This is a genomic window from Sphingobium sp., from assembly GCF_033795625.1.
Taxonomy (GTDB): Bacteria; Pseudomonadota; Alphaproteobacteria; order Sphingomonadales; family Sphingomonadaceae; genus Sphingobium.
The window spans coordinates 1-55,988 of the sequence record NZ_JARYGI010000003.1 but is presented as its reverse complement, the minus strand read 5'-3'; the positions used below and the strand labels follow the sequence as shown (position 1 = coordinate 55,988).

Sequence of the window (55,988 nt, the reverse complement as noted above, 5' to 3'; positions counted from 1 at the left end):
CTGACGCGTTACGGAAGAGGGTGGCGACATCGAAGACGAAAGCAGCCCGGATTGGCGCCTGTTCGACTTTTCGGGAACGGGGACATGGCCGGAATCCTGGCCACCCGTGCCATATGCGCGGGAAAGTCCTTCACGCATAACCTTCCGGATCGACCTGCCGGAGCTGGCGGGGAATCGGCTGGGTGGCTTGCATGGCGGGTTCCTGGCCAGCGTGGCCGAAAATTGCCTAGGTCTGTTCCTCGCGCTGGAAGGACGGGCTCGTGATGCCGTTACCGTTTCCCTCTCGTTCGACTATTCGGCTGCGGGCCAAGTCGGCGCTCCCGTCGAGGGAGAGCTGGAGCTGATACGGGAAACCGGCCGGATGCAGTTTCTGCGGATCGTGTTGAGGCAGGGCGATACTGTGCTGCTGCATGGGCAAGGCGTGTTGCGGAAGCTGAAAGCGGCATGACGGGCGTTCTCGCCCGCTATCATGCGCTGGTTGCTGCCGGCGAGCTGCGCGCCGACCCGGATCAGCAGGCGGCCGCGCGACGGCTGGATGCGCTTCAGCAGGAGTTGGAAGCCACGCCGCCGCGCGGGTCCACCTTGTGGCGGATGCTGCGCAAACCGCCCGAAGCGCCGCGCGGCCTTTATATGTGGGGCGGAGTGGGGCGCGGCAAATCCATGCTGATGGACCTGTTCTTTGATTGCATACAGGTCCGCCGCAAGCGCCGCGTGCATTTCCACGAGTTCATGATCGACGTGCATGCGCGGCTGGCCGAAGCGCGCAAGAGCGAGACGGGCGACCCGATCCCGCCGGTAGTCGCAGCGCTGGCGGACGAGGCGCGGCTGCTGTGCTTCGACGAGATGGTCGTCAACAACATGGCGGATGCGGCGATCATGTCGCGGTTGTTCGCGGGCCTTATCGCGGCGCGGGTGACGGTCGTGACTACGTCCAACCGGCCGCCGGACGATCTCTATAAGGACGGGCTCAATCGTCAGCTATTCCTGCCGTTCATCGACTTGATCAAGGATCGGCTGGACGTGCTCGGCTTGAATGGCCCGACTGACTATCGCCGTGACCGGCTTGGCGACGCGACGCTCTGGCACGTGCCCAACGGGCCTGAGGCGACCGAGGCGCTGAGCGCGTCCTTCTTCCGCCTGACCGACTATCCGCCGAGCGATCGCGCCAATGTGCCCAGCGAGGAACTGCCGGTGCAGGGCGGGCGGACGCTGCATGTGCCCAAGAGCCTGAAGGGCGTCGCGGTGTTCTCGTTCAAGCGGCTGTGTGCAGAGGCGCGCGGGGCGACTGATTATCTCGCCATCGCGCGGCGCTATCATGCTGTCATCATCGTCGGGATTCCGGTGCTGGGGCCCGAGAAACGGAACGAGGCGGCGCGCTTCGTGACATTGATCGACGCCTTATACGAATATCGCGTGAAACTGCTGGCGTCGGCGGATGCTGTGCCGACCGCGCTATATCCAACGGGCGACGGTGCGTTCGAGTTCGAGCGCACGGTTTCGCGGCTGATGGAGATGCAGTCGGACGACTATCTCGCCCTTGGGCATGGCGCGAAATAGGCCGGGCGCAGCACTTGAGGAGTCGCGCCCGGCCAGTCGGTCGCTGTCAGGGATGCCCTCAAGGGGAGGGGCAGGCAGCGGAAGTCCTGATAATGCAATTGCGAATGAATTGCAAAGATAATTGAAAACTGGCGGTTTGTTTGGTTGAAACCTTAATCTATTCGGCCTAAGCGATCCTCCAATTCCAAGTTCGCGTCTATTTTGGAGGATAATGATGGCCCGTAAGAAGATCGCGCTGATCGGCGCTGGCAATATCGGCGGCACGCTCGCGCATCTCGCGGCACTCAAGGGCCTGGGCGACGTCGTCCTGTTCGACGTGGTGGAAGGTATCCCCCAGGGCAAGGCGCTCGACCTGTCGCAGTGCAGCCCGGTCGAAGGCTTCGACTCCAAGATCACGGGCACGAACGACTATGCCGACATTGCGGGCGCTGACGTGATCATCGTCACGGCCGGCGTCGCACGCAAGCCCGGCATGAGCCGCGACGACCTGCTCGGCATCAACCTCAAGGTCATGAAGGCGGTGGGTGAAGGCATCAAGGCCAACGCGCCCGACGCATTCGTCATCTGCATCACCAACCCCCTGGACGCGATGGTCTGGGCATTGCGCGAATTCTCGGGCCTGCCGCACAACAAGGTCGTCGGCATGGCGGGCGTGCTGGACAGCTCGCGCTTCAGCCACTTCCTGGCCGACGAATTCCAGGTGTCGGTGAAGGAAGTCACTTCCTTCGTGCTCGGCGGCCATGGCGATACCATGGTGCCGGTCGTCGAATATTCGACCGTCGCGGGCATCCCTCTTCCCGACCTGATCGCGATGGGCCGCACCACCAAGGAGCGCATCGACGCCATCGTCGCGCGCACGCGTTCGGGCGGCGGCGAGATCGTTGGCCTGCTGAAGACGGGCTCTGCCTATTACGCGCCCGCCACCAGTGGCATCGCGATGGCCGAAGCCTATCTTGGCGACAAGAAGCGCGTGCTGCCGTGCGCCGCCTATGTCGAAGGCAAATATGGTGTTGACGGCCTGTATGTCGGCGTCCCGGTGGTGATCGGCGCCGGCGGCGTCGAGGAAGTCATCGAAATCAACCTGGGCGAAGAGGCCAAGGCGAATCTTCAGGTATCGGTCGATGCGGTCAAGGAACTGCTGGTCGCCTGCAAGGGCATCGACTCCTCGCTCGCCTGATAAAAGCTGCACCGATCTCCCCAGGAAAAGTGTGCAGCCTGGGGTCGTCGATACATGAAATGCCACTCACCTTCTTAAAGGGGCAAGCATGTCTATCCTCGTAAACAAAAATACGAAGGTCATCACGCAAGGGATGACCGGCGCGACCGGCACGTTCCATACGGAACAGGCGCTGGCTTACGGCACGCAGATGGTCGCGGGCGTCACGCCGGGCAAGGGCGGTTCCACGCATATCGGCCTGCCGATGTTCGACACGGTGCTGGAGGCCAAGACGGCAACCGGCGCCGACGCGTCGGTCGTGTACGTGCCGCCGCCATTTGCGGCCGACTCGATCCTGGAAGCGATCGACGCGGAAATCCCGCTGATCGTCTGCATTACCGAAGGCATTCCGGTTCTGGACATGGTGCGCGTGAAGCGTGCGCTGTCTGGCAGCAGGTCGCGCCTGATCGGTCCCAACTGCCCCGGCGTGCTGACCCCCGGCGAGTGCAAGATCGGCATCATGCCCGGCAGCATCTTCAAGAAGGGCAGCGTCGGGGTTGTCTCGCGCTCCGGCACGCTTACCTATGAAGCCGTGTTCCAGACGTCGAATGCTGGCCTTGGCCAGACCACGGCGGTCGGCATCGGCGGCGATCCGGTGAACGGCACCAACTTCATCGACGTGCTGGAACTGTTCCTCGCCGACGACGCGACCGAATCGATCATCATGATCGGCGAAATCGGCGGCGACGCGGAAGAACAGGCAGCGCAGTTCCTGATTGACGAGGCGAAGCGCGGGCGCAAGAAGCCGATGGCCGGCTTCATCGCGGGCCGCACCGCACCTCCGGGTCGCCGCATGGGCCATGCCGGCGCGATCGTGTCGGGCGGCAAGGGCGACGCCGAAAGCAAGATCGCGGCGATGGAAGCGGCCGGCATCACGGTCGCTGCCAGCCCGTCGGAACTCGGCACCACGCTGCTTCAGGTGCTGAAGGGCTAAGCTGGCCCGAAAGCGGGCCGGGGCTGCACCCCCGGCCCGTGCTGGCGTTCCGCGACTGCACGCGGGGAAGCGCAGGATTGGACGGAATATGGGTTACGAAGGTCAGGAATTCCCGCTTGGGGCGGGTGAAGTCGAGCAAGGTCCAAGCTGGGCAAAGCCCAACTGGCCACCCACCGATACCGATGCGCTGACGGCCGCTCTCGATCCCACGCAGATGGCGGTCGAGATCAAGGCCAAGGCGCAGGCTGCGGGTAAGGCCGTGTCCGACAAGGACGTCACCGAAGCCGCGGGCGACTCGATCCGCGCGATGATGCTGATCCGCACCTATCGCGTGCGTGGGCATCTTGCCGCCAATCTCGATCCGCTGGGCCTGTCCAAGCGGGAACTGCCCGCCGACCTGACACCGGAATATCATGGCTTCTCGGGCGCGGCGCTCGACAAGAAAGTCTATATGGGTGGTGCGCTGGGCCTCGAATATTCGACGGTGCGCGAACTGGTCGGCATATTGCGCGCCAATTACTGCGGCAATGTCGGGCTCGAATATATGCACATCTCCGATGTGGAGGAGCGCCGCTTCCTGCAGGACCGCATGGAAGGCAAGGACAAGGAAATCGAATTCACGCCCGAGGGCAAGAAGGCGATCCTGACCAAGGTCATCCACGGCGAGCAGTACGAGAAGTTCCTTGGCCGAAAATATGTCGGCACGAAGCGCTTCGGTCTGGATGGCGGCGAATCGATGATCCCGGCGCTCGAGGCCGTCATCAAATATGGCGGCGCACAGGGCGTGCGCGAGATCGTCTATGGCATGGCCCATCGCGGTCGCCTGAACGTCCTCGCCAATGTCATGGCCAAGGGTTTCCGCGTGATCTTCCACGAATTCTCGGGCGGCACCGCCAACCCCGAGGATGTCGGCGGTTCGGGCGACGTGAAGTACCATCTGGGTACGTCGACGGATCGCGAATTCGACGGGACCAAGGTGCATATGAGCCTTGTGCCCAACCCGTCGCACCTTGAGACGGTCGATCCGATCGTGCTCGGCAAGGTGCGCGCGCAGCAGGTGTTCCGCGACGACCTGACGAAGCACAAGGAAGTGCTGCCCGTGCTGATCCACGGCGATGCGGCGTTCGCGGGGCAGGGGATCGTGTGGGAATGCCTCGGCTTCTCGGGCATCCGCGGCTACAATACGGGCGGCTGCATCCACTTCGTGATCAACAATCAGGTCGGCTTCACCACCAGCCCGCAATTCGCGCGGTCCTCGCCTTATCCGAGCGACGTGGCGAAGGGCATCATGGCGCCGATCCTGCACGTCAACGGCGACGATCCGGAAGCCGTGACCTTCGCATGCAAGCTGGCCATCGAATATCGCCAGACCTTCCATCGCGACATCGTGATCGACATGTGGTGCTATCGCCGCTTCGGCCATAACGAGGGTGACGAGCCCAGCTTCACGCAACCGCTGATGTACGCGAAGATCCGCCAGCATCCGCCGGTCAGCGACGTCTATGCCGCGCGGCTGAAGGACGAGGGCGTGGTGGACGATGCCTTCGTCGCAGCCACGACCAAGGAATTCGTCGATCATCTGGAAGACGAGTTCGAGGCTGCCAAGAGCTACAAGGCGAACAAGGCCGACTGGTTTGCGGGGCGCTGGTCCGGCCTTTCGCAGCCCACCGATATCGAAACCGCCCGCAAGAGCGTGGAAAGCGCGATCACGCCCAAGCTGTTCGACAGCCTTGGCCGCACGCTGACCACCGTTCCCGAGGGCGTCAATATCCACAAGACGCTCCGCCGCATCCTCGACGCCAAGGCGGAGATGTTCAAGACGGGTGCCAATTTCGACTGGGCGACGGGTGAGGCTCTGGCCTTCGGCTCGCTGCTGTCGGAAGGGTATGGCGTGCGCCTGTCGGGGCAGGACTCGGGGCGTGGCACGTTCAGCCAGCGCCACTCGGTCTGGGTCGATCAGGAAACTGAGGCACGGTATATCCCGCTCTCCACCGTGCCGCACGGCCGGTTCGAGGTGCTGGATTCGCCGCTGTCCGAATATGGCGTGCTCGGCTTCGAATATGGCTACGCGCTGGCCGACCCGAAGAGCCTCGTGCTGTGGGAGGCGCAGTTCGGCGACTTCTCCAATGGCGCGCAGATCATCATCGACCAGTATATCGCGTCATCCGAATCCAAGTGGCTGCGCGCCAACGGTCTCGTGATGCTGTTGCCGCATGGCTATGAAGGGCAGGGGCCGGAGCATAGCTCGGCGCGTCTGGAGCGGTATCTGCAACTGTGCGCGGAGGGCAATATCCAGGTCGCGAACTGCACGACGCCGGCGAACTACTTCCACATCCTGCGTCGCCAGATGCTGCGCTCCTTCCGCAAGCCGCTGATCATCATGACGCCCAAGTCGCTGCTGCGGCACAAGCTGGCGGTGAGCAAGGCGGAGGATTTCCTGGGCGATTCGCACTTCATGCGCATCCTGTCCGACACCAACCCTGCGGCGGACGAGGAGACGAAGCGGCTGGTCCTGTGCAGCGGCAAGGTCGCCTATGACCTGATCGAAGCGCGTGATGCCGCGGGCGATACCGACACGCAGATCGTGCGCATCGAACAGCTCTATCCGTTCCCGACCGAGGCGCTCGCCATTCGCCTTAAGCGCATGACGAACCTTGAAGAGGTCGTCTGGTGTCAGGAGGAGCCGCGCAACAATGGCGCGTGGTTCTTCGTCGAGCCGTTCATCGAGCAGAGCCTGGAAGAAGCGGGCAAAGCCCCGATGCGCGCACGATATGCGGGGCGCAAGGCCTCCGCATCGCCCGCTACGGGTCTCGCCAAGCGCCACATCGCAGAACAGGGCGCGCTGGTTGCCGATGCACTCGGCCACAGCGTTCGCACCGAAATTCGTCGCCAGAAGAAGGGCTAAGCATCATGGCCACCGAAGTAAAAGTCCCCACGCTGGGCGAATCCGTTACCGAAGCGACCGTGGGCGCATGGCTGAAGAAGCCGGGCGATGCGGTTGCGCTCGACGAGCCCATTTGCAGCCTTGAGACCGACAAGGTGGCGGTGGACGTGCCTTCGCCGGTCGCGGGGACGCTGGGCCAGCAGTTGGTCGCAGAGGGCGATACCGTAAATGTCGGCGCGGTGATTGCGATCATCGAAGCTGGCGGCGCTGCGGCGGCTGCTCCGGCCCCTGCCGCTGCTCCGGCACCCGCTCCGGCTGCCAAGGCGGAAGCCGCCGCGCCTGCGCCTGCTGCATCCGCGCCTGCCGAGGATGATGATGGCGATGGCGGCAACCTGACGCTCTCGCCCGCGGTGCGCCGCCTCGTGCTGGAGCACGGCCTCGATCCCAGCAAGATCAAGGGCTCCGGCAAGGACGGACGCCTGACGAAGGACGATGTGACTGCCGCCGTTGCTGCGGGGACTGCCAAGGCCGCGGCCGAGCCTGCGGCCAGTGCGGCGCCCGTCGCTGCCGCTGCGCCGTCCGCTCCGGGTCGAGGCGAGGAACGCGTGCGCATGACGCGCCTGCGCCAGACCGTCGCCAAGCGGCTGAAGGCTGCGCAGGAAACCGCCGCGCTGCTGACGACTTTCAATGACGTCGACATGACCGCCGTCATCGAAGCGCGCGCCAAGTACAAGGACCTGTTCGAGAAGAAGCATGGCGTGCGCCTTGGCTTCATGGGCTTTTTCACGAAGGCCGTGACGATGGCTCTGCGCGATATTCCGGGCGTCAACGCGCAGATCGAAGGCGATGAGATCGTCTATCACGATTATGCCGACATTTCGGTCGCGGTCAGCGCGCCAAACGGCCTGGTGGTGCCAGTGATCCGCAACGCCGAAAGCCTGAGCGTCGCGGAGATCGAGAAGACGATCGGCACGTTCGGCAAGAAGGCGAAGGACGGCACGCTGACCATGGACGACATGAAGGGCGGCACCTTCACCATCTCCAACGGTGGCGTTTTCGGCTCGCTGATGTCCACGCCGATCATCAACACGCCCCAGAGCGCCGTCCTCGGCCTGCACCGCATCGAGGATCGTCCAGTCGTGCGCGATGGTCAGGTGGTCGTCCGTCCCATGATGTATCTGGCGTTGAGCTACGACCATCGCTTGATCGATGGCCGCGAAGCCGTCACGTTCCTGGTCGCGGTGAAGAATGCGATCGAAGACCCGACGCGCCTGCTGATCGACCTGTAAGAATAATCCAGCGCCCCGCGCGTTCGTGCGCGTGCATCATGGATGGAGTAGATAATGGCCGAATATGATTATGATGTGCTGGTGATTGGCGCCGGGCCCGGCGGTTATGTCGCGGCGATCCGTGCGGCGCAGCTGGGGCTGAAGACCGCATGCGCAGACAGCCGTGATACGCTGGGCGGCACCTGCCTCAATGTCGGGTGCATTCCCTCAAAGGCGCTGCTCAATGCCTCGCATCATTTCGAGGAAGCGGCGTCCGGCGCGCTGGCCAAGCATGGTATCAAGATCGGCAATGTCGAACTCGACTTGCCCGCAATGCTTGCCGACAAGGACGAGTCCGTCAAGGGCCTGACCAGTGGCATCGAATTTCTGTTCAAGAAGAACAAGGTCGATTGGCTGAAGGGCCTTGCGACGTTCAAGGACGCGCACAGCGTCGAAGTCGCTGGCAAGACGGTAACGGCGAAGAACATCGTCATCGCAACAGGGTCTTCCGTGACGCTGCTGCCAGGTGTCGAGGTCAACAACGACAAGGGCGTCGTGGTCGACTCCACCGGCGCACTGGCGCTTCAGAAGGTCCCCGGGCACATGGTCGTCATCGGCGGCGGGGTGATCGGGCTGGAGCTGGGTTCCTGCTGGCGGCGTCTGGGCGCGAAGGTCACGGTCGTCGAGTTTCTCGACCAGATCCTGCCCGGCATGGACGGCGACGTGCGCAAGGAAGCGGCCAAGATCTTCAAGAAGCAGGGCTTCGAGATCAAGACCAGCACGAAGGTCACGGGCGTGTCGGTGTCCGGCAGCGGCGCGACCGTCACGGTCGAACCGGCGGCTGGCGGGGAAGCGACGACCATCGAAGCGGACGTCGTGCTGGTCGCGATCGGGCGCAAGCCGAATACCGACGGGCTTGGTCTCGACAAGCTCGGACTGGAAGTGAACAAGCGCGGCCAGGTCGAAACGGATCATGACTTCGCGACCAAGGTCGATGGCGTCTGGGCGATCGGCGACGTGATCCCCGGCCCCATGCTGGCGCACAAGGCCGAGGACGAAGGCGTTGCGGTTGCGGAGAATATCGCGGGGCTGACCGGCATCGTGAACCATGATGTCATTCCCTCGGTCGTCTATACGCACCCTGAGATCGCGGGCGTCGGGCTGACCGAAGAGCAGGCGAAGGAGCGCGGCGCGGTCAAGACCGGCAAGTTCCCGATGATGGCGAACAGCCGGGCCAAGGCGATCCGCGACACCGAAGGCTTCGTGAAGGTCATCGCCGATGCCGAGACCGACAAGGTGCTGGGCGTATGGATCATCGCCTCGCCCGCTGGTGACATGATCGCGCAGGCGGCGCAGGCGATGGAGTTCGGCGCGTCCAGCGAGGATATCGCCTATACCTGCCACGCCCATCCGACGCATGCCGAAGCGCTGAAGGAAGCGTCGATGGCGGTGCAGGGCAAGCCGATCCATATGTGATTTCAGGGGGTGATCGGTCATCGGCTGCCCCCTGTTGGCCCGTCGCTCAGCCGCGTTTCAGCACGATCGCCGTGATCGACTGATGTTCTGCGAACCCTAGCGACCGATATAGCGCGATCGCTCCAGCGTTGTTCGCGTAGCTGTGGAGGAAGGGCCGCTCGCCCCGCTCCAATATCCGTGAAGCGACTACTCGCATGAGGAAACCCGCATAGCCCCGGCCGCGGGCGTCGGGATGCGTGCAGACGCCGCTTACTTCCGTGAACATTCCGGGCTTCATCCGCTCGCCCGCCATGGCCAGCAGCCGGCCGTTCTCCCTGATGCCGATGAAGCCGCCCAGCATGTGCGTCTTCTCCGCAAAGGGGCCGGGTGCGGTCAAGGTGGCGAGAGCGAACATTTCTGCCGCATCGCCGTCGCCCAGATCGTGAAAGTCGAACATGCGCGTCTGGGGCGTGATGGATGATGCAATCATCTGACAGCACAGGGCGCTTCGCACGACCGTCATGCCGGGGGGCGAGGCGGGGGGCGTCTTCTCTACGATCCAGATCTCGCCATCGCCCGCCAGATCGGCGAGAGCGGACGCATCGTCGGCGTTGGCGCAGGCCGCGAGGGGGCCGATTTCCGGTCGAAAGCGAACCGCGCGTCCGTCCCCCACCGCCAATCCAGACTGGCGCCCGGTCAAGGCATGCCAAACCGGGCGGTCGAGGGGCGAAGTGGAGGCGATGGCCTCATCACGCATCGGCTTGTCCCCATAATCCGCCCGGCATCAGCATGCCATTCTGCACAGGCAATCTGCCTTCGCGGTCTTCGGCAAGGAGTAGCGCGCCGTCGAGGTCCACCCAGTCCGCGCCCTGCGCCAATAGAAAGGCCGGGGCAATCCCCAGCGAAGTACCGAGCATGCAGCCCACCATGATTCGCAGCCCTCGCGCGCGCGCCGCTTGCGAAAGGGCCAGCGCTTCGGTCAGGCCGCCTGCTTTATCGAGTTTGATGTTGACGGCGGAAAAGCCCGCCAGCCGGTCGAGGTCTTCGCGGCTATGGAGGCTCTCGTCGGCACAGAACGGCACAGACGATCGCACGTCCGCCAGCATGTCCTCGCGGCCATGCGGGATCGGTTGCTCGATGAGTTCCACGCCGAGCGATGCCAGCGCCGCCGCTTCGGCCGCGATGTCCATCGCTGCCCAACTCTCGTTGGCGTCGACAATCAGCCGCACGCCCGGCGCGCCGCGACGGACGGCGGCAATCCGTTCGCGATCGCCTTCGCCAGTCAGCTTGCATTTCAGGAGAGCGAAGCCGCGGACCGCCGCCGCCTGGGCATCTGCTTCCATTTGCGCAGGATCGTTGAGGCTGATCGTGAAGGCTGTCGGCACCGCGACAGGCTCCGCCAACCCGGCAAGCTGCCATACGGGAACGCCTGCGCGTCGCGCTTCATAGTCCCACAAAGCGCAGTCGAGTGCGTTGCGCGCGGCTCCCCGGCCCATCAGCCGGTTGACGCTCGCCCGGTCAAGCGGGCCGCGATAGGCGGCGATGGCGGCGGCGCAACTCTCCGCGCTCTCGCCTTCGTAATAGATGGCGGTTCCCTCGCCGCGCCCGACATGGGTGCCATCCCCTACGGTGCAGACGACGACGTCGACATGCGTCTTGGCGCCGCGGCTGATGATGAAGGCGCCAGCGACGGGCCAGCGCTCGACCTGTGCAGAAATAATTTCGACCATCAGAGTGCTTTAGGGGGCACGGCAGGTATGGGAAAGCCCATGTGGTCTTTCCCGCGGGCATCTTGCAAGCTAGAGCAGCGGTCAGCCCCGAATTCAGGACATGTAGAACGTGACATCACGAGAGCTTACCGGCTTGCTTTCCCTCCGCGAGAGCGATCCCACGCTTTCCTTTACCCGGAAGGCGAGCGACTGGGCGTGGCGGCTAACGTTTGGCGCAATCGGCTGGCCCTGGTTGCTAAAGAGCCTGCATGGCGGCAGCAAGGAAGACAAGAGGGCGCTGATGACGGCGCTGGGGCTCGCGCCGGATTCCCTCCCGCATCTGGGCAGTTGGAAAGCCGATACGGGCTTTCTCCGGCACATCGTCATGCACATTGCGCGGCTGCGTCCCGCCGTGACGGTCGAACTGGGCGCGGGGGCGTCCACGCTGGTCGCCGCCAAGGCGATGGCGCTGCACGGCGGGGGCACGCTCATCAGCTTCGATCAGCACACCGGCTTCGTGGAGGCGACGCGCAAGTGGCTGGACGAAAACGGCCTGACGGTGGACATCCGGCATGCGCCGCTGGAGGCGAATATCGAGGGTTGGCCGGGGCGCTGGTACAGTGTCGACCGTCTGCCGGACCGTATCGATCTCATCATCATCGACGGCCCGCCGTGGAGCGTCCATCCCCTGGTACGCGGTGCGGCGGACAGCCTGTTCCGGCGGCTGACGCCGGGCGGGGTCATCCTGCTCGACGATGCGGCGCGTCCCGGCGAGCGGCTGGTTGCGCGGCGTTGGCGCAAGCGCTGGCTGGACATAGATTTCGCATTGCTGCAGGACGGAACGAAGGGAACGCTGGTCGGCGTAAAGCGAGCTGCCGGCGTGCCGCCAGCGCCCTCGGCCGATGCGGGCCGCCCCTTCCGGCATGTCCTGCGCGCGGCGGGCGTCGCGGCGCTGATCGCGATCGGGTGGATCGGGCGCGGAGCGCTGGGCGAGTTTCCGGAGCCCGCGCAGGCGAACAGCCGTTTCATCGATGAAGCCGCTGCTTCCCATCGGACCAGCCTGCTGCGGCAGGCAATGGTGTCACAGGTGGAGAGCACCAATCTCGACAGCGGTGAGATAGCGCGCTCGACGGGCATTCACTTGCCCGCGCTGCCCAAGGGCTGGCGCGTTCGCGATGTGCAGCTTTATCCTGCCGATGGCACGTCCGCCGTGGCTCTGTCGCTGGACACGCCGCGGAGGGAATCCGTAACCTTGCTGGCGGGCCGCGCAGAAACCCCGGCGGAAGCTATTCCGCTAGTGACGCGGCGGCAGGGCGAGAACATCGCATATTGGGAGAATGGCGATCAGGCCTTCGCGCTGACAGGGACCATCAATGCCAGGCGTGCGCTGGAACTTGCAGCGATGCTTGCGGGGAACGCGCCAGCGCGCTGACGATTCAGCGGCTGGTGCCTGCCTTTGGTCGTTTCCGCCCTTAGTCGTTGTGGGCGCGGATCCAGTCCTCGACGATCGGCGCCACCTTGGTCCGCCATTTGCTGCCATTGAAAATGCCGTAGTGGCCTGCGCCTTCCACAATATAGTGTTTTTTATGACTTTCCGGCAGCTTCCGGGCGATCTTCAGCGCTGCCCTGGTCTGGCCGAGGCCCGAGATGTCGTCGCGTTCGCCTTCGACCGCCAGCAGCGCCACGTCTGTCAGCGCATCGGGATCGACCAGCCGGCCGCGATGCATGAACTCGCGCTTGGGCAGGCTGTGCTTCTGGAACACTTCGCTGACCGTCTGGAGGTAGAATTCCGCCGTCATGTCGCAGACGGAGCGATACTCCTCGTAAAAGCCCTTGGTCGCGTCGGCGCTTTCCTCGTCGCCATCGACAAGATGCTTGAACATCTCCCAATGGCTCATCAGGTGATCGCCCAGGTTCATCGTCATGAAGCCTGCAAGCTGCATGAAGCCGGGATATACTCTCCGCCCGTTGCCGGGATAGTTGAAGGGGACGGTGGCCACGACATTCTGCTCGAACCAGTTGAGCGGACGTTCGGTCGCCAGCGTGTTGACCGCGGTCGGCGCTTCACGCGTGTCGATCGGGCCACCCATCATGGTCAGGGTGCGGGGGCGGGCGGGATGGTTGTCCGCGGCCATCAACGCAGCGGCGGCGTAGCTCGGCACCGAAGGCTGACACACGGCCAGCATGTGCGCGCCGGGGCCGATGTGATCCAGCCATTCGATGAGGTAGTCGATATAGTCGTCCAGATCGAAGCGGCCTTCGCTCATCGGCACATTGCGCGCATCGCGCCAGTCGGTGATCCAGACATTGTGACGGGGCAGCATGCGCTGAACCGTGCCGCGTAGCAGCGTCGCGAAATGCCCCGACATCGGCGCGACGATCAGGAGCTTCGGATCGCCCTGAGAAATACCTTCGCGCACGAAGTGGCGCAGCTGGCCGAAGGGCTTACGCGCTTCGATGACTTCGGTGATGGGGACGGATTTGCCATCTATTTCCGTGGTGGAGAGGTTGAAGTGCGGTTTGCCGCGAGGCGCAGCGGCATGCGCGAAGACGTCGAGCGCAGACGCCAGAATCGGTCCTCCGCCGAAATAGGATACCGGATTTGCGGGGTTATTCAGAAACTCCGCACCGGCGTTGGCCAGCGCGCTGGCGCCCGCTAACAGACTGCGTTGAAATTCATAGGCGCTGTACAGCATGGTTTCCGAAATCCCATCACGGTTCTACGTGCATCTAAGGATCAATCAGAGCCTGTTTTGTTCCGCGCTGCAACATAAATTAATCGATTGCAGTGTGCGTTATCTTGAATGTCTGCCTTATGATTAAGGGTTTCTACAGGCCGCTCCACGGGGATTAGTAGTGATTACGATTGAGGGCCATCCTCTGCCCTGCTAAGCGGCGGCGATGAGCACTGATCGTGGGGCAGCATCCCCGGACATCGCCGCCCAGGATGCTGGCCGGAATACTGCACCGCGTCCCGGCAGGCTGGCGAGCCTCGCGATGTTGTGGCAGTTCGCCCGCCGTTATCCGGGGCGTCTGGCGGGTGCGATGGTGGCGCTGCTCTGTGCCTCCGCGGCGACCCTTGCGATTCCGAGCGGTTTCCGTCTCGTCATCGATCGCGGCTTTTCTTCCGGCGGCAGCGGTGAGGATGTGGGGCGCTGGTTCCAGTATCTCCTGATGATCACGGTCATTTTGGGCATCGCCACGGCGTTCAGGTTCTACTTCGTGTCATGGCTCGGCGAGCGCGTGGTGGCCGACGTCCGCAAGGCCGTTCAGCGCAACCTGCTGCGGATGGCGCCGCGCTTCTTCGAGGAAAACCGCCCATCCGAAATAGCGTCGCGCATGACATCCGATACCGCCGTAATCGAGCAGGTGGTCGGCACGACCGTTTCGGTGGCGCTGCGGAACCTGGTCATGGGCGTGCTCGGCATTGGCTACATGATTGCGCTCGCGCCCAAGCTGGCGGGCATGATCCTGATAGGCATACCCGTCATCATCCTGCCGATCGTCCTGCTGGGCCGCCGCGTCCGCGTGCTTTCCCGCAGCAGCCAGGACCGGATCGCCGATGTCGGCAGCATCACCTCCGAAGTGCTGGGCGCAATGCGGATCGTCCAGTCCTTCGGGCAGGAACAGCGCGAGGCAGAGCGGTTCGCAGGCGCCGTCGAAAATGGCTTCGACACGGCGCGGAGCCGCATCCGGCTGCGTGCGATCATGACAGGCGTGGTGATCTGCCTGATCTTCGGCGCGGTCACGATGATCATGTGGCAGGGCGCCATCGACGTGGCCAGCGGCAAGCTGTCGGGCGGGAGCATCGCCGCTTTCGTGTTGACGAGCGGTCTGGTGGCAGGTGCTTTCGGATCGCTGACCGAGACCTATGGCGACCTGCTGCGCGGCGCTGGCGCTGCGGAACGGCTGAGCGAGTTGATGACGGCCGTGCCGGAAATCGCCGCGCCGGAGAAGGCAATCGCCATTCCTTCCGCCCAGAAGGCGACGCTGGCGTTCCACAATGTCAGCTTCGAATATCCGACTCGCCCCGATACGAAGGCACTGCACGACTTCACGCTGGTCGTCGAACCGGGCGAGACGGTCGCCGTGGTGGGACCGTCCGGCGCGGGAAAATCGACGCTGATCCAGCTGGCGCAGCGTTTCTACGATCCGCAGGCGGGCGAGATCACCTTGAACGGCGTGAGCCTGCGCCACGCCGATCCCGCCGATATCCGCGCCATGATGGCGCTGGTGCCGCAGGAAAGCGTGATCTTTGCAGCGTCGGCGCGCGACAACCTGCGTTACGGCAACTGGACGGCGAGCGACGAGCGGATATGGGAAGCGGCCCGCGCCGCCCATGCGGAGGATTTCCTGCAGGCGCTTCCACAGGGGCTCGACAGCTTCATGGGGGAGGCGGGTACGCGGCTTTCCGGCGGCCAGCGTCAGCGCATCGCCATCGCCCGCGCGCTGCTGCGAGACGCACCGATCCTGCTGCTGGACGAAGCGACTTCGGCGCTGGATGCGCAGTCGGAAAGGCTGGTGCAGGATGCGCTCGACACGTTGATGCGCGGGCGTACCACTATCGTGATCGCGCACCGGCTGGCGACGATCCGCGCCGCCGATCGGATCGTGGTGATGGACCATGGACGGATCGTCGAGCAGGGTAGCCACGCAACGCTCTATGCGCAGGGCGGACTTTACGCGAAGCTGGCGCGGTTGCAGTTTCAGGAAGAGGCGGCCTGACGACACGAGGAGTTTGCGATGCGCGTGATGACGTTTACCCTGGCGGCGATCATGCTGGCCATGGGCGGTGCGGCGCAGGCGCAGCCACCTGAAAGGCTAGGCGCTCTCATTCCGGGGCGGCCCTTTGCTCCGGCCGTGCGGGCAGGCGACACGCTCTACCTATCTGGGCAGATCGGTACGGCAGCAGATGGCAGCCTGCCCCCGGAGTTCGAAGCACAGGCGCGCAACGTCATGGAAAACGTCGGCAAAGTCGCGGCCCTTGGCGGCGCTACCATGGACGATCTCGTCAAGTGCACGGTGATGCTGGCGGACATGAAGCTCTGGCCGAAGTTCAATGCGATCTATGCAGGCTATTTCAAGCCCGACCGTTTGCCCGCGCGCAGTGCCTTCGGCACTAACGGGCTGGCGCTCGGGGCGGCAGTCGAAGTAGAGTGCATCGCCTACAAGCCGCGCTGAGGACCCTCTCGCGGCGTGAACCGTTGGGCCGGCGCGCGGTCGCCTATCCTTGACCGCAGGGAGAATTTCCATGGCAATCAATCGCAGCGGATCGGCGGAGTGGAGCGGCGGCCTGAAAGACGGCAAGGGCACTATCTCGACACAGAGCGGCGCACTGAACGCGCATCCTTATGGTTTTGCGTCGCGGTTCGAGGGCGTGAAGGGCACAAACCCTGAAGAACTGATCGGCGCGGCGCACGCTGGCTGCTTCACCATGGCGCTATCGATGATCCTTGGCGAGGCCGGGCTGACTGCCGAGAAAATGGACACCAAGGCCGTGGTGACGCTGGATCAGGTGGACGGGGGGTTCGCGATCACGGCCGTCGCGTTGACGTTGACGGCGCGTATTCCCGATGCCGATGATGAGACATTCCAGGACCTGGCGGCGAAGGCCAAGGCGAACTGCCCTGTGTCGAAGCTTTTGCAGACGGAAATCACGCTCAGCGCGACTTTGGAGGAATAAGCGGTTTAAGGGTAGTGAAATGCAACGGATCATGCCTATATCCAGGGCATGACCAAGCTTTCCATTCTCGACCTCGTCCCCGTCACGCAGGGGAGCGACGTGTCCACTGCGCTCGCCAACGCTCAGGATTATGCCCGCCATGCGGAGGCGCTGGGCTACGCGCGCTACTGGACGGCGGAGCATCATGGCATGCCGGGGATCGCTTCGGCGGCGACCTCGGTAGTGTTGGCCGCCGTCGGCGCGGTGACTTCGACGATCCGGATCGGCGCGGGCGGCATCATGCTGCCCAATCATGCGCCGCTGGCGATCGCCGAGCAGTTCGGGACATTGGAGGCGCTTTATCCAGGGCGCGTCGATCTGGGGCTGGGCCGTGCGCCGGGATCGGACCAGCGAGTCGCGCAGGCGATGCGCCGGAATTTGGCTGGCGGCGCGGATCAGTTCCCGCGCGACGTGATGGAGTTGCAGGCGTATTTCGCGGGTGACGACCGGCTAGGCTTTGTCGCTACGCCCGGCGCTGGGGCGAATGTGCCGCTGTGGATATTGGGATCGAGCCTCTATGGCGCGCAACTCGCGGCGGCCTTGGGGCTGCCTTACGCCTTTGCGTCGCACTTCGCGCCCGATGCTCTGGACGAGGCGCTGGCGATCTACCGGCGTGATTTCCGACCGTCTGAGCAGCTGGATCGGCCCTATGCGATGGCGGGGTTCAACATCTTCGCCGCCGACACAGGCGAGGAAGCGGAGTTGCTGGCCACGTCCATGATGCAGACTGTCGTCGCGCTGCGCACCGGAACGCCGGGCAGGATGCCGCCGCCGGTGCCGGGATATCGGGAGAGTTTGCCGCCACAGGCGGAGGCGATGCTGCGCAACTTCTTCTCCTGCTCGGCCATTGGCGCGCGGGAGGATGTGGCGCAGGGTCTGGCCGCATTCATCGCGCGAACGCAAGTGGACGAAGTGATGGTGACGGGCGCGATGTTCGATATCGAGGCTCGCAAGCGCTCGATCGGCATAGCGATGGAAGCGGCGCAGTCGCTCGGTGCACTCGAAGCCGTCTAAGCCGGGTTTCGTACGGCGACCAGACCCGCGCCTGCTTTTCGCGCAGGCGCGGCTAGGCGCCCGCCGCTCAAGATGCGCGCCGCTGCCGGAGAAATGGCGATAACCGCGCGCGCCAGAACGATCGATGCGCCGAGCACCAGAAGCGGCTGCGCGATCAGGAACGCGGGATAGAGCGGCGATCCGGCCGGGCCGATCCAGTGGCCGAGCAGCGGGCCGCCGATCCAGATCAGGATGAGGTGGCAGCAGAAGAGGAAGAAGACATAGGGCGCTATCGCGAGCAGCGCGTCGCGCGCCCGTGAAGCAGCGCAGGCATTGGCGATTCGCCAGAAGAACAAGGCGGCGGCAATGCGGGTGGCAAGGTCGAGGGCGGCCATTGCCTGCGGGTGTATTGCGGGGAAGTCGGTGGGTGACAACGACAGGGTGATCTTCACGGGCACGAGCAGCAAGAAGGGCGCAATAGCGTTCGCCAATGGCAGCGCCGCGGCTCGTTCCGCCAGCGAGAGGCGGCGGGCGATCATCCCGAACAGGAAGAAGAACAGGATGAGCGGGCGCAGCAGCAACGGCTGCGGCCAGCCGCCGATAGTGAGCACCGCCACCATCGCCGCGAGCAGCATCATGCCCTTCACCGGCAGGCGGACCAGCAAGGGTGCGGCCAACATGCAGACGAACAAGTCGCGCAGGAACGGCATCTGAACATTGATGTCGGGAGGGCGAGTCAACGCCAGCGCCTCCTCGACGAGCCAGTGCGCCGAAGATGGCAGGGGCGCCTGTATCCAGCCTGCCAGTGCTGCGCCGGATACGCAGGCTATCGCTATCGCGTTCCACAGGATCATCGGCAGCAGGATGGTGCGTGCCTTGCCCGCGACATGGGAACGCCAGCTTTGCGCGCGGCGCGATCCGGCGACGAGATAGCCCGAGATCATGCCGAGTAGCGGAACGGCGCTTTTGCCCAGCCCCTCCATCAGCACCCAGCGCAGAACTTCCTCGCCAGTGCCGGTCATATGGGCCAGTTCTTCGCCAGTGCGGCCGGTCCAAGCGTGAACATAGACGACGCCGAGGATGCAGAGGACGCGGGCAATGGCGATGGCATCATTGCGCGGGGCAGCAGTAGGTCGAAGCGGCAAACGGACTTTCCATGGCTGTTCTGGATACCTTCTCCGTAACGAACCGATGGTGAAATGTCCGCTTTTGGAGACGGGACGGGCGGTAGATGGGATCGCTTACGCCGCTGCGCCTGTGTTGCGTCCCCCGTACGGAGACCCCGTCCCAAAGAAAAAGGGCCGGGAGATGTGCTCTCCCGGCCCCAATTCGTAGCCTAGGTACAGAGCGGGACTTAGAAGTCCATGCCGCCCATGCCACCCATGCCGCCCATGCCGCCGGGCATGCCGCCAGCGCCGGCCTTGTCGTCGGCAGGCGTGTCGGAGATTGCGGCTTCGGTGGTGATCAGCAGGCCGGCAACCGAAGCTGCGTCCTGCAGAGCCGTGCGAACGACCTTGGTCGGGTCGATCACGCCAGCCGCGACCAGGTTTTCATAGGTGTCGGTCGACGCGTTGTAACCACGGGTCTCGTCATTTTCGCGCAGCAGGTTGCCAGCAACAACGGCGCCGTCGACGCCTGCGTTCTGTGCGATCTGCTTGACAGGCGCGGTGATCGCCTTGCGGATAATGTCGATACCGCGAGTCTGGTCGTCGTTGATGCCCTTCAGGCCTTCCAGAGCCTTGGTGGCGTACAGCAGAGCCGTACCACCGCCGGGAACGATGCCTTCTTCGACAGCAGCGCGGGTTGCATGGAGAGCGTCGTCGACGCGATCCTTGCGCTCCTTGACTTCCACTTCGGTCGAGCCGCCAACCTTGATCACGGCGACGCCGCCAGCAAGCTTCGCGAGACGCTCCTGCAGCTTTTCCTTGTCGTAGTCGCTGGTCGTGTTCTCGATCTGCGCACGGATCGCTTCCACGCGGCCCTTGATCGCATCGCCATCACCGGCGCCATCGACGATGGTGGTGTTGTCCTTGTCGATCGTAACGCGCTTTGCGGTGCCGAGCATGCCGATGGTGACGTTCTCGAGCTTGATGCCGAGGTCTTCGGAAATCATCTCGCCCTTGGTCAGGATCGCGATGTCTTCCAGCATCGCCTTGCGACGATCGCCGAAACCGGGAGCCTTGACCGCAGCAACCTTCAGGCCGCCACGCAGCTTGTTGACGACCAGAGTCGCCAGCGCTTCGCCTTCGATGTCTTCGGCGATGATCAGGAGCGGACGGCCCGACTGAACGACTGCTTCCAGGATCGGAAGGATCGCCTGCAGGTTCGACAGCTTCTTTTCGTGGATCAGGATGTAAGGATCCTGAAGCTCGACGAGCATCTTTTCCGGGTTGGTGATGAAGTAAGGCGACAGGTAACCGCGGTCGAACTGCATGCCTTCCACGACGTCCAGTTCGAAGTCGAGGCCCTTGGCTTCTTCAACGGTGATGACGCCTTCCTTGCCGACCTTTTCCATCGCTTCGGCAATCTTCTCGCCGACGATGGTGTCGCCGTTGGCCGAGATGATGCCGACCTGCGCGACTTCGGCGGAACCGGAGACGGGCTTGGAACGGGCCTTGAGGTCTTCGACAACCTTGGTCACGGCGAGATCGATGCCGCGCTTCAGATCCATCGGGTTGATGCCAGCCGCAACCGACTTCATGCCTTCGCGAACGATGGCCTGAGCCAATACGGTCGCGGTGGTGGTGCCGTCACCGGCAACGTCGTTGGTCTTCGAAGCGACTTCGCGGACCATCTGCGCGCCCATGTTCTCGAACTTGTCCTTCAGTTCGATTTCCTTGGCGACGGTAACGCCGTCCTTGGTGATACGGGGAGCGCCGAAGCTCTTGTCGATGACGACGTTACGGCCTTTAGGGCCCAGCGTGACCTTGACCGCGTCGGCCAGGATGTCGACGCCACGCAGAATGCGCTCACGCGCGTCGCGGGAGAATTTTACGTCTTTTGCAGCCATGAGAAATTACCTCTGCTTGTGAATTGGGATTGGATTTCAGGGGCGGCTGATTAGCCGACGATCCCCAAAATATCGCTTTCCTTCATGATGATGAGGTCTTCGCCCTCAACCTTCACTTCGGTGCCCGACCACTTGCCGAACAGGATCTTGTCGCCGGCCTTGACGTCCAGCGGGGTGATCTTGCCATCTTCGGACTTGGTGCCGGTGCCGACGGAGACGACTTCGCCTTCCTGCGGCTTTTCCTTGGCGGTATCGGGGATGATGATGCCACCCGCGGTCTTCTCTTCTGCCTCAACGCGGCGGACCAGAACGCGGTCATGCAACGGACGGAATGCCATATGTTTGCCTTTCCCTTCGTGGAGGGAACGTGTGGCAGTGGCCTGGATATGAGCGGACATGCAAGTCATGCCCCGTTGCCCCTATCGAGTGCCGACTTCCTACCCGCTCCCTTTGAACTTCTGTTTGTTAGCACTCTACGAGGAAGAGTGCCAGCGCCGCAGATATGGCGATAAGTAAGGTGCGGTCAAGAGGCGTTACAAGAATATTGTTACAGTCCGGTTCCACATGAGGACGGAGAGAGTGGAGCCCTTCCATTGAACGTTGCCGCGTCAGGCATTAGCTGTTGGCAACATCCGAACGGAAGGCATCTCCTTGGCATTTGTACGCAGCGCCTGGCGCATATTGGTCGGCATCAAGGATGCGCTCGTTCTCCTGTTCCTGCTGCTGTTCTTCGGCCTGCTTTATGCAGCGCTGTCCTACACGCCAGCGCCCTCCACCAGCGTTTCGCAGGGCGCGCTGCTCCTCGATCTGGAAGGCGTGGTGGTGGAGCAGCCGCAGTCGGTCAATCCGCTGTCCGCTCTTCCCGGCAGTGCGCCGCAGATGAAGGAATTTCGCCTGCGCGACATCGTGACCGCTCTAGAAGCGGCGAAAAGCGACGGCAATGTGAAGGCCGTGGTGCTGAACCTCGACGGGTTCATGGGCGGAGGGCAGGTGGCGCTCTCCCGAATCGGAAAGGCGCTGGACGGCGTTCGCGCGGCCAGGAAGCCCGTGCTGGTCTACGCGACGACCTATTCGTCCGATGGCTATCAGCTTGCGGCGCATGGCAGCGAAGTGTGGCTCAATGATTTCGGACAAGTGTTCCTTGCCGGGCCGGGCGGGTCGCGGATGTACTACAAGGGGTTGATCGACAAGCTGGGCGTGACCACGCACGTCTATCGTGTCGGCACCTACAAGAGTTTCGTGGAGCCCTTCATCCGCACCGATCAGTCGCCTGAGGCCAAGCAGGCGGATCAGGCATTGGCGGGTGCGCTCTGGCAGACATGGCAGGACGATGTGGCGAAGGCGCGGCCCAGGGCGAAGCTTGCCGCCTATGCGGGCGATCCTCTGGGCGTCGTTCGCGCGTCTGGGGGCAACTTGCAACAGGCGGCGCTGCGGGCCGGACTGGTCGACAAACTGGGCGGCGAAGAAGCGTTCGGCGCGCGCGTGGCGGCAATCGCCGGAACGGCGAGCGACAAAAAGCCGGGCGGCTTCGCGACGATAGATTTCGCGCGCTACGTGAAGGCGAAGACGCCTGCCAATAACGGCCGGATCGGTGTGCTGACTGTCGCCGGGAACATCGTGGATGGGGAAGCGGGGCCGGGCAGCGCCGCGGGGGATACCATCTCCGACCTGCTCTACACGGCGCTGGCGGAAAAGTCGCTGAAGGCGCTGGTCGTGCGCGTCGATTCTCCGGGCGGATCGGTGCTGGCGAGCGAGAAGATTCGGCAGGCGATAGTTGCGGCAAAGGCGCGGGGGCTGCCGGTCGTCGTGTCGATGGGCGATGTCGCGGCGAGCGGTGGATACTGGGTATCGACGCCCGCCAGTCGCATCTTTGCCGAGCCGGGGACGATCACTGGTTCCATCGGCGTGTTTGCGATCCTGCCGAGCCTGGAGGGTACGCTGGCGAAGATCGGCGTCACTACCGATGGGGTGAAGACGACCCCGCTATCCGGCGAACCAGATCTGGCAGGGGGCGTCAGCCCGGAGTTCGACGCCATCGCCCAATCGGGTGTGGAAGCAGTTTACTCGCGCTTTGTCGGGCTCGTGGCAAAGGCGCGTGGCAGGACGCCTGCGCAAGTGGACACCATCGCGCAGGGCCGCGTGTGGGACGGCGGCACCGCGCGGCAGATCGGGCTGGTCGACCAGTTCGGCGGCTTGGAGGATGCCATCGCCGAAGCCGCGAAGCTGGCGAAGGTCGATCCCGAGGACGCCAAGCCCTATTATATCGAGAAAGGCCCTGACAAGTTCGAGCAGCTTATCGAGAGCTGGATGAGCAACGACACGCAGGAAGCGGCGCTGCCGCGCGACTGGCTCGGACGGCAGGCATGGATGCAGCGGCAATGGGCGCTGCAGGCGGTGGCGGATGCGAAGGGACTGATCACCGGCGGCGCGATGCGTGCTGCGTGTCTGGAATGCAGCGGCTATGGCGCGCCGCGTGTCGCGGGACCGCAGGAGGAGAAATCGTTCTTGACTATGGTGGCGGGGGCGCTTTGGTGACGATGCGAACGGGATCAGGGGCGCGGGTTGCGCATTAAGGCCGTGAACTATGATAGCCCGGTAATGCCAGACCCCTCTTGATGGCGAGCGCGCGAAGGGCGAAGCCCGCCAATGCTGAGATCACACTGGCAACGGGCACCGGCATCCCCAGCGCGGCCAATGTCACGAACAGCCCGGACGCCAGCGCCGCGGCGGTGACGTAGAGTTCAGGGCGCAACAGGATCGAGGGCTCGCCCGCCAGCAAGTCGCGGATGATGCCGCCGACGCATCCTGTCACCACGCCCATGATCGCAGCTACGAACGGCGGGATCCCGAAGGACAGCGCCTTGGCCGCGCCGAATACCGCGAACGCCGCGAGGCCCACGGCGTCAAGCCAGTCGAGTGCGCGGCCCCTGCCGTCATTGCCATGCCACCAGCGGTTGGGTGTCAGCCATACGAGAAGCGCCGCGATGCCGCAGGCGATGGCGGGCAGCGGATCGTGGACCCAGAACACGGGCGCACCGATCAGCAAGTCGCGCACCGTGCCGCCGCCGACGCCCGTCACCAGCGCGAAGAAGGCGAAGGTCACGAGTGTCTGCTGCAATCGCGCGGCCGCCAGCGCGCCCGATGCCGCAAACAGCGCCGTGCCGATGAGCCCAAGCCATTCGAGCACCGGCCCGATCTGAGGGGCGATTGCGGGGAGGAGAGGACTGGCCATGGCCGCCCGATAGCATTGCGACGCGGCGAAGTCTTCCTCCGCCGCCAGACGCAGAAAGGCCCCGTCCTCAGCGAGAGAACAGGGCCTTTCTTGTTCAGTGGTCGTGAGATCAGGCCGTAGCGACTTCCGAAACGTCGACCTTCACGCCCGGACCCATCGAGGACGACAGGGCGATCTTGCGGACGTACTTGCCCTTGGAGCCGGTCGGTTTCGCCTTGACGATCGCATCGACGAACGCGTCGAAGTTCTTGCGCAAGTCGTCCTGGCTGAAGCTGGCCTTGCCGAGACCGGCGTGGATGATGCCTGCCTTTTCGACGCGGAATTCGATCTGGCCGCCCTTGGCTGCCTTCACTGCTTCTGCGACGTTAGGGGTTACGGTGCCGAGCTTCGGGTTCGGCATCAGGCCCTTGGGACCCAGAACCTTGCCGAGACGGCCAACGAGGCCCATCATGTCCGGCGTCGCGATTACGCGCTGGAAGTCGATGTTGCCAGCTTGGATGCTGTCCAGCAGGTCTTCCGCACCAACGATGTCGGCGCCAGCGGCGGTCGCTGCATCAGCCTTGTCGCCACGGGCGAACACGGCGACGCGAACGGTCTTGCCGGTGCCAGCGGGCAGGGTGACGACGCCGCGGACCATCTGGTCAGCGTGACGGGGATCGACGCCCAGGTTGATCGCCACTTCGACGGATTCGTCGAACTTGGCGGTCGCGTGGGTCTTGATCAGCGCCAGCGCTTCATCGACGCCGTGCAGCTTTTCGCGATCAATGGCGGTGGCGAGAGCCTTTGCCTTCTTGGTCTGCTTTGCCATGTCTTAGCCCTCCACCACTTCGAGGCCCATTGCGCGGGCGCTGCCTTCGATGATCTTCGTCGCGGCTTCGATGTCGTTCGCGTTGAGATCGGCCATCTTCGCCTGCGCGATTTCGCTGAGCTGCGAGCGCTTGATCGATCCGGCGACGACCTTGCCTGGCTCCTTGGAACCCGACTTCAGGCCAGCGGCCTTCTTGATCAGGAACGTCGCGGGCGGCGTCTTGGTCTTGAAGGTGAAGCTGCGGTCGGCGAACACGGTGATGACTGTGGGGAGGGGCGTGCCCTTTTCCACGTCGCCGGTCTGCGCGTTGAACGCCTTGCAGAATTCCATGATGTTCACGCCGCGCTGACCCAGAGCAGGGCCGATCGGCGGGGACGGATTGGCGGCGCCCGCAGGCACCTGGAGCTTGATATAGCCCGTAATCTTTTTAGCCATTGTTACTCACTCTGTTGCTGAACGGGGCTGAGGCACCGTCCGGTTCAAGTTTAGCGGTCAGACAGCCGATCCGAGGATTGGCCTCCCGCGGTGTATTCCCGGTCGCCCGGAAATTTCTTACTTCGCCAGTTCGACCTGCTCGAAGTCCAGTTCCACGGGGGTCGCGCGGCCGAAGATCGACACGGACACCTTCACGCGGCTCTTTTCGAAATCCAGTTCCTCGACCACGCCGTTGAAGCTGGCGAAGGGGCCGTCCAGAACCTTGACCTGATCGCCGATCTCGTAATTGACGGTGATCTTGGTCTTCGGATTGGCGGCCGCCTCTTCCTTGGTGTTCAGGATGCGCGCGGCTTCGGCTTCGCTGATCGCTTGCGGCTTGCCCATCGATCCCAGGAAGCCCGTCACCTTCGGCGTGTTCTTGACGAGGTGATAGACGTCGTCGTTCATCGCCAGCTTGGCAAGGACGTAGCCGGGGAAGAACTTCCGCTCCGACTGCACCTTCTTGCCGCGGCGCACTTCGGTCACGGTTTCGACCGGCACCTCGACCGATTCGACCAGCTGGGAGAGGCCCAGGCGTTCGGCGTCGGCCACGATCGAGTCGCGGACCTTGTTCTCGAAGCCTGAATAGGCATGGATGATGTACCAGCGCGCCATGAAACTCTCAAAACTCCCGCTTATGCAGCATGTATTCTCTTGGTCGCCCGCTCAGCCCGTAACTCTCAACGCTGACCCGCGGCCATCGCCAGCAACCACTTCACCACCGCACCGAACACACTGTCGATGCTGAAGAAGAACAACCCCAGGATCGACGTCATGATAACGACCATGACCGTGGTCATCATCGTTTCCCGATTCGTCGGCCATACGATCTTCGACGCTTCGGCGCGTACCTGATTGACGAATTCCGCTGGGGACGTCTTGGCCATGAGTTATGCTCAACCCGTTCAAAAAACAACACAAACCGCGAAGCAATACACCGCCCTCCGGGCCTTGCCACTGCAGTGGCACCCGGATGCGGTCACTGCTCCGCGACCAATTTTCTTCGCTTCCATAGACTTAAGCCCTTTTGGGCGCAAGCCGATGGCAGGAGCGGAGGGACTCGAACCCACGGCATTCGGTTTTGGAGACCGACGCTCTACCAACTGAGCTACGCTCCTGTGCCGGCGAAGACGCGCGCTTTAGCTCGGGTTGCGCGGGAGGGCAAGAGTTTTGCCGCTGACGGCACTACCCCCTTTTCGCCGCGGAAGCGGTTGGCGCAGCAGCCAAAGCATCGTAGCGTCCGGCGCGATGACGATCGACCCCGTTCTGCTGCTCCAGGCCTATGCCATCGGCGTTTTCCCGATGTCGGATGACCGCGATGCGCAGGACATCTATTGGGTGGAGCCCAAGAAGCGGGCGATCCTGCCGCTGGACGGCTTCCTGCTCTCGCGCTCGCTGGCGCGGACGATCAGGCGAGATCGCTTCACGGTGCGGGCGAACACCAATTTCGCCGCCGTGGTTGCGCTGTGCGCGGAGGCGGCGCCGGATCGTCCCTCGACATGGATCAATCGCTCCATCGAAGACGCCTATCTGCATATGCATGATCTGGGTTTCGCCCATTGCGTCGAGTGCTGGGACGGCGACGAGCTGGTGGGCGGCCTGTATGGCGTGTCGCTGGGCCGGGCATTCTTTGGGGAAAGCATGTTCTCTCGGCGTACCGATGCCTCGAAGGTCGCGCTTGCATGGCTCGTCGCGCGGCTGAAGGCTGGCGGGTTCACGCTGCTCGATTGCCAGTTCATGACCGAGCATCTGCGGTCGCTGGGCGCCGTGGAGATACGGCAATCCGCCTATCTCAAGCTGCTTGGGGAAGCATTGGAAGGCGTTTCGCTGGGGCAGGGGCGGGCGGTGTTGAGGAGTGGTGCTGGCGATACGGCGCAATCGGCGTTCGGGGCAATTGCGGAGGCGCATCCGGAGATAACGGGTGGGGATGTGGTCGAGGCACTCAAAACCTCAGTGTGACGCGCAAATTGCCAACCGTTCGGGCTGAGCTTGTCGAAGCCTTCCACTGAACAAAGTGAAGTATGCTTCGCCTGCGGCTCAGCAGAGACTTCGACAAGCTCAGGGTGAACGGATTTGAGGCTAGTGAACAGGAAGGCGCATCGACCGTCGGCGCAGCCCAAGCCTCACCCCGCGCCGGGAGTCCATGCTTCATAATCGCCGGTAGCGCTCTGCCGGACGCCGCCTTTTTCGATCGCGCCGCTCGGCCGGTAGGCGCGGGGCGTGCCGGTGAGGTTGGGCGTGAATTCCTTTTCCCAGATGCGCGGCGGCGGCAGGTAGCTTTCCGGCGCTTCCTCGAAAGTGCGGTGCAACCAGCCATGCCATTCTGCGGGTACGCGGCTCGCGTCGTTGGAGCCGTTGTACATCACCCAGCGGCGCGGCTGACCGTCGATGCCCTTGCCGCCTTCGAAATAGACGTTGCCCTGATGATCCTCGCCTACGCGACTGCCGTTGCGCTTGCTCCAGAGTGCGGTGCCGATGGTGGCACCGTTCCACCAGGTGAAAATGTTGGCAAGGATTCCCATAGGCCTCGCTTAGCGCCATGCGGGGCGCGTTGGCAAGGCGGTTTCGCAGGGTTCGCGCCCCTTGCTCAGGGGCAGAAACGTACATTGGCAAGGGAGGGCGCGGGCTTGGCGGCAGGGGCCGCGCATGCGCCCCATTGCACCTTGTCGCCTTCGGCGATGCCGAGTTCGGCAGCCCGCCCGCCGCGCAATTCCAGAACTCCCGCAACGGGTATACCGGCCGAGGAAGGTTCGCGGGAATAGGGCTTCCGGCTGGCGGCGATGGAAGCGATCGTACCATCGCTACGCACGAACAGCATGTCGAGCGGGATCACGGTGTTCTTCATCCAGAAGCTGGCTATGCGCGGCGGCTGCATCGGGAACACCATGCCGCCATCGGGAGCCAGCTCCGTGCGGAACATCAGGCCCTGCGCCTGTTGCTCCGGTGTCGCCGCGACTTCCACGTCGAATCGGTGCGTTCCGCCCTTGCCCGTGATCGTCAGCGGGATCGTTGCCGCCGCGCTCGCGTCCGCCGCGACTATGTTCCCGCTGGCGGGTTCCTTGTTCGAACAGGCGACAAGCGCGAGCAGCAGGGGCAACAGCATAGGCGCTTTATTCATCACGTTCCGGAATCTCCCCAGGCGCGGCGTCGATCCATCGCCGTGCAGTCGCATAGTCATGGCCCGCGCGCAGGAACGCCGCAATCTGCTTGTCGCGCTTCTCGCGTTCTACCGGCGCAGCGGCATAGGGGCCCAGGCGTTTTCGCCGGGCAAAGGCTTCTGCTGCCGCCCAGCGGGCAGTCGTCGCATCGTCGAGAGCAGGCGCACGGTCGCTTTCCTCCACGCCCGCCGCGCGCAACGCCTCGCCCACGCGCCTTGTGCCAAAGCCGCGCCGCGTCAGGGCGGCACCCTTCATGGCGGCGAAACCGGCATCATCGATATAGCCAAGCTCTACCAGCCGCGTAGCGATGCCTTGCGGATCGGGAGCCTTGGCGTCGTCCCATCCCCGCTCGGTAATCTTCCGCCCCAGATACGAGATCAGCTTCGCACGAGTCGTCGCAAACCGCCCTACATAGTGCAACGCAAGGTCGCGCAATCGCGTTTCGTTGAGCGGCGGGCGGGGTTTCCGCGCACGGTTGGAGGCTGGGTAAGTGGGCACGCGCCACTTTTGTGCCACAGTCGGGCCGGAATTTGAACGCGCCTTATGCGCTAGAAGTGCAGGCTGGACTTCGGTATGCGGTGCGATTGGCGAATAATGCCAGCCACAGCCTTGTTTTCAGGATGATTTCATTGGGTGACACCAATATGACGGCTATGCAGATTGAGACGACCCGCACCCCGACGCAGGACGACCTGCCCCGGCGGCTGTCCGATTTCGCCACGCTGGGGGAGGCGCTGGATTATGCCGCGCAGGGCAAGAGGGGCCTGAACTTCCACGATCCACGCGGCAATCTGGCGCGCGCCTATTCCTACACGGAGCTACGCAGCGACGCGATGGATTGCGCCTATCGCCTGATGGCGCATGGAGTCCGCCCGAAGGACCGGATCGCGCTGGTGGCCGAGACCGGGCCGGAATTCGCGCAGTTGTTCTTCGGCATCGTCTATGCGGGCGCCTGGCCCGTGCCGCTGCCGCTGCCGACCAGCTTCGGCGGCAAGGAGAGCTATATCGACCAATTGGTCGTCCAGCTTTCCAGCAGCGACCCGACGATGCTGTTCTTCCCGGCCGAACTCGCCGAAATGGCGGGCGAAGCGGCGCATTTGCGTGGTGTCGAACCCATGGCCTATGATGCGTTCCTCGCCCGCTCCGCGCAGCCTTGCCCGCTGCCCCAGGCGGCAACCGGCGACATCGCCTATCTGCAATATTCCAGCGGATCTACGCGTTTCCCGCATGGCGTCGCGGTGACGCATAACGCCCTGCTCAGCAACCTGTCGGCGCATAGCCATGGCATGGAAGTTCAGGACAGCGATCGCTGCATAAGCTGGCTGCCCTGGTATCATGACATGGGCCTGGTAGGCTGCTTCCTCTCGCCGGTCGCCAACCAGGTGTCGGCCGATTACATGAAGACCGAGGATTTCGCGCGCCGTCCGCTGGCGTGGCTCGACCTCATCAGCCGCAACGAAGGCACGTCGATCAGCTATTCGCCGACCTTTGGCTACGATATCTGCGCGCGCCGCATGTCGAGCCAGACCAAGGCGGCCGACCGCTTCGACCTGTCGCGCTGGCGGCTGGCGGGAAATGGCGCGGACATGATCCGCCCTGACGTGATGCAGAACTTTGTCGACGCCTTCGCCGATGCCGGGTTCTCGCCGTCCGCCTTCCTGCCGAGCTATGGCCTTGCCGAAGCGACTTTGGCCGTCACGATCATGCCGCCGGGCGAGGGCATCGTCGTTGAATTGGTCGAGGAAACCGATCTCTCCGGAGCCGCCGCCGCCGAAGGCCGCCCGCAGCGCTTCCGCGCCATCGTCAATTGCGGCAAGCCCGCCAAGGACATGGTCGTGCAGATTCGCGACGAAGACGGCACGCCACTGAGCGAGCGCCAGATCGGCAAGGTCTGGACCGCCGGCCCGTCGCTGATGGTCGGCTATTTCCGCGATCAGGAAGCCACCGACGCCTGCATGGCCGATGGCTGGCTGGACACCGGCGACATGGGCTATTTGTCGGACGGCTATCTCTACATCGTCGGCCGCGCCAAGGACATGATCATCATCAACGGCAAGAACCACTGGCCTCAGGACATCGAATGGGCCGTGGAGCAACTGCCCGGCTTCAAGCAGGGCGACATCGCCGCCTTCGCAATCACCACCTCGGGCGGGGAAGAAGCGCCCGCCGTGCTGGTCCACTGTCGCACCTCGGACAATGAGGAGCGCTCGCGCCTGCGCGATGAAATTCGTGAGCGAGTGCGGGCGATCACTGGCATGAACTGCGTGGTCGAGCTTGTTCCGCCACGCACCTTGCCACGGACAAGCTCCGGCAAACTCAGCCGTTCCAAGGCGCGCAATCTGTATTTATCCGGCGAAATCAGGCCTTACGATATAGCGGCTTGAGGACTTGCCGGCAGAGGGGGCAGGCGGATGCCCGCTCCTATGGCGGCCCTCTCCACTATGATCTGAAATGGACGAGATCGCGTTCGGAAAGGCTGTTGCGCTAACAGATTGCTAACTCTGTGATGGCAATACAGCCGGGTGAACATGGAATCTTCAAAAGCGCCCGGTGCTGACGGGGAGAAACTGCCCTTATTGGTATTGATGGGGCTTGCCCTTCCTCCACGAGGATCGGCCGATCTGCTGTATCGCCAGCAGCTTTTTTCGATGGACCGCCTGCACATCGTGCAGTTCGTGCTCAACCTGTTCGTCATCCTGTTCGTCGCAAACGTGTTCAGCGGCACGCCGCACATGCCGCTTCTGATCGGCTGGTCGGTTGCAGCGGTGGCTTTGATGGTCGTTCCGCTGCGCCTCAGCCGAAAGCGGATCGCAAGCGATTACGCCGGGGTCGAACGCCGCGACATCCTGATCCATGGCGCCGTGATGATGGCGCAGGGCGTGTTGTGGACATTGGCCATCATCCTGCTGCCGGAGGCTGGTCGACCGGATCAGATCATGGCCCTCTGGACGCTGAACAGCTGTCTGATGGTGGGCGCCGCAGTCGCTTTTTCCGCACTGCCGCTGGCTTCGATAGGGTTCCTGATCACGGCGGGCGCAGGTGGGTTCCTGCTGTTCGCTGGCAATTATGGCGTCCATCTTCAGGCGCTGGCGACCAGCTATGCCCTCGTTCTCCTGATCACCAGCCTCAAACATGCGCGGGCCTTCGGTTCGCACCTCCACACCAGCACCGAGCTTGCCGAAAAGAGTGAAGTCGTCAGCCTGCTGCTGCGCGAATTCGAGGACAGCGGCTCCGACTGGCTGTGGCAGACGGATAGTGCGCGCCGCATAAATGGCGTGTCGCCGCGTTTCGCCGCCATTCTGGGCGTTGCGCCGTCCGACCTAGAAGGCAAGCCCTTCGTCCAGATCCTGGCGGGCAGCCAGTGGGACAGCGGCAACTTCACGTCCGAACTGCGCGCAGTGGCCGAAAAGCTGAAGCGCCGCGAAAGCTTCAGCAATATCGTGCTCCCCGTCGAAGTGGACGGCACGAAGCGCTGGTGGGAGCTATCCGCTTCGCCGCGCCTCGACGAAAGCGGCAGCTTTCTGGGTTTCCGCGGTGTCGGCTCCGACGTCACCGAAAAGCGTCAGTCCTCCGACAAGATCGCGCAGTTGGCCCGCTTCGATGCGCTCACCAACCTGCCCAACCGCCTGCAACTGAGCGAGGCGCTGTCCTCTGCGCTTGAAGTGGTGACGAAATGGAATGGCCGCTGTGCGTTCCTGATGATCGACCTCGACCGATTCAAGTCCGTCAACGACACGCTGGGCCATCAGGTCGGCGACAAGCTGCTGGAACAGGTGGCCCTGCGCCTGCTCAATGCCTGCGGGCCGCACGAGACATGCGGCCGCATCGGCGGCGATGAGTTCGCCATCGTCATGCGCGACGTGACCGAAGCCTATCGCATCGAGCAGTTTGCCCACGAAGTCATCGACGTCCTGTCACGCCCCTATGAAGTCAACCAGCACACGCTGCACATCGGCGCGTCGGTCGGATCGGCTATAGCGCCGCGCGATGGACGGACGACCGAGACGCTGATCCGCAGCGCAGACCTTGCCATGTACCGCGCGAAGGACGAAGGCGGCGGCACCCATTGCCAGTACGAACCGCGCCTGCACATCCATGCCGAGGAACGCCGCACGCTGGAGATCGCACTGCGCGAGGCACTGGAAAAGGACGAACTGCACGTCGTCTATCAGCCAGTAGTGAATGCCGTAACCGGCGCCATCGAAGGCTTCGAATCGCTGGTGCGCTGGACGCATCCGGAAATGGGCGCGATCTCGCCCGCCAAGTTCATTCCCGTTGCCGAAGACGCGCGGCTGATCGCGCCGATCGGCGAATGGGTGCTGCGTACAGCGTGTGACGAGGCCATGAACTGGCCCTATGACGTTCGCGTCGCCGTGAACGTTTCGGCGGAGCAGCTGCACAATCCGCAATTCGTGTCCTGCGTCGTTTCCGCCCTTGCCCAGAGCGGACTTCCTCCGCACCGGCTGGAGCTGGAAGTCACCGAAAGCGTGTTCATGCGCGAAGGGACGATGGCGACCCAGATACTGGAACAGCTTCTGGCGCTTGGCATCCGGCTGTCGCTTGACGACTTCGGTACCGGCTATTCCTCGCTCGGCTATCTCAGCCGGACCAAGTTCAACACGATCAAGATCGATCGCAGTTTCGTGGTCAGCGCCGCGCGGAATGTGCCCGAAAGCCTCGCCATCATCCGCGCCGTCGTTGCGCTGGCGACCAGCCTGGGCATGGCTACGACGGCAGAGGGTGTGGAGACGCAGGCCGAAGTCGAACTGGTCAATGCGCTTGGCTGTACGAAGATACAGGGCTTCTACTTCGGGCGTCCGATGCCCGCAGAGGAAGCCTTGCTGCTGTTCCGCCGAAACGGGGCGAGCGCCGTCGCCTGAGCTTTCTCAGGCGCGGGTCAGCCTTCGCTCTATCCCCGTCCATAATTGCGCGAATTCCTGCGCCGCTGGCGATCTGGCAGCAAAGGCGCCCAACGGCTTCCGCCGTGACGTCATTTGTTCCACGGCGCTCGCCATCGGGATGACCGGCCAGTCGGGCTGACTTTCCAGCGCGGCGCGGTGCAGGCCCCGCCGACGGTCCACCATCGAGTAGACGGGCAGCATCGGCGCATGACCGCCGCCCCGCTGCACCAGATAGCGCGCCACTTCACCCAGCGCACGCTGCGAAAGCGGCGAGGGGATGACCGGCACGATCACCAGATCGGCGGCGCGCAGCACCTGCTCGCTGGTTTCGGTGAGTCCCGGCGGACAGTCGAGTATGATCCGGTCGTAGGACTTGCCCAGGCCCTCAATCAGCCGCGCCAGCCGCTTCTTCTTGCCCATGTCGAAGAACAGCCGGTCGAGCCCGCGTAGCGACGTATCCGCCGCGATCAAATCTATGCCGGGCACGGTCGACGGGCGGATCAGCGTATCGATATCGACATCCTTGCTGAAGATCGCCGTCGCCTCGTCGCGCCCGGTTTTGTCGCCTGAGATCAGCCATGTCGCGGCAGCCTGCGGATCGAGATCCCATAGCAGCGTGCGGCGCTTGGAAATGGCGGCGGAGGCCCATGCCAGGTTGATGGCGAAAGTCGTCTTCCCGACGCCTCCCTTCAGGCTGTAGATCGCGATCGTCGCCAAATCCGTATTCCTGACCATGGCGAAAGGCTAAACACCCCCGCCGCCCCATGGCAAGGCATAGATCACGGCGATATTACAATTGTGCGACGACCTCAGCGCGGGCGGCCGACTGCCGATCACGGCGCGAGGGTCGCGCATCGTCCAGCAGCGGCCTTTCGCTGCGTGGCAGGCAGTCCCGCAAGATGGAGGTTTTGCGAACCTCTAGTGTGCGCGGCGTGCGCCGTAGAATTCACGTGCTAACCGACTGCGCGTGCGTATAGCTTCGCTTGCTTCCGGCCGGGATTCCGTCTGATCGGACTCGTCCTTGCCTGGACAGCGATATGCGCCACCCTTGTCGAAGATGGCCGCTTTAGCCGCCTTGGAGCTTATTTGTTCATGAAGCCATTTTATCTCGTTGCCCCGTTATTCCTGAGCCTGTCAAGTCTCCTCACAAGGCGCTCTCGGTACCGTCGAAACTTTCTCCCGTATCGCAGTCGCTCACTGACATGCTCAATGCGGGCGGAACCATTATCAATTCCTACGTGGCCACGACTGGCCCGGTCGTGACCCTGCGCCTGCGCAAGACTTATATGATCTGCCTTCTGCAGGGGGTTAATCCCGCGACCGATCAGAACGTCGCCACATCGGAATGCTATGCGCTGAATTGAGTGTAGCCGACGGTAAGGTGGATCGATGTGCGACAGCGGCTGCAAGCTGGCTGCCGCCGCCGCACTCCAAGGCGCCGCCGGAAACGTAATCCCGGACAGGCTCTAGAGCAGGTCGCGCACCTTATCCTGGGGGCGGCACAGGGCCGCGCCCTTGTCGGTGCGTACCAGCGGCCGTTCGATCAGGATCGGGTCCGCCGCCATGGCCGCGAGCACCGTCTCCGCGTCGGCATCGGGCAAGCCGCGCTTGACCGCATCGGTGCCGCGCAACCGCAGGCCCTGTTGGGGCGTCATGCCCGCATCCTCGTACAGCGCGCGCAGGGTGTCGGCGGAGGGCGGCGTCTTCAGATACTCGACCACCGTCAGGTCGATCCCCGGCGTCTCCTCAAGGATCGCCAGCGTCTTGCGCGAGGTTCCGCAGGCGGGATTATGGTAAATGGTCGCCTTCATTCGGCACCCTGCCGCGCCAGCCACTCTTCGAGCCACTTGATCGTGTATGCGCCGTCCTGAAACTCTGGATCGCGCAGCAGCGCCTGATGGAGCGGGATCGTGGTCTTCATGCCCTCGATCACATATTCCTCCAGCGCGCGCTTCAGCCGCATGATGGCGCCCTCGCGGGTGCGGCCATAGACGATCAGCTTGCCGATCATGGAGTCGTAATGAGGCGGCACTTTATAGCCCTGATAGAGCCCGCTATCGACGCGGACGTGCATGCCGCCGGGCACATGGTAGCGCGTCACGGTGCCGGGTGAGGGCGCGAAGGTGCGCGGGTCCTCGGCATTGATGCGGCACTCGATCGCGTGGCCGGAGAAGACGAGATCCTTCTGCTCGACCGAGAGCGGACGCCCCTCGGCGATGCGAATCTGCTCGCGCACCAGATCGACGCCGGTGATCATCTCCGTCACCGGATGCTCGACCTGCAGGCGGGTGTTCATCTCGATGAAGTAGAACTCGCCGTCCTCGTAAAGAAACTCGATTGTGCCCGCGCCGCGATACCCCATGTCGGCCATCGCCCTGGATACGATCCCGCCCATCCGGTCGCGCTCGGCGGCGGAAATGACGGGGGAGGGCGCTTCCTCCAGCACTTTCTGATGACGACGCTGGAGCGAACAGTCGCGCTCACCCAGATGGATGGCATTGCCCTTGCCGTCGCCAAAAATCTGGAATTCGATGTGCCGGGGATTGCCGAGATACTTCTCCAGATAAACGGTCGCGTCGCCGAACGCGGCTTTGGCTTCGGACCCGGCCTGCTGCATCTGGGTTTCGAGTTCGTCGGCGCTCTGCACGATCTTCATGCCGCGCCCGCCGCCGCCCGATGCGGCCTTGATAATGACGGGATAGCCGATGTCCGCCGCGATCCGTTTGGCGTCTTCGATCTCGCTGATCGCGCCGTCGGAGCCGGGCACCAGCGGCAGACCGAGGGCGCCAGCGGTGCGCTTGGCCTCCACCTTGTCGCCCATGGTGCGGATATGTTCCGGCTTCGGGCCGATGAAGGCGATGCCGTGCGCTTCCACGATCTCGGCGAACTGTGCGTTTTCGGAAAGGAAGCCGTAGCCCGGATGGATCGCATCCGCGCCGGAGATTTCGGCAGCGGAAATGATGTTCGGGATGTTGAGATAGCTGTCGCGGGCGGCGGGCGGCCCAATGCAGATTGCTTCGTCGGCAAGGCGCACGTGCATGGCGTCGGCATCGGCAGTGGAATGCACCGCGACCGTCTTGATGCCCATTTCATGCGCGGCGCGATGAATGCGCAGCGCGATTTCGCCGCGATTGGCGATCAGGATCTTCTCGATGCTCATATCGGCGCGATTACTCGACAATTACGAGCGGCTGGTCGAACTCGACCGGCTGGCCGTTTTCGACGAGCACGGCCTTTACCGTACCGGCCGTGGGAGCGAGGATCGGGTTCATGACCTTCATCGCTTCGACGATCAGCAGCGTGTCGCCTGCCTTCACCTGAGCGCCGACGCTGACGAAGTTCGCCGCCTCGGGATTGCCGGCGAGGTAGGCAGTTCCGACCATCGGCGAGCGAACAGCATTGGCGGAGACCGTGGCAGGTGCTTCGCTAGCCAGAGCGGCAGGGGCGGGGGCGGGAGCGGCGGCCTGCTGCGCGGGCGCATACATCTGCGGCGCAGCGTTGATCGCAGCGGCCTTGCGCGCGACACGGATCTTGCGGTCGCCGTCCTCGACTTCGATTTCGGTCAGGTTCGTGTCGTCCAGCATTTCCGCCAGCGCGCGCACCAGCGCGACATCGACTTGCATACCCTGTTCACTCTTATCGTTCATGGATGACCCTCTTTGGGATTTCGTGCTTTGGCAATTTTTGCCTTGTTGGCGCTGCGCCTATTGCGGTTCGTCGTGGAGCGCAACCTTTTGGGCGCTTACAGCTCCAGCGCCGCTTCCAGCGCGAGGCTATAAGAAAGCGCGCCAAAGCCCGCGATCGTTCCCTTCGCAGCCATTCCCACATAGCTTTTGTGGCGGAAGGGCTCGCGAGCATGAGGGTTCGACAGATGCACCTCGATCACTGGAACCGTGATGCTCTTGATCGCGTCGTGCAGCGCGACGGAGGTGTGCGTGAGGCCGCCAGGGTTCAGGATCACTGCATGCGCACCCTGCGCATTGGCGTCGTGCAGCCAGTCGATCAGATGCCCTTCGTGATTGGATTGCAGGAATTCGATCTCGACATGCGCCCGCGTCGCCACATCCTCCAGCCGCTCCGCAATGTCGTCCAGCGTGTCGTAACCGTAGATATCCGGCTCCCGCGTCCCCAGCAGATTGAGGTTGGGGCCGTTCAGAACGAAGATTTTCCTGCTGTCCGTCATGCCCGCCTATCCCTTATTACTGGTTGCGGGGAGAGTGCCGCGATCCCTATATGCCGCCTCAGGCACTTTCCCCGCGCAGGGTTTAGCGCCTCGTGTCGCGCGAAGTCGAGATACGTTTTGCCAAGCATATCCTTGAAGGACAGGCCATTGAGCGTCGACGGCACTATTTCAATCCGCGTAAATGGCGAGCATCGCCGCATCCGCGAAGGCATGACCCTGGCGCAGCTCGCCAGCGAAATGGGGCTCGTGCCGGAAAAGGTGGCGGTCGAGCGCAATCTGGAAGTCGTGCCGCGCTCCACGCTGACGCAAGTGCTGGTCGAGGATGGCGACGAACTGGAGATCGTGCATTTCGTCGGCGGCGGCGATCATGCGCCCGTGCGGGACGACAGCTGGACGGTCGCGGGCAAGACATTCCGCTCGCGGCTGATCGTCGGCACCGGCAAATACAAGGATTTCGCGCAGAATGCCGCCGCGCTGGAAGCATCGGGGGCGGAGATCGTCACTGTGGCCGTGCGCCGCGTGAATGTGTCGGACCCCAATACGCCGATGCTGACGGACTATATTGACCCCAAGAAAGTGACCTACCTTCCGAATACGGCGGGTTGTTTCACCGGCGAAGACGCGATCCGCACGTTGCGACTGGCGCGCGAGGCTGGCGGCTGGGATCTGGTGAAGCTCGAAGTGCTGGGCGAGGCGCGCACGCTCTATCCGGACATGCACGAGACGCTACGGGCGACGGAGATCCTCGCGAACGAAGGCTTCAAGCCGATGGTCTACTGCGTCGATGATCCGATCGCGGCGAAGCGGCTGGAGAATGCGGGCGCTGTCGCGATCATGCCGCTGGGTGCGCCTATCGGATCGGGGCTTGGCATTCAGAACAAGGTGACGATCCGCCTGATCGTGGAGGGCACATCCCTTCCGGTGCTGGTCGATGCAGGCGTCGGCACAGCCTCCGACGCCGCCGTTGCCATGGAGTTGGGCTGCACGGGCGTGCTGATGAACACCGCGATTGCCGAGGCGCGCAACCCGGTGCTGATGGCGGGTGCCATGAAGTCGGCGGTTGAGGCGGGCCGCATGGCCTATCTTGCCGGGCGCATGGGCCGACGCATGTACGCCGACCCATCGAGTCCACTGGCCGGTCTGATCTGAGGCGCCGCCCGGATCAGAACCCTATTCTTGCCGTCACCCGGATGTCCCGCCCCGGCAGAGGCGCGTAATCCTTCAGGAAGCTTGCATGGCGGCGCGCTTCGACATCGAAGATGTTGTTGGCGGACAGCACAATGCTGGTCTCTGGATGATCCGCGAACGGCTTTACCGTCAGCGACGCGTTCACCAATGTAAAGCCACTCGTGTCGGTCTCGGTCGCGGCGGTGCGATCCTGCGCGAAGCTGTGCTCGATTTCGCCGCGCGCCGTCACCCGGTCGCTCGCCGCTTCCACGCCCCCCAGCAGCCGCAGCGGCGGTATGCGCGGCGCGGGGCCTGACCCTACGACCGTCGCGCGCACATAGTCGGCACTGCCATCCAGGTTGATCGCATAGCTGCCGAGTTGCGCCAGCTTAGCGGTCCCCTGCACTTCGAAGCCATAATAGTGCGCCTTCGCCTGATTGTTCTGGAAGCAGGGAAATTCGAGGTCCTCGCCCCCGTTGACGGTCTGGCACACGCTGTCGTCGACGATGCTCTCGTAGATATAGCCGTCGAACCAGTTGTGATAACCCGACAGCGACACGGTATAGCCTTCGCCCTGACCGCGCAGCGTGCCTTCCACGCCCCAACTACTTTCCTTGCCGAAGTCCGGATTACCCAGCTCGAATGCTTGTGTGCCGGCGTGATTTCCGCGCGCGAATAGCTCCTCCGCTGACGGCGCGCGTTGCGAACGCGACAGGTTCAGGCCGACGCGCCAGCCCGGAACGATCTCGTGACTAGCGCCGAAGGACGCCGACACGGAATTGAAAGTGCGGTCATAAGCCGGGTTGTCGAGATCGGGATCGGCGACCGCGCGCAGGATCGTGTGTTCGAACCGCGCGCCCCCCTCGATGCGCGTGGCCCCCAGGTCGACCGACTGCAGCGTGAACACGCCGAACTGCTGCGTCTCGTTCTTGGGGAGGAATTTTTCTTCGCCGATCACGTTGAAGTCACGGATGAACATCTGCGCACCGAATGCGCCGTCCCAGCCGCCACGCTTCGCCTGTACGAATTCCAGCCGCGACTCCACAGACTGATTATAGAAGGTCGTGCCGACTTCGCCGGTGTCCTCGATTTCCTGGTGCTGGTAGTCGGCGAAGCCCGCGCGCAGGCGAATGGTGTCGAGGAAGCCGCCGCCGGTTGCTATTTCGCTGCGCAGATCGGCGCGGGTCTGCTTCATGTGCAGCCGCACCTGTTCGGCCTCTTCGCCGGGTTCCAAGGAATAGCGCGCCGGAACGCCGTAGAAATTGTCGATATGGTTGACCGAAAAGCCGATATTGCCGCCATCCGTAATGAATGCCGCGCCGCCCGCAACTTCCCAGTTCTCCGCGCTGCTGTTGGGCAGCTTGCCGCGCAGACTGGCAAGGTCGGCGATACCAGGGTCGCCACTCGCCGCGGCTTCGGCACGGAGGGCGGGAGTCAGGATGTAGCTGCCGGTGTCGAGATTGCCGGTCTTTGTATAGGAGCCATCGAAGTGGACGACGAACTTGTCGCCCAAAGGCACTTCGATCTTGCCCGATCCAGTGCGTTCGTTGGCGGCGCTGCCATAACTGCCGATGGCGTCGATATGGATCGGCTCGTCGGGAACCCGGCGGGGAATGCGGCTGTCGATGACGTTGACGACGCCGCCGATCGCCGAGGAACCATAGAGCAGCGCAGCAGGGCCGCGCAGGACTTCAATGCGTTCGGCGGTCAAGGGATTGATCGCGACGGCATGATCGACCGAGGTGTTGGAGACGTCGAAACTGCCGATACCGTCTGTCAGGATGCGTACGCGCTCGCCCTGAAAACCGCGCAACACTGGCCGAGAGGCGTTTGGCCCGAAGGAGGTGGAGGACACGCCGGGCTGACGCGAGAGCGTCTCACCGATGGTGGGGCGCAGGTTGCGCGTGAGTTCCGCCCCCGTGACCACCGAAGTGCCGGACAGGATGTCGCCCTGACGCCGCGGGATCAGGGCAGTGACGACGATGTCCGTGGGCCTGGGGTCATGATAGTCGTCGGTCGGCTCCTGCGCCCATGCCGTGCCGAGGCTGGCAGGCAGGACAAGGATGGCAGAACTGGCAAGCAGGAACAAACGCGTCATGGGCTAGTCACTCGATTTAAAGGATGTGCTGCGGCTGCTTATCGCAATATGATACAACATATCAATACGCCTGTTTAACATTTCCGCGTTGCACTATCGATCAGGAACGAAGTGTGATGGAAAAGCCTCTAAGCGCTTTTATCTGAACAGATATTCAGAAAGTGCCCCGACGACGTCGTCATCCCGCACTGCGGCGCGGATGCCCTGCCTCACGTCGATCGATGGGAGAGGAAAGAGCAGCGGCAGCCGTTTTACACCCTTCATTCGCGAGAAGTCGCGAGCAAGAGGCCCGAAAGCGGCGAAATAGCCGAGACCCTGACGCACGGCCACGACGATCTCGTATAGGTTGTCCGTTTCGAGAGCAGCATCGCCCCCGTCCAGATCGCCCGCATCCAGCGCTTGCTCTATTAACGGCCGTAGTGCGTTACCGGGTGCGAGCGTGACCGCGGGAATGCTCGCCAGATCTTCGCGCGCCACTCCCTCAGCTGCCGCCAATGGATGTTCGCTGCCGATATAAAGTGAAAGCTGTTCGCTCCACGCATAACGCGAGGGCCAGTCCGCCGGATGGCCCAGCGCATAGAAATAGGCAATGTCGACGTCTCCCGCTGCGAGACGCGGGATGGCCTGCGCCGCCGTATGCGTATCCAGATCGAGCGTTATCGCGACATCGCCATTGGTGTGTTCGAAGGCGCTGAGCGCATCCTGAAAGTGGCCGAAGACGGCGGGATGCGCCGCTATGGTGATCGTCTCACGCAGGGGAGGGGGGGAAGTGTCGCCACTCGGTTCCGGCTGCGCTTTTGTCGTGGCGGTCCGGCTCCAAGAAGGGCGATCCAGTTCCGGTTCTGGAGGTGGCGCCGTTTCCGGCTCCGGCGCGTGCACGTCCTCCCACTGGTCCGCGGGCGCCTCCGTCAGCATCTGCATCGCCTCGACCGTCTTCCGCCCCGCGTCGGTCAGCGTGACCATCCCGCCGCGCCGGTCGAACAACTGATGCCCGAGGCGGCTTTCCAGTATTCCGATTTCGCGTTCCACGTCGGCGGGTCGCATATCGAGATCCCGGGCGCACGCCGCGATGCTGCCGGACGCGATCATCTGCGCGAATATGTCGAGCTGCCGCAGTGTCGGAGTGATCATCAACGAACCGTAGGCCAAAAGCCCGTCGCGGTTAAGCCGAATGTCCAGCTTCCGCGATTTCGCGGCTTGCAGGAGGAGATCGAGCCAAAATGCGACGAAAAATGGATATCAAGCCGTAATAATCGTAAGAATGCAGCGTTTTCGGCGTTCTGCCGGTGGACCTGCCCTCGCTGTGCCGCTATGTCGCCTGTTCCATTACTACAGGAAAGAGCAAACATCATGAACAATAGCGATCTTGCCGACACCGTTGCCGCCGCTCATGCGCTCAGCAAGGCCGACGCGCGCAAGCTGGTCGACGGAATCTTTTCCGCCATCGCAGACGCTGCCGCGAAGGGTGAGGAAGTTTCGCTCAATGGCTTCGGCAAGTTCAAGGTGAAGGACACGCCCGCTCGTGAAGGTCGCAACCCGGCCACCGGCGCAACGATCCAGATCGCCGCTTCCAAGAAGCTCTCCTTCGCCCCCGCAAAGGCGGTCAAGGACAAGCTGAACGGCTAAATCCTTTCGGGTTTGCTGCTGAATCATGGTCGGGCGCGCTCTTTATGGGTCGCGCCCGATCTTTTTTAGGCGACCGGAAGGAACTGTGTCGCTTGGTTAAATCACGGTTTTATCGGCTGGCGAGATAGGCTATCTGCACAACCCATGCGTAATTCGATGTCCAATATTGCCCTTGCGGGCCTGACTCTTGCTCTCCTTCCGCTCACCTCTCCAGCAGGGGCGGAGTTGAAGCTTCAGTTGCCGGGAGCCACGCCTCCGCCCGCGGTGTCCACGACCCTGCCGCCGCCTGTCGTGCCCACCGCCCCTCTGCCGCTGCCGAAGCTGTCGGCGAGTCAGGCCAAGTTTCTCGCCAACTGGCTGGCCGAGGCATCCGATCAGGGGCTGACTGCCACATCCACCAAGGACGTCGCGCCAAGTGGCGATGCGCTCGTGCGCGCCGTGCTCGACCGCGCCATGGCACTGTACCGCGGACGTGTGGACACTGCCGACTTCCTCGAAGTTTGGGCCATTCGACCCGCCGCCTATGATCCGCTACCGGGACTGACGCAGGCAGTCGCCGCCGATCGGCTGCCGCAATGGGTGGCGGGCCTGACGCCGCGCTATGCGGGGTATGTGGCGCTGGAGGCCGGTCTTGCCAATTATGAGGCAATTCGCGATGCTGGCGGATGGCCGCAGCTCAGCGCGTCGTCCGATCCGTCTGCCGTGCGGGCGCGCCTCGCCATCGAGGACAAGACGGGCAAGCCGGGCGAGCCTCTGGTGGAGGCAGTTCAACGCGCACAGCGCCGCTATGGCCTCAATCCAACGGGGCAGCTCGACGCCCGCACCTTGGCCGCGCTGAATGTGCCGGTCAGGGAGCGGATCGCCGCGATCATGGCGAACATGGAGCGGTGGCGGTGGCTGCCGCGTTCCCTTCCCGTAAACCGGGTGCAGGTGAATATCGCCGCTGCCGTGCTGACGGTGTTCGAGGGGGACGCGCCGGTCAAGTCGATGCGCGCCGTCACGGGTAGTCCTTCCAATGCGACGCCGATGCTGGTGTCGAACATCCATTCGATCGTCGTCAATCCGCCGTGGAACGTGCCTGCGTCCATCGCCAAGCGGGAGCTGTGGCCCAAGGGGCGCAAGACCCTGATCCGTCAGGGCTACAAGATTGTCGGTACTCCGGAAACGGGGGAGCGGATCGTCCAGCCTGCCGGGCCGAACAGCGCACTGGGACGCCTGAAGTTCGACTTCAACAATCCCTTCGCGGTCTATCTGCACGACACGCCGGCACGGGCGAAATTCTCCAGCTATGACCGGCTGGCCAGCCACGGCTGCGTCCGCCTCGAAAAGCCGATACCGCTTGCCGAATTGATGGTGCAGAATGATCCCGCGCTTGCAGGCCAGATCCAGACGTTGATCGACACGGGCAAGACCCAGCGCGAGCAACTTCCGCAACAGGTGGCCGTGTATCTGCTCTACTGGACCGCGTTCGCCAGCGCTAATGGCACGATGAATTTCCGGGCCGACCCTTATGGCTGGGACAAGCTGCTGGCCGAAAAGATCGAAGCCTCCAGCCGCCGTGCGGCCACAATCGCAATAGCATCTAAGGACTGACCCATGCGCAGAATCGCTCTTTTCACATTGGCCGGCGCCCTGGCGCTGAGTGCCTGCGACCGCAAGCCTGCCGAAGAGCCGCAGCCCGCCAACAACATGATGGAAGTGCCCCAGGAGACCATCCCGGCGGACGAAGCCGAAGCGCCTGCCGCGGTGCCCAACAACACAACGCCCGCTGCGCCTCCCGCACCGCCGCCGGAGATCAGCGAAGACCAGCAGATGCAGGACGATGCGGACGCAACAGGCATGACCGCGCGGTTGCCGGAAGAATCCAGCGGCGTGCCGACGAACCAGGTGCGCCCAGCCGAATGACGCCGTTCTTGGCCCGTTAACGGAACTACATTATATCTAGGACCATGAATCGCCGCGAATTTACACGTTATGCCTTCGCCGGACTCGGCGTTGCAGCCTTGTCGCCATCGATGGCCGGGAGCACCGTCGCCGAAGGATTGCTTCCCTCGAAGCCTGTTCTGCCACCTCCAACGCCTCCGGCTTCGAAGGCGTTCCCCGCCGGAGTGGGAACGCGGTTCAGCGCCAAGCTGCTGGATCGCGCCCGCGCGGCGCTCGACACGCATCACAATGCGTTCGAACTTAGGGATCGCATCGCATTGGCGGATTTCAGCGCCGCGTCGAAGGATCTGCGCTTCCACATCGTCGATCTGATCGGCGGGCAGACCAGTTCCTATCTCGTTGCACATGGGCGCGGGTCGGACCCGGAACATTCCGGCTGGTTGCGCAGCTTCTCCAATGTGCCCGATTCGTTGGCGACATCGGCGGGCGCCTATAAAACCGGCGACATATACCATGGCATTCATGGTCAAGCGATGCGTCTGGTCGGTCTCGATCCGCTCAACAACAATGCCGAAATGCGCGCTATCGTCATCCATGGCGCCGACTATGTGAGCGAAGACCATATCGCCAGATGGGGCAAATGCGGCCGCAGCGAAGGCTGCCTCGCGCTGGCGCCACATATGTTGCCGCAAGTGCTTGGCCTGCTAGGGCCAGGCCGCATGGTGTACGCCGACAAGATCTGATGCGGCGACGCGCCGTTTGACTTTGCGGCCCTCCGCTCTAACGCGCGGGGTGTGATTTCCGATATCCCCTCGACCCGCGCCGCGCCGTGGCGGCTGGAAGCGCGTTCGCTGCTCGCTCTCGCCCTGCCCATGATCGTCGGCAATATCGCGTGGTCGGGCATAGGGGCGACTGACCTGCTGCTGCTCGGACGGCTCGGCCCGGACTCGGTGGCGAGCGGCGCGCTCTGCATCAACCTCTACACGGCCTGCCTGGTGTTCGGCATGGGTCTGGTGACGGCCGCCTCCCCGATGATCGCTGCGGAAAGGGGACGGCGGCTCCACTCCGTCCGCGACATCCGCCGCACCGTTCGTCAGACGCTCTGGGCGGCCCTCGCGCTCTGCCTGCCAGTCTGGGTGCTGCTCTGGAACGCCGAAGCGCTGCTGCTGGCGATGGGTCAGGACCCGGCCTTGTCGGAGGGGGCGGGGGAGATGATGCGCGGCCTGCAATGGGCGCTGCTGCCGTATCTCGCGTTCCTGGCGCTACGCAATTACATCTCTGCGCTTGAGCGGCCTATGTGGGGTGTCGTCGTCGTCGCGCTTGCCTTGCCGTTCAATCTTTTGGCGGGCTGGGTCCTGATCTTCGGGCATCTCGGGTTTCCGGCGCTCGGCATGTTCGGGGCAGGGTTGGCGAGCAGCGCCTCGTCGCTGTTCATGCTGCTCGGCATGATGGGAGTCGTGCTGCTGGACCGGCGCTTCCGCCGTTATCATCTGTTCGGGCGCCTCTGGGTGGCCGACTGGCCCCGGTTCGCCGCAGTATGGCGCATCGGCCTCCCCATCGCCATAACGCTGGGTCTCGAAGTCAGCGTATTCAATGCAGCGGTGTTCCTGATGGGGCTGATCGACCGCGCCTCGCTTGCCGCGCACGCCATCGCGATCCAGATCGCCTCGCTTTCGTTCATGGTCCCGCTCGGTATCGGGCAGGCGGCTACGGTGCGTGTCGGTATCGCCTTCGGTCGCCGGGATACCGCGGCCGTGCGGCGCTCGGGCTGGCTGGCGATAGCGATAGGCATCGGCTTCGCCGTTTTCGCCGGAGTGCTGCTTCTGGCGATCCCGCGTCCGCTGATCGCGATCTTCATCGACGTGGCCGATCCTGCAAACGCTCAGGTGGTGATGCTTGCGCAGTCATTCCTGGGCGTGGCTGCGCTGTTCCAGATCGTGGACTGCGCCCAGGCGATCGCCGCGGGCGCACTGCGCGGGCTTCAGGATACGCGCATTCCGATGGTGATCGCGGCAATCGGCTACTGGGTGATCGGCATCGGAGTTGGCGTGTTGCTGGCCTTCCCACTTGGCCTTCATGGGGTCGGCATCTGGTGGGGCCTTGCCAGTGGCCTCGGCTTCGTTGCCGCCTTGCTGACAGTCCGTTGGGCATTGCGCGCGCGGCTGGACCGGGGGTAGAGACCGCTTGTCTGATAGGAGCTAAAAAAAATGAAGACCCGCGCCGCCGTAGCGTTCGAAGCGAAAAAGCCGCTTGAGATTGTTGAACTTGATCTAGAGGGTCCCAAGGCGGGCGAGGTTCTGGTCGAGATCATGGCGACGGGGATCTGTCACACGGACGCTTATACGCTTGACGGCCTTGACAGCGAGGGCATCTTTCCTTCCGTCTTGGGCCATGAAGGCGCAGGCATCGTGCGCGAAGTGGGGCCGAATGTGACGTCGGTCGTTCCTGGCGATCATGTGATCCCGCTCTACACGCCCGAGTGCCGCCAGTGCAAAAGCTGCCTGAGTGGCAAGACGAACCTGTGTACCGCGATTCGCGCGACGCAGGGCAAGGGCCTGATGCCGGACGGAACGTCGCGCTTCTCGTACAAGGGCCAGCAGATCTTCCATTACATGGGCTGCTCGACCTTCTCCAACTTCACGGTGCTGCCCGAGATCGCGGTGGCGAAGATCCGCCAGGACGCGCCGTTCCAGACCAGCTGCTATATTGGCTGCGGCGTCACCACGGGTGTCGGCGCAGTGGTCAATACCGCCAAGGTACAGGTTGGCGACAACGTCATCATCTTCGGCCTGGGCGGCATCGGCCTCAACGTGCTGCAGGGCGCGAAGATGGCGGGCGCGAACATGATCATCGGCGTCGACATCAATTCTGATCGTGAGGAATGGGGCCGCAAGTTCGGCATGACGCACTTCGTCAATCCCAAGGAAGTGGATGGCGATATCGTGGCGCATCTTGTCGCGCTGACCGATGGAGGCGCGGACTACACATTCGACTGCACCGGGAATACCACGGTCATGCGCCAGGCGCTCGAAGCCTGCCATCGCGGCTGGGGCACCAGCATCGTCATCGGCGTCGCAGAAGCGGGCAAGGAAATCAGCACGCGGCCGTTCCAACTCGTCACCGGCCGCAACTGGCGCGGCACTGCGTTCGGCGGCGCAAAGGGTCGCACTGACGTGCCCAAGATCGTCGACTGGTACATGAACGGCAAGATCCAGATCGACCCGATGATCACCCATGTGCTCAGCCTCGAGGAGATCAACAAGGGGTTCGACCTGATGCACGCTGGCGAGAGCATTCGCTCCGTGGTCGTCTACTGACGCGGCCCTGACGATGGAAACCCTGTCCCAAAATGTCGCCCATGGCGGCGTGCAGGGCGTGTATAAGCACGCGTCCCGCGCGACCGGCACCGACATGACCTTCTCGGTCTTCGTGCCGCCTCATGAGGAAGGCGCGAAGCTGCCAGTGGTCTGGTATCTCTCGGGCCTCACCTGCACGCATGCGAACGTCACCGAAAAGGGCGAGTATCGCAAAGCCTGCTCCGAACTCGGCCTCATCTTCGTGGCGCCCGACACGTCGCCCCGCGGCGAAGGGGTACCCGACGATCCGGCGGGTGCCTATGATTTCGGGCTGGGTGCAGGCTTTTACGTCGATGCGACGCAAGAACCCTATGCCTCGAACTACAGTATGTGGACCTATGTGACGCAGGAACTGCCGGAGCTGATAGCGAACGGCTTCCCCGCGGATATGGAACGGCAATCGATCATGGGGCACTCCATGGGCGGCCATGGCGCGCTGACCATTGGGCTCTCCTACCCGGATCGCTACAAGGCCGTATCGGCGTTCGCCCCGATCGTCGCGCCATCGCAGGTGCCTTGGGGGCAGAAGGCCTTGGCAGGCTATCTCGGGCCCGATCGGGCAGACTGGCGCAGGCATGATGCTGTTGCGCTTATCGAAGGCGGGGCGCGCCAGGCCGCAATCCTCGTAGATCAGGGCGGCGCGGACGCGTTCCTGAGCGAGCAGCTCCAACCCGAGCTATTGCGCGCAGCTTGCGAACGCGCTGACATCCCCCTGACGCTGAACATCCACGACGGCTATGACCACAGCTACTATTTCATCTCCACATTCATGGACGCCCAGTTGCGGTGGCATGCAGAAAGGATTTGACGGGGGAGGATGCCGGCGGCTCCCCCGATAACCTTTAACTACAAATTAATTTTAGGCATCGACGGAACCTTAATCATTCTCGCGCATTTAGGGCGGGACTTTGGTCCCCATCAAAGCGCAGGGTCGGCTTCTTTATGAGGCCGACCCTCTTTGCGTCAGCGTTTTCCTGGAACATTCTGGGCTTAATGACGTCGCTTCAGCTTACCTCAGTGTCGATCTTATCGCGCTATGCCATATGGCTATTTACCAGACCGCGGCACTGCGCTCGAATGGCTTTGCTCTGCACCAGCAAGACGGCGCTGCTGGCCCGCGCAACTCTGGAGCGCTCCACTAAAGTGCATACGGCCGGGCCGCCGTCCGGAAGATCAGGCAGGGTCTGGCGCCGCCTTTCCATGTCGCCTCCGTCATACATCAGGTTCAGGGCCACGCAGGCGAAGCGGCCTGCGCGACAACCCCGTCAGAAAGATCAAGGACTGAAATCGCGCCTGCGCGGCGCGAGCCCGCAACACTAAGGGTGTGAGGTGTCTCTTTACATAAGCCAATGGGACAAGATTGATCCCGCGCGTATCTGCTACCATTGTTGATCCTCGCCATGTTGAAGGAGCGACCATCATTGTAGTTGCGGCAGCGTAACACATTGCGAAAACGACGATAAGCACAATATGGTAGGTAATATTACCGACGCCTCACAGGGCCCCACGCTTCTTAGAAGCCTGGCGCGCCCGGCAGGATTCGAACCTGCGACCACCAGCTTAGAAGGCAGGTGCTCTATCCAGCTGAGCTACGGGCGCGTGGCGCGTGCAATAGCCGCACACAATCGGCGATGCAATTGAGTGTCTGAAAATGGTGCAACGCAGCAACGACTTTCTTGCAAAGCTGCCCAAGCTGGATATGCAGGACAGCGATGGATACCCCTGAACCCGCTACGATCGAGAAGATCGACGCCGCCGCTCTGGGTGCCCGTCCGCTGCGTTATTTCGATTTCGTCATGGCCGCGTTCGTGGCGATCCTGCTACTCTCCAACATTATCGGCGCGGCAAAGGTCGCCCAGATATCGGTCTTCGGCCATCCCTTCATCTTTGGGGCGGGTATCCTGTTCTTTCCGCTGGGCTATGTCATTGGCGACGTGCTGACCGAGGTCTATGGCTATGCCCGGGCGCGGCGCTGCATCTGGGCGGGGTTCGTGGCCAGCCTGTTCATGGCGGTGATGAGCGCCGTTGTCGTCGCCATGCCGCCTGCGCCGGGCTGGACGGGGCAGGGCGCGTATGAAGCCGTGTTCGGGCAGGTGCCGCGTATCGTCTTCGCCTCCATTGCGGCGTTCTGGGCAGGGGAGTTCGTGAACAGCTTCGTCCTGGCGCGCATGAAGCTGTGGACCGGCGGCCGGATGCTCTGGATGCGCACCATCGGCTCGACTATCGCGGGGCAGGGCGTCGACAGCCTGATTTTCTACCCGCTCGCCTTTCTCGGCATCTGGAGCACGGCGCAGGTGCTGACCGTGCTGGCCACGAACTGGGCGCTGAAGGTAACTTGGGAAGCGGTGCTGACGCCGCTCACCTACATCGTCGTCAATGGCCTGAAGCGCCGCGAGGGACTCGACATCTATGACAGCCAGACGGACTTCACGCCGTTCAAGGCCCGGATCTGACGCCGCATGACATTGGAACATGTGGCGGAGATCTGGGGCGGCTGGAAGCATGAGGTGGAACTGTTCGTCGGGCTCAGCCCCGACGCGATGCACGTGCATGTCGGCGTAGTGCTGTTGCTGCTGGTGGCGCTGGTGACGCACAGGCGGATGGATCACTGGGCGCCCTGGCTAATCGTCCTCGTGATCGAATGCTGCAATGAATTCATCGACCTGAACCAGAGCGAGGGCAGCATCGAAAACAACTGGCCCGCGTCGCAGCACGACATGATCAACACCATGGTCCTGCCGACGGCGATCATGATCTATGCCCGCATCAAGCGGTTCGAGAAGGTCGGCGCCTGGGGATAGTTGCGACAGCGCCAAGTCTGCCTATAGATCCACGCCCTTCACCTTGCCCCATGTCCGCGCTGCCGTGTATCCGAGGTACCCCGTGCCGAACAGCGCATAAAGCGGCTCCGGCAGCCCGTTCAAATAGGCCGTCATGCCCCGCGCAATGGCCTCCGCGAGTTCCGGCCGGACGCCCGAAATCAGCCCCATCGGTATCGCCCACAGCAGCAGCGCATACATCACATAGAGAAACGCAGGCCGGGCGCGACTGGTCCAGGGATCCGCGGCCTGAGCTTCGGCAAGGATGGCGGACAGCTGCGCCTGCATGTTGCCCGCCTCTCGACTCGCCTCCAGCCTGAGCAATTCGAGCTTCGCGCGGTCGCGGGCTTCCGGATCGGGAATGACCTTGTCGATGATCTGAGCGACCGGCCCGATGACGCCTTGCAATAGTCCCATGAGAATATCTCCAACTTGTAAGCGACAGACGCGTTAACCGATCCGGTTGGCGAGCCAGCCGTATAGGAACGCCTCGTTCGCCGGGCGGCTTTCGGCAAGATCGATGTAGCGCGCGCCCTGTAGTGCCTCGATGGCCTTCAGCAACACCGCCTCTCCTGCACGGCCACGCGCATCCATGAACGCGCCGAGAGCCGCCAGCGTGCCGGGCCCAACTTGCCCGTCCACCACCAGGTCGGCGAAATCCCGCGCCTGCCGGTTCAAAGCATTGAGCGCTCGCTGCAGGAATTTGGCGGCGATGGCAGGACCCATGTTCACGCCGCTGTCGAATATTTCCGCGGCTACTTGTGGGGCGAGTTCCGCGACGAAACAGAAATTCAGTCCATCCCAATAGCGCGCCCGGTAGATTTCGACGGCTTGCGTTCTAGGGAAAGCGCGCATGTCGCCGAAATAGCCCCGCTCTCGCGCCACGGCCTGCGTGATGCCGAACCGGGTCGGCCCGCCCCGATCTGCCGGATGGTTGCTGTATCCGCCCTCCCGGGCGATCACCTCGTCGATCAACGCATCTATGTCCATTCCATCCTCCAAAACAGAAGGGGAATGTAACCTGATAGGTTAACTGTAGGACAGCGCCAATGCGTGCCGCGGCGGCATGTTGGGGTTGCTTGGAATTTGGTCGGGACGAGAGGATTCGAACCTCCGACCCCCACACCCCCAGTGTGATGCGCTACCAGGCTGCGCTACGTCCCGACCGGAGGGCGGCGTTTAGGCGGATGCTGGCCAAGATGCAAGGGCTTCTCGACCTGAGCGGCCCGTCCACGCAAATCGTGTTCGACCCCTCGTTTTGCGATTCACTTATTCACCTCCCGCTCACGCGCTTTTCCCTAATGCTGTTGCCTCACGCACCTGACCTGTGTTAGCCGCGCGCCCTTGGTTAGCGGAAGATTTGTCCGTCCTTCCTCCGTCCTTCTCCGAATTGAGAGTTGCTCATGTTCATCACTCCTGCCTTTGCCCAAGCCGCCCAGTCGGGCTCAGGTGCTGCGGGTGGGACCGCAGGGATCATCGCGAATGTCCTGCCGCTGGTCCTCATCTTCGTCGTCTTCTATTTCCTCCTGATCCGCCCGCAGCAGACGCGGATGAAAAGCCACAAGGCGAAGATCGACGCAGTGAAGAAGAACGATCAGGTCATCACTGGTGGCGGCCTCGTGGGCAAGGTAGTGCGCGTCGACGATCTCTATGTCGACGTCGAGCTTGCGCCGGGCATGAAAGTGCGGGCCGTCAAGGCGACCATTTCCGACGTGATCGATCCCGCGACCGCAAAACCGGCGAACGACTAACTCCATGCTGACCTTCCCGCGCTGGAAAATCGCGCTCATACTGCTGACGCTGGGCATCGGCATACTCTGCGCGATCCCGAGCTTCGTGCCCGAACGCATCACCTCGCAATGGCCCAGCGCGCTGCAGACGCGTGTCAACCTCGGCCTCGACTTGTCGGGCGGCAGCCACTTGCTGCTGGAGGCCAGCACGGATGATGTCGCGACGGCGCGGCTCACGAACATGGAAGAGCAGATCCGCACCGAATTGCGTCGGGGCGATCCGCGCATTGCGATCGGCGATATCTCCCGCCGCGAGGGCAAGCTCTCCTTCATGGTCCGTAATCCCGCGCAAGTGGATGCCGCCGTCGAGCGCATCCGCCCGCTGACCCAGGGCGCGGGCATGACTGGCCAGCGCGACTTCGACGTGACGGTGGTGGACAGCAGCACCATCGTGCTCAGCCCCACCGACGCGGGCATCACTGCTTCGGTCAACAGCGCCATGGAAGTCGCGACCGAAGTCATCCGCAAGCGCATCGACGAACTCGGCACGCGCGAGCCCAGCATCGTGCGGCAGGGCGACAATCGCATCGTCGTGCAGGTGCCCGGCCTTCAGAATCCCAAGCAGCTGAAGGACCTTCTGGGTCAGACCGCAAAGCTCGAATTCAAGCTGGTCGATTTCACCGCCGACCCGGCCGAAGTCGCGCAGCGCCGCGCGCCGGTGGGCAGCGAAATCCTGCCTTATCCCGGCAATCCGTCGGGCGTGCCCTATATCGCGGTCAAGCGGCAGGTGATGGTGTCGGGTGACGAGCTTACCGACGCCACGCAGGTCTACGACCCGCAGAACAACCTGCCTGCGGTGTCGATCCGCTTCAACAGTTCTGGCGGGCGCAAGTTCGGCAAGGTGACGAGCGAAAATGTCGATCGTCCCTTCGCGATCATTCTCGATGGCGTGGTTCTCTCTGCGCCGAACATCAATGAGCCGATCCTGGGCGGAACTGCGCAGATCAGCGGCAACTTCACGGTGGAGAGCGCCAATCAACTCGCCATCGCGCTCCGCTCGGGCAAGCTGCCGGTGGCGCTGAAAGTCGTGGAAGAGCGCACAGTCGGCCCGCAGCTTGGCGCCGACTCGATCCGCGCAGGCATCATCGCCTCGGTCGTCGCGGCGAGTGCGGTCGCGGTGTTCATGTTCCTCTCCTACGGCCGCTTCGGCATGTATGCGAACCTCGCGGTCGTCATCAACATCCTCGTCATCCTGGGTGTGATGGGCATCCTCAACGCCACGCTGACGCTGCCGGGTATCGCCGGTTTCGTGCTGACCATCGGGACGGCCGTGGACGCCAACGTCCTGATCTATGAGCGTATCCGTGAGGAGCGGCGGCGCGGGCGAGGAGTCGTCCAGTCCGTCGAATTCGGCTATAAGGAAGCGACCCGCACGATCTTCGAGGCGAACGTGACGCACGCCATCGCCGGCGGCATCATGCTTGCCCTGGGATCGGGCCCGGTCAAGGGCTTCGCCATCGTGCTGCTGATCGGCATCGCGACGTCGGTGTTCACGGCGGTGACGTTCACGCGCCTGGTGGTGGCGACATGGCTCCGCCGCGCGCGGCCGTCCGAACTGCATATTTGATCGGGTCCAGAAATGAAACTTCTCAAACTCGTCCCCGACAACACGAACATCGGCTTTGTCCGGGTCCGGCACATCGCCTTCGCGCTCACGCTGTTGCTGACCGTCCTCGGGGTCGCCGCAGTCGGCGTGCGCGGCCTCAACATGGGCGTGGATTTCGTCGGCGGGCTGATGGTCGAGGCGAAGTTCCCCTCGCCCCCGCCGCTCGACAAGGTGCGCACGGACATCGACGCGATGAACGTCGGCGAAGTCTCGCTCCAGCAATTCGGCGATCCGCGCACGGTCTCGATCCGCCTGCCGCTCCCCGAAAGCAGCGACGAAGGCGCGACCGACAAGCTGGTGCGTCAGGTGCAGTCGGGGGTCGAAGCCAAATATCCCGGCGTCACCTTCAGCCGCTATGATGCGGTGTCGGGCAAGGTTTCCGGAGAGCTGATCCAGAACGGCATCCTCGCCGTGTTGCTGGCCATCGTCGGCATCGCGATCTTCAGCTGGTTCCGCTACGAATGGCAATTCGGCGTCTCCACCTTCGTCGCGATCATGCACGACGTGTTGATGACGCTCGGCTTCTTTGCGGTCACGCGAATGGAATTCGACCTCAACATCGTCGCGGCGGTGCTGACGATCGTCGGCTATTCGATCAACGACAAGATGGTGATCGACGACCGCATCCGCGAGAACATGCGCAAGTACCGCAAGATGGACATGAAGGCGCTGATCGACCTGTCCGTCAACGAAACCCTGCCGCGCACGGTCATGACGTCCGTGACGGTGATGCTGGCATTGGGTGCGCTGCTGCTGTTCGGCGGGCATGTGCTGCGTGGCTTCTCCGCTGCGATGATGCTCGGCATCGTCATCGGCACCTATTCGTCGGTCTATGTGTCGTCCTCGCTGCTGATCACGCTGGGCCTCAAGCCCGAGCCTGCCGACCGCAAGTCCGCCACCCCCGCCAAGGCAGAGCGCGTCGGCGACGGCGCGCGGCCCTAAGCGGCTCTCGCATCATGAGCAGCGGCATGGAGATGCGGCGCGACGGCGGCTATCCCGGCCCGCGCATCACTGGCTTCTCCGGCCGCGGCTTTCGCCTGGAGGACACGGTGTTCCCCGGCGGCGTGCTGCTCAGCCCGACCGAGGCATGGCCATGGGACGACGCGCCGCCCCCGCAAGCCTTGACGCTTGAAGCCCTCGGCCCGCTGGCGACATATGCGCCCACGCCTGAGTTCCTGCTGCTCGGCACCGGCTCCGGCCTGATCCAGCCGCCCCGCGCCTTCGTCCGCGCCATGGAAGCCCGCAACATCGGCGTGGAAGTGATGGACAGCCGCGCCGCTGCCCGCGCCTGGGGCGTACTTCGCTCGGAAGACCGTCAGGTGATCGCCGCGCTGATGGCCTTGTAGGGCCGGAAGGTGACAAAGGTGACACTACGTCACCCCCCGGTTGCCCCTCCCTGGCTTGGTCGCGAGGCGTTCACGAGATATAGGAAGGGCTTGGGGAAGAGCTGTCACATCCGGGCCAGCCGCCCCCGAGCTTTGCCCCGCAGCCTTTGGTCGCCACTACCCTGGTGCGTATCCACGGGATTGCTCGCCAGTGCATCGATGCCGTCATGTGTTGCGCGGCTGGTTCACCCGGATGGGCGAAGGGTCGCATTAACGCGCGGGCAGGGCGGTGGCCTGAGGCATGGGCGCGGGTGTAGCGCGGGAGAGGCGTGTAGGACAGGGGCATGTCGGGGATGGTGGATTGCGGACTGACGGCTTAAGAGTGATATATGCAGTGAAGAGGACGCATTTCGCCGACTAAGTGTAATTCAAACTAAGGCGGCATCATCGAGGTTGATTGGCAATATGGCTTTCCAAAGCGATGGAAAACGAACTTGGGACGCTGGTAGACAATATGAGCTAATCTGTCTCGGAGGCGGGTATGAAGGCCAGTATCGCTTTCAGATAGTCTCACCCGCCGGAAAATTAAACTTCGATGGTGAATGGAACCCGTATAAAGTCGAGAGCGATAAAAGGGTAAATGATCCTGACAATCCAAACGCAGATAACATCATCGAGTGGATTCTCAATATAAATGGATTTTTCCCAGGGTTGACCGAAGAAGATACGAGACAGCTGGGGACCTCCAAAAACCCCTAGCCAATGGCTGCGTGATTTGATTCATTGCGGCTGACGGGAGGTGAGGATGCGTCA

General features: G+C 63.3%; 53 protein-coding genes and 3 tRNA genes. 30 read left to right on the top strand and 26 right to left on the bottom strand.

Translation table 11 applies throughout. The features are described 5' to 3' along the window. Positions 1-106 precede the first annotated feature (106 nt). From QHC67_RS02380 to lpdA, 7 genes are all read left to right on the top strand, one after another. The gene (locus tag QHC67_RS02380; RefSeq protein ID WP_319290536.1) at positions 107-448 is read left to right on the top strand and encodes a PaaI family thioesterase; all 342 of its coding nucleotides are present in this window, start codon (positions 107-109) and stop codon (positions 446-448) included. After that, a complete protein-coding gene (zapE, locus tag QHC67_RS02375; RefSeq protein ID WP_319290535.1) occupies positions 445-1,557 on the top strand; it encodes a cell division protein ZapE in 1,113 nt (370 codons plus the stop codon). The genes QHC67_RS02380 and zapE overlap by 4 nt, the downstream gene beginning before the upstream one ends. A gap of 214 nt (positions 1,558-1,771) precedes the next feature. After that, complete coding sequence (gene mdh, locus QHC67_RS02370; protein WP_319290737.1) at positions 1,772-2,734, top strand: malate dehydrogenase; 963 nt, start codon at positions 1,772-1,774, stop codon at positions 2,732-2,734. A gap of 88 nt (positions 2,735-2,822) precedes the next feature. Beyond that, positions 2,823-3,707, top strand: coding sequence for a succinate--CoA ligase subunit alpha (sucD, locus tag QHC67_RS02365; protein ID WP_319290533.1), 885 nt, complete (start codon positions 2,823-2,825; stop codon positions 3,705-3,707). Between the two features lie 88 nt (positions 3,708-3,795). Next, the gene (locus tag QHC67_RS02360; RefSeq protein WP_319290531.1) at positions 3,796-6,612 is read left to right on the top strand and encodes a 2-oxoglutarate dehydrogenase E1 component; all 2,817 of its coding nucleotides are present in this window, start codon (positions 3,796-3,798) and stop codon (positions 6,610-6,612) included. A 5-nt stretch (positions 6,613-6,617) separates the two neighbouring features. Further along, the gene (odhB, locus tag QHC67_RS02355; protein ID WP_319290529.1) at positions 6,618-7,880 is read left to right on the top strand and encodes a 2-oxoglutarate dehydrogenase complex dihydrolipoyllysine-residue succinyltransferase; all 1,263 of its coding nucleotides are present in this window, start codon (positions 6,618-6,620) and stop codon (positions 7,878-7,880) included. A gap of 54 nt (positions 7,881-7,934) precedes the next feature. Then, the gene (gene lpdA / locus QHC67_RS02350) at positions 7,935-9,335 is read left to right on the top strand and encodes a dihydrolipoyl dehydrogenase (RefSeq protein WP_319290527.1); all 1,401 of its coding nucleotides are present in this window, start codon (positions 7,935-7,937) and stop codon (positions 9,333-9,335) included. 46 nt (positions 9,336-9,381) lie between these two features. On the opposite strand, the gene QHC67_RS02345 is transcribed toward lpdA, so the two are convergent. Together QHC67_RS02345 and dgcA are read right to left on the bottom strand one after the other, a co-directional pair. Next, positions 9,382-10,071, bottom strand: a complete 690-nt coding sequence (locus tag QHC67_RS02345) for a GNAT family N-acetyltransferase (RefSeq protein ID WP_319290525.1) — start codon at positions 10,069-10,071, stop codon at positions 9,382-9,384. Next, on the bottom strand, positions 10,064-11,044 hold the full coding sequence (gene dgcA, locus QHC67_RS02340) for an N-acetyl-D-Glu racemase DgcA (protein WP_319290523.1): 981 nt from the start codon (positions 11,042-11,044) through the stop codon (positions 10,064-10,066). The genes QHC67_RS02345 and dgcA overlap by 8 nt, the downstream gene beginning before the upstream one ends. Before the next feature lie 109 nt (positions 11,045-11,153). On the opposite strand from dgcA, the gene QHC67_RS02335 reads away from it, so the two are divergent. Further along, positions 11,154-12,455, top strand: coding sequence for a class I SAM-dependent methyltransferase (locus QHC67_RS02335; protein ID WP_319290520.1), 1,302 nt, complete (start codon positions 11,154-11,156; stop codon positions 12,453-12,455). Positions 12,456-12,495: 40 nt separating this feature from the next. Here QHC67_RS02335 and QHC67_RS02330 read toward each other — a convergent pair whose 3' ends face one another. Further along, positions 12,496-13,719, bottom strand: coding sequence for a polyhydroxyalkanoate depolymerase (locus QHC67_RS02330; RefSeq protein ID WP_319290518.1), 1,224 nt, complete (start codon positions 13,717-13,719; stop codon positions 12,496-12,498). Between the two features lie 205 nt (positions 13,720-13,924). Here QHC67_RS02330 and QHC67_RS02325 point away from each other — a divergent pair, with 205 nt between their 5' ends. The 4 genes from QHC67_RS02325 to QHC67_RS02310 all read left to right on the top strand — a co-directional run bounded on the left by QHC67_RS02325 (position 13,925) and on the right by QHC67_RS02310 (position 17,759). Then, positions 13,925-15,748 carry an ABC transporter transmembrane domain-containing protein gene (locus QHC67_RS02325; protein WP_319290515.1) on the top strand — a complete coding sequence of 608 codons (1,824 nt, stop codon included), beginning with the start codon at positions 13,925-13,927 and terminating at the stop codon, positions 15,746-15,748. An 18-nt stretch (positions 15,749-15,766) separates the two neighbouring features. Then, positions 15,767-16,204, top strand: a complete 438-nt coding sequence (locus QHC67_RS02320) for a RidA family protein (RefSeq protein ID WP_319290513.1) — start codon at positions 15,767-15,769, stop codon at positions 16,202-16,204. A 70-nt stretch (positions 16,205-16,274) separates the two neighbouring features. Beyond that, positions 16,275-16,706 carry an OsmC family protein gene (locus QHC67_RS02315; protein ID WP_319290510.1) on the top strand — a complete coding sequence of 144 codons (432 nt, stop codon included), beginning with the start codon at positions 16,275-16,277 and terminating at the stop codon, positions 16,704-16,706. A 48-nt stretch (positions 16,707-16,754) separates the two neighbouring features. Continuing rightward, on the top strand, positions 16,755-17,759 hold the full coding sequence (locus tag QHC67_RS02310; RefSeq protein WP_319290508.1) for an LLM class flavin-dependent oxidoreductase: 1,005 nt from the start codon (positions 16,755-16,757) through the stop codon (positions 17,757-17,759). Here the strand turns inward: QHC67_RS02310 and QHC67_RS02305 are convergent. From QHC67_RS02305 to groES, 3 genes are all read right to left on the bottom strand, one after another. Further along, positions 17,756-18,883: an acyltransferase gene (locus tag QHC67_RS02305; RefSeq protein ID WP_319290506.1), complete on the bottom strand. Its 1,128-nt coding sequence runs from the start codon at positions 18,881-18,883 to the stop codon at positions 17,756-17,758. The genes QHC67_RS02310 and QHC67_RS02305 overlap by 4 nt on opposite strands. Before the next feature lie 209 nt (positions 18,884-19,092). Then, positions 19,093-20,748, bottom strand: coding sequence for a chaperonin GroEL (gene groL / locus QHC67_RS02300; RefSeq protein ID WP_319290503.1), 1,656 nt, complete (start codon positions 20,746-20,748; stop codon positions 19,093-19,095). 50 nt (positions 20,749-20,798) lie between these two features. Beyond that, positions 20,799-21,086 carry a co-chaperone GroES gene (gene groES, locus QHC67_RS02295; RefSeq protein WP_319290501.1) on the bottom strand — a complete coding sequence of 96 codons (288 nt, stop codon included), beginning with the start codon at positions 21,084-21,086 and terminating at the stop codon, positions 20,799-20,801. A gap of 313 nt (positions 21,087-21,399) precedes the next feature. Here groES and sppA point away from each other — a divergent pair, with 313 nt between their 5' ends. After that, positions 21,400-23,283: a signal peptide peptidase SppA gene (gene sppA / locus QHC67_RS02290; RefSeq protein WP_319290499.1), complete on the top strand. Its 1,884-nt coding sequence runs from the start codon at positions 21,400-21,402 to the stop codon at positions 23,281-23,283. A gap of 34 nt (positions 23,284-23,317) precedes the next feature. Here sppA and QHC67_RS02285 read toward each other — a convergent pair whose 3' ends face one another. The 6 genes from QHC67_RS02285 to QHC67_RS02260 form a co-directional block, all read right to left on the bottom strand. Continuing rightward, the gene (locus QHC67_RS02285) at positions 23,318-23,980 is read right to left on the bottom strand and encodes a trimeric intracellular cation channel family protein (RefSeq protein ID WP_319290497.1); all 663 of its coding nucleotides are present in this window, start codon (positions 23,978-23,980) and stop codon (positions 23,318-23,320) included. Between the two features lie 109 nt (positions 23,981-24,089). Then, positions 24,090-24,788 (bottom strand): 50S ribosomal protein L1, encoded by a 699-nt coding sequence (rplA, locus tag QHC67_RS02280; protein WP_319290495.1) that lies wholly within the window; start codon positions 24,786-24,788, stop codon positions 24,090-24,092. A 3-nt stretch (positions 24,789-24,791) separates the two neighbouring features. Continuing rightward, positions 24,792-25,223 carry a 50S ribosomal protein L11 gene (rplK, locus tag QHC67_RS02275; RefSeq protein WP_319290493.1) on the bottom strand — a complete coding sequence of 144 codons (432 nt, stop codon included), beginning with the start codon at positions 25,221-25,223 and terminating at the stop codon, positions 24,792-24,794. Between the two features lie 117 nt (positions 25,224-25,340). Further along, a complete protein-coding gene (nusG, locus tag QHC67_RS02270) occupies positions 25,341-25,877 on the bottom strand; it encodes a transcription termination/antitermination protein NusG (RefSeq protein WP_319290490.1) in 537 nt (178 codons plus the stop codon). Positions 25,878-25,942: 65 nt separating this feature from the next. Further along, on the bottom strand, positions 25,943-26,149 hold the full coding sequence (gene secE, locus QHC67_RS02265; RefSeq protein ID WP_319290488.1) for a preprotein translocase subunit SecE: 207 nt from the start codon (positions 26,147-26,149) through the stop codon (positions 25,943-25,945). A 155-nt stretch (positions 26,150-26,304) separates the two neighbouring features. Beyond that, positions 26,305-26,380 (bottom strand) — tRNA-Trp (locus QHC67_RS02260). A gap of 130 nt (positions 26,381-26,510) precedes the next feature. On the opposite strand from QHC67_RS02260, the gene aat reads away from it, so the two are divergent. Next, on the top strand, positions 26,511-27,221 hold the full coding sequence (gene aat / locus QHC67_RS02255; protein WP_319290485.1) for a leucyl/phenylalanyl-tRNA--protein transferase: 711 nt from the start codon (positions 26,511-26,513) through the stop codon (positions 27,219-27,221). A 164-nt stretch (positions 27,222-27,385) separates the two neighbouring features. Here the strand turns inward: aat and QHC67_RS02250 are convergent, their stop codons facing one another. From QHC67_RS02250 to QHC67_RS02240, 3 genes are all read right to left on the bottom strand, one after another. Next, positions 27,386-27,784, bottom strand: coding sequence for an NADH:ubiquinone oxidoreductase subunit NDUFA12 (locus QHC67_RS02250; RefSeq protein WP_319290483.1), 399 nt, complete (start codon positions 27,782-27,784; stop codon positions 27,386-27,388). A gap of 65 nt (positions 27,785-27,849) precedes the next feature. Then, the gene (locus QHC67_RS02245; protein WP_319290480.1) at positions 27,850-28,380 is read right to left on the bottom strand and encodes a DUF192 domain-containing protein; all 531 of its coding nucleotides are present in this window, start codon (positions 28,378-28,380) and stop codon (positions 27,850-27,852) included. Continuing rightward, positions 28,373-28,918, bottom strand: a complete 546-nt coding sequence (locus QHC67_RS02240) for a regulatory protein RecX (RefSeq protein WP_319290478.1) — start codon at positions 28,916-28,918, stop codon at positions 28,373-28,375. The genes QHC67_RS02245 and QHC67_RS02240 overlap by 8 nt, the downstream gene beginning before the upstream one ends. A gap of 122 nt (positions 28,919-29,040) precedes the next feature. Between QHC67_RS02240 and QHC67_RS02235 the strand changes: the two genes are divergently transcribed. After that, positions 29,041-30,804: a fatty acyl-AMP ligase gene (locus QHC67_RS02235; protein ID WP_319290734.1), complete on the top strand. Its 1,764-nt coding sequence runs from the start codon at positions 29,041-29,043 to the stop codon at positions 30,802-30,804. Between the two features lie 144 nt (positions 30,805-30,948). Further along, entirely contained in the window at positions 30,949-33,300 is a 2,352-nt protein-coding gene (locus tag QHC67_RS02230) for a putative bifunctional diguanylate cyclase/phosphodiesterase (RefSeq protein ID WP_413818473.1), read from the top strand. Between the two features lie 6 nt (positions 33,301-33,306). On the opposite strand, the gene QHC67_RS02225 is transcribed toward QHC67_RS02230, so the two are convergent. The 5 genes from QHC67_RS02225 to aroQ all read right to left on the bottom strand — a co-directional run bounded on the left by QHC67_RS02225 (position 33,307) and on the right by aroQ (position 37,504). Then, positions 33,307-34,056, bottom strand: coding sequence for a ParA family protein (locus QHC67_RS02225; RefSeq protein WP_319290476.1), 750 nt, complete (start codon positions 34,054-34,056; stop codon positions 33,307-33,309). A gap of 731 nt (positions 34,057-34,787) precedes the next feature. After that, positions 34,788-35,132 carry an arsenate reductase family protein gene (locus tag QHC67_RS02220; RefSeq protein ID WP_319290474.1) on the bottom strand — a complete coding sequence of 115 codons (345 nt, stop codon included), beginning with the start codon at positions 35,130-35,132 and terminating at the stop codon, positions 34,788-34,790. Continuing rightward, the gene (gene accC / locus QHC67_RS02215) at positions 35,129-36,481 is read right to left on the bottom strand and encodes an acetyl-CoA carboxylase biotin carboxylase subunit (RefSeq protein ID WP_319290471.1); all 1,353 of its coding nucleotides are present in this window, start codon (positions 36,479-36,481) and stop codon (positions 35,129-35,131) included. Before accC ends, QHC67_RS02220 begins: the two co-directional genes overlap by 4 nt. Positions 36,482-36,491: 10 nt before the next feature. After that, entirely contained in the window at positions 36,492-36,968 is a 477-nt protein-coding gene (gene accB / locus QHC67_RS02210; RefSeq protein ID WP_319290469.1) for an acetyl-CoA carboxylase biotin carboxyl carrier protein, read from the bottom strand. Positions 36,969-37,063: 95 nt separating this feature from the next. Then, a complete protein-coding gene (gene aroQ / locus QHC67_RS02205) occupies positions 37,064-37,504 on the bottom strand; it encodes a type II 3-dehydroquinate dehydratase (RefSeq protein WP_319290468.1) in 441 nt (146 codons plus the stop codon). A gap of 147 nt (positions 37,505-37,651) precedes the next feature. Between aroQ and thiS the strand changes: the two genes are divergently transcribed. Beyond that, complete coding sequence (gene thiS, locus QHC67_RS02200; protein ID WP_319290466.1) at positions 37,652-38,653, top strand: sulfur carrier protein ThiS; 1,002 nt, start codon at positions 37,652-37,654, stop codon at positions 38,651-38,653. Between the two features lie 13 nt (positions 38,654-38,666). On the opposite strand, the gene QHC67_RS02195 is transcribed toward thiS, so the two are convergent. Next, positions 38,667-40,769, bottom strand: a complete 2,103-nt coding sequence (locus QHC67_RS02195; RefSeq protein WP_319290464.1) for a TonB-dependent receptor domain-containing protein — start codon at positions 40,767-40,769, stop codon at positions 38,667-38,669. 138 nt (positions 40,770-40,907) lie between these two features. Next, a complete protein-coding gene (locus QHC67_RS02190) occupies positions 40,908-41,900 on the bottom strand; it encodes a LysR family transcriptional regulator (protein WP_319290462.1) in 993 nt (330 codons plus the stop codon). Positions 41,901-42,119: 219 nt separating this feature from the next. Here QHC67_RS02190 and QHC67_RS02185 point away from each other — a divergent pair, with 219 nt between their 5' ends. From QHC67_RS02185 to fghA, 7 genes are all read left to right on the top strand, one after another. Next, positions 42,120-42,395, top strand: coding sequence for an HU family DNA-binding protein (locus QHC67_RS02185; RefSeq protein ID WP_319290460.1), 276 nt, complete (start codon positions 42,120-42,122; stop codon positions 42,393-42,395). A 156-nt stretch (positions 42,396-42,551) separates the two neighbouring features. Beyond that, positions 42,552-43,988, top strand: coding sequence for a L,D-transpeptidase family protein (locus tag QHC67_RS02180; RefSeq protein WP_319290458.1), 1,437 nt, complete (start codon positions 42,552-42,554; stop codon positions 43,986-43,988). Between the two features lie 3 nt (positions 43,989-43,991). Next, entirely contained in the window at positions 43,992-44,300 is a 309-nt protein-coding gene (locus QHC67_RS02175; protein ID WP_319290456.1) for a hypothetical protein, read from the top strand. Positions 44,301-44,344: 44 nt separating this feature from the next. After that, entirely contained in the window at positions 44,345-45,022 is a 678-nt protein-coding gene (locus QHC67_RS02170) for a murein L,D-transpeptidase catalytic domain family protein (RefSeq protein WP_319290454.1), read from the top strand. Between the two features lie 129 nt (positions 45,023-45,151). Further along, positions 45,152-46,456, top strand: coding sequence for an MATE family efflux transporter (locus QHC67_RS02165; protein WP_319290729.1), 1,305 nt, complete (start codon positions 45,152-45,154; stop codon positions 46,454-46,456). Between the two features lie 30 nt (positions 46,457-46,486). Further along, entirely contained in the window at positions 46,487-47,596 is a 1,110-nt protein-coding gene (locus QHC67_RS02160; RefSeq protein WP_319290452.1) for an S-(hydroxymethyl)glutathione dehydrogenase/class III alcohol dehydrogenase, read from the top strand. 13 nt (positions 47,597-47,609) lie between these two features. Beyond that, complete coding sequence (fghA, locus tag QHC67_RS02155; RefSeq protein WP_319290450.1) at positions 47,610-48,443, top strand: S-formylglutathione hydrolase; 834 nt, start codon at positions 47,610-47,612, stop codon at positions 48,441-48,443. A gap of 714 nt (positions 48,444-49,157) precedes the next feature. Here the strand turns inward: fghA and QHC67_RS02150 are convergent. After that, a tRNA-Arg gene (locus tag QHC67_RS02150) sits at positions 49,158-49,234 on the bottom strand. 113 nt (positions 49,235-49,347) lie between these two features. Between QHC67_RS02150 and QHC67_RS02145 the strand changes: the two genes are divergently transcribed. Both QHC67_RS02145 and QHC67_RS02140 read left to right on the top strand, forming a co-directional pair. Further along, the gene (locus QHC67_RS02145; protein ID WP_319290448.1) at positions 49,348-50,088 is read left to right on the top strand and encodes a queuosine precursor transporter; all 741 of its coding nucleotides are present in this window, start codon (positions 49,348-49,350) and stop codon (positions 50,086-50,088) included. Positions 50,089-50,094: 6 nt separating this feature from the next. After that, positions 50,095-50,436, top strand: a complete 342-nt coding sequence (locus QHC67_RS02140) for a hypothetical protein (RefSeq protein WP_319290446.1) — start codon at positions 50,095-50,097, stop codon at positions 50,434-50,436. Between the two features lie 21 nt (positions 50,437-50,457). On the opposite strand, the gene QHC67_RS02135 is transcribed toward QHC67_RS02140, so the two are convergent. The 3 genes from QHC67_RS02135 to QHC67_RS02125 all read right to left on the bottom strand — a co-directional run bounded on the left by QHC67_RS02135 (position 50,458) and on the right by QHC67_RS02125 (position 51,618). Beyond that, positions 50,458-50,871: a holin family protein gene (locus tag QHC67_RS02135; protein WP_319290444.1), complete on the bottom strand. Its 414-nt coding sequence runs from the start codon at positions 50,869-50,871 to the stop codon at positions 50,458-50,460. A gap of 33 nt (positions 50,872-50,904) precedes the next feature. Continuing rightward, the gene (locus QHC67_RS02130; RefSeq protein ID WP_319290442.1) at positions 50,905-51,444 is read right to left on the bottom strand and encodes a glycoside hydrolase family 108 protein; all 540 of its coding nucleotides are present in this window, start codon (positions 51,442-51,444) and stop codon (positions 50,905-50,907) included. Positions 51,445-51,541: 97 nt separating this feature from the next. Continuing rightward, positions 51,542-51,618: transfer RNA gene (locus QHC67_RS02125), tRNA-Pro, on the bottom strand. A 239-nt stretch (positions 51,619-51,857) separates the two neighbouring features. Between QHC67_RS02125 and yajC the strand changes: the two genes are divergently transcribed. From yajC to QHC67_RS02105, 4 genes are read left to right on the top strand one after another with little or no spacing between them, the layout of a single operon-like run. Further along, entirely contained in the window at positions 51,858-52,205 is a 348-nt protein-coding gene (yajC, locus tag QHC67_RS02120) for a preprotein translocase subunit YajC (RefSeq protein WP_319290440.1), read from the top strand. 4 nt (positions 52,206-52,209) lie between these two features. Continuing rightward, positions 52,210-53,811, top strand: coding sequence for a protein translocase subunit SecD (gene secD / locus QHC67_RS02115; protein ID WP_319290438.1), 1,602 nt, complete (start codon positions 52,210-52,212; stop codon positions 53,809-53,811). A 12-nt stretch (positions 53,812-53,823) separates the two neighbouring features. Continuing rightward, the gene (gene secF, locus QHC67_RS02110; protein WP_319290436.1) at positions 53,824-54,792 is read left to right on the top strand and encodes a protein translocase subunit SecF; all 969 of its coding nucleotides are present in this window, start codon (positions 53,824-53,826) and stop codon (positions 54,790-54,792) included. Positions 54,793-54,818: 26 nt separating this feature from the next. Further along, on the top strand, positions 54,819-55,196 hold the full coding sequence (locus QHC67_RS02105) for an Mth938-like domain-containing protein (RefSeq protein WP_319290727.1): 378 nt from the start codon (positions 54,819-54,821) through the stop codon (positions 55,194-55,196). Positions 55,197-55,988: the final 792 nt, after the last annotated feature.

Bases quoted from the DNA above. Each gene is read 5' to 3' on its own strand.
- groES (WP_319290501.1), bottom strand. From the start codon at position 21,086: ATGGCATTCCGTCCGTTGCATGACCGCGTTCTGGTCCGCCGCGTTGAG.
- accC (WP_319290471.1), bottom strand. From the start codon at position 36,481: ATGAGCATCGAGAAGATCCTGATCGCCAATCGCGGCGAAATCGCGCTG.
- QHC67_RS02315 (WP_319290510.1), top strand. From the start codon at position 16,275: ATGGCAATCAATCGCAGCGGATCGGCGGAGTGGAGCGGCGGCCTGAAA.
- QHC67_RS02225 (WP_319290476.1), bottom strand. From the start codon at position 34,056: ATGGTCAGGAATACGGATTTGGCGACGATCGCGATCTACAGCCTGAAG.
- QHC67_RS02170 (WP_319290454.1), top strand. From the start codon at position 44,345: ATGAATCGCCGCGAATTTACACGTTATGCCTTCGCCGGACTCGGCGTT.
- QHC67_RS02130 (WP_319290442.1), bottom strand. From the start codon at position 51,444: ATGGACATAGATGCGTTGATCGACGAGGTGATCGCCCGGGAGGGCGGA.
- secF (WP_319290436.1), top strand. From the start codon at position 53,824: ATGAAACTTCTCAAACTCGTCCCCGACAACACGAACATCGGCTTTGTC.
- nusG (WP_319290490.1), bottom strand. From the start codon at position 25,877: ATGGCGCGCTGGTACATCATCCATGCCTATTCAGGCTTCGAGAACAAG.
- rplA (WP_319290495.1), bottom strand. From the start codon at position 24,788: ATGGCAAAGCAGACCAAGAAGGCAAAGGCTCTCGCCACCGCCATTGAT.
- QHC67_RS02190 (WP_319290462.1), bottom strand. From the start codon at position 41,900: ATGATCACTCCGACACTGCGGCAGCTCGACATATTCGCGCAGATGATC.
- QHC67_RS02145 (WP_319290448.1), top strand. From the start codon at position 49,348: ATGGATACCCCTGAACCCGCTACGATCGAGAAGATCGACGCCGCCGCT.
- QHC67_RS02285 (WP_319290497.1), bottom strand. From the start codon at position 23,980: ATGGCCAGTCCTCTCCTCCCCGCAATCGCCCCTCAGATCGGGCCGGTG.
- QHC67_RS02245 (WP_319290480.1), bottom strand. From the start codon at position 28,380: ATGAATAAAGCGCCTATGCTGTTGCCCCTGCTGCTCGCGCTTGTCGCC.
- QHC67_RS02195 (WP_319290464.1), bottom strand. From the start codon at position 40,769: ATGACGCGTTTGTTCCTGCTTGCCAGTTCTGCCATCCTTGTCCTGCCT.
- QHC67_RS02140 (WP_319290446.1), top strand. From the start codon at position 50,095: ATGACATTGGAACATGTGGCGGAGATCTGGGGCGGCTGGAAGCATGAG.
- QHC67_RS02220 (WP_319290474.1), bottom strand. From the start codon at position 35,132: ATGAAGGCGACCATTTACCATAATCCCGCCTGCGGAACCTCGCGCAAG.
- secE (WP_319290488.1), bottom strand. From the start codon at position 26,149: ATGGCCAAGACGTCCCCAGCGGAATTCGTCAATCAGGTACGCGCCGAA.
- QHC67_RS02250 (WP_319290483.1), bottom strand. From the start codon at position 27,784: ATGGGAATCCTTGCCAACATTTTCACCTGGTGGAACGGTGCCACCATC.
- QHC67_RS02310 (WP_319290508.1), top strand. From the start codon at position 16,755: ATGACCAAGCTTTCCATTCTCGACCTCGTCCCCGTCACGCAGGGGAGC.
- rplK (WP_319290493.1), bottom strand. From the start codon at position 25,223: ATGGCTAAAAAGATTACGGGCTATATCAAGCTCCAGGTGCCTGCGGGC.
- QHC67_RS02105 (WP_319290727.1), top strand. From the start codon at position 54,819: ATGGAGATGCGGCGCGACGGCGGCTATCCCGGCCCGCGCATCACTGGC.
- QHC67_RS02235 (WP_319290734.1), top strand. From the start codon at position 29,041: ATGATTTCATTGGGTGACACCAATATGACGGCTATGCAGATTGAGACG.
- groL (WP_319290503.1), bottom strand. From the start codon at position 20,748: ATGGCTGCAAAAGACGTAAAATTCTCCCGCGACGCGCGTGAGCGCATT.
- QHC67_RS02185 (WP_319290460.1), top strand. From the start codon at position 42,120: ATGAACAATAGCGATCTTGCCGACACCGTTGCCGCCGCTCATGCGCTC.
- mdh (WP_319290737.1), top strand. From the start codon at position 1,772: ATGGCCCGTAAGAAGATCGCGCTGATCGGCGCTGGCAATATCGGCGGC.
- sucD (WP_319290533.1), top strand. From the start codon at position 2,823: ATGTCTATCCTCGTAAACAAAAATACGAAGGTCATCACGCAAGGGATG.
- QHC67_RS02345 (WP_319290525.1), bottom strand. From the start codon at position 10,071: ATGCGTGATGAGGCCATCGCCTCCACTTCGCCCCTCGACCGCCCGGTT.
- QHC67_RS02325 (WP_319290515.1), top strand. From the start codon at position 13,925: ATGAGCACTGATCGTGGGGCAGCATCCCCGGACATCGCCGCCCAGGAT.
- QHC67_RS02330 (WP_319290518.1), bottom strand. From the start codon at position 13,719: ATGCTGTACAGCGCCTATGAATTTCAACGCAGTCTGTTAGCGGGCGCC.
- QHC67_RS02135 (WP_319290444.1), bottom strand. From the start codon at position 50,871: ATGGGACTATTGCAAGGCGTCATCGGGCCGGTCGCTCAGATCATCGAC.
- QHC67_RS02175 (WP_319290456.1), top strand. From the start codon at position 43,992: ATGCGCAGAATCGCTCTTTTCACATTGGCCGGCGCCCTGGCGCTGAGT.
- lpdA (WP_319290527.1), top strand. From the start codon at position 7,935: ATGGCCGAATATGATTATGATGTGCTGGTGATTGGCGCCGGGCCCGGC.
- zapE (WP_319290535.1), top strand. From the start codon at position 445: ATGACGGGCGTTCTCGCCCGCTATCATGCGCTGGTTGCTGCCGGCGAG.
- QHC67_RS02165 (WP_319290729.1), top strand. From the start codon at position 45,152: ATGATCGTCGGCAATATCGCGTGGTCGGGCATAGGGGCGACTGACCTG.
- QHC67_RS02230 (WP_413818473.1), top strand. From the start codon at position 30,949: ATGGAATCTTCAAAAGCGCCCGGTGCTGACGGGGAGAAACTGCCCTTA.
- dgcA (WP_319290523.1), bottom strand. From the start codon at position 11,044: ATGGTCGAAATTATTTCTGCACAGGTCGAGCGCTGGCCCGTCGCTGGC.
- QHC67_RS02320 (WP_319290513.1), top strand. From the start codon at position 15,767: ATGCGCGTGATGACGTTTACCCTGGCGGCGATCATGCTGGCCATGGGC.
- QHC67_RS02160 (WP_319290452.1), top strand. From the start codon at position 46,487: ATGAAGACCCGCGCCGCCGTAGCGTTCGAAGCGAAAAAGCCGCTTGAG.
- QHC67_RS02360 (WP_319290531.1), top strand. From the start codon at position 3,796: ATGGGTTACGAAGGTCAGGAATTCCCGCTTGGGGCGGGTGAAGTCGAG.
- aat (WP_319290485.1), top strand. From the start codon at position 26,511: ATGACGATCGACCCCGTTCTGCTGCTCCAGGCCTATGCCATCGGCGTT.
- secD (WP_319290438.1), top strand. From the start codon at position 52,210: ATGCTGACCTTCCCGCGCTGGAAAATCGCGCTCATACTGCTGACGCTG.
- yajC (WP_319290440.1), top strand. From the start codon at position 51,858: ATGTTCATCACTCCTGCCTTTGCCCAAGCCGCCCAGTCGGGCTCAGGT.
- accB (WP_319290469.1), bottom strand. From the start codon at position 36,968: ATGAACGATAAGAGTGAACAGGGTATGCAAGTCGATGTCGCGCTGGTG.
- QHC67_RS02180 (WP_319290458.1), top strand. From the start codon at position 42,552: ATGTCCAATATTGCCCTTGCGGGCCTGACTCTTGCTCTCCTTCCGCTC.
- fghA (WP_319290450.1), top strand. From the start codon at position 47,610: ATGGAAACCCTGTCCCAAAATGTCGCCCATGGCGGCGTGCAGGGCGTG.
- aroQ (WP_319290468.1), bottom strand. From the start codon at position 37,504: ATGACGGACAGCAGGAAAATCTTCGTTCTGAACGGCCCCAACCTCAAT.
- odhB (WP_319290529.1), top strand. From the start codon at position 6,618: ATGGCCACCGAAGTAAAAGTCCCCACGCTGGGCGAATCCGTTACCGAA.